The sequence below is a fragment of the Rhizobium sp. Leaf321 genome (assembly GCF_001423215.1).
GTDB lineage: Bacteria > Pseudomonadota > Alphaproteobacteria > Rhizobiales > Rhizobiaceae > Neorhizobium > Neorhizobium soli.
The window spans coordinates 356,747-414,417 of the sequence record NZ_LMOF01000006.1 but is presented as its reverse complement, the minus strand read 5'-3'; the positions used below and the strand labels follow the sequence as shown (position 1 = coordinate 414,417).

At 61.4% G+C, this 57,671-nt stretch carries 49 protein-coding genes, 2 tRNA genes and 1 riboswitch (2 of these 52 running past the window's edge); of the genes, 24 read left to right on the top strand and 27 right to left on the bottom strand.

The window, feature by feature from the left end:
* Both ASF70_RS08415 and opgC read left to right on the top strand, forming a co-directional pair.
* Positions 1-2,075, top strand: the 3' portion of a protein-coding gene (locus tag ASF70_RS08415; RefSeq protein WP_062578994.1) for a PAS domain-containing hybrid sensor histidine kinase/response regulator. 1,447 nt of this gene lie to the left of the window's left edge; 2,075 of the gene's 3,522 nt are visible here — the last part of the coding sequence; the start codon falls outside the window, past its left edge; its stop codon occupies positions 2,073-2,075.
* A 206-nt stretch (positions 2,076-2,281) separates the two neighbouring features.
* Entirely contained in the window at positions 2,282-3,526 is a 1,245-nt protein-coding gene (opgC, locus tag ASF70_RS08410) for an OpgC domain-containing protein (protein WP_062578993.1), read from the top strand.
* A 72-nt stretch (positions 3,527-3,598) separates the two neighbouring features.
* Here the strand turns inward: opgC and ASF70_RS08405 are convergent, their stop codons facing one another.
* From ASF70_RS08405 to ASF70_RS08390, 4 genes are all read right to left on the bottom strand, one after another.
* Complete coding sequence (locus tag ASF70_RS08405; protein WP_062578991.1) at positions 3,599-5,812, bottom strand: 3-hydroxyacyl-CoA dehydrogenase NAD-binding domain-containing protein; 2,214 nt, start codon at positions 5,810-5,812, stop codon at positions 3,599-3,601.
* A 15-nt stretch (positions 5,813-5,827) separates the two neighbouring features.
* The gene (locus ASF70_RS08400) at positions 5,828-6,211 is read right to left on the bottom strand and encodes a cupin domain-containing protein (RefSeq protein ID WP_062453884.1); all 384 of its coding nucleotides are present in this window, start codon (positions 6,209-6,211) and stop codon (positions 5,828-5,830) included.
* Positions 6,212-6,213: 2 nt separating this feature from the next.
* A complete protein-coding gene (locus ASF70_RS08395) occupies positions 6,214-7,422 on the bottom strand; it encodes an acetyl-CoA C-acetyltransferase (protein ID WP_062578989.1) in 1,209 nt (402 codons plus the stop codon).
* Between the two features lie 196 nt (positions 7,423-7,618).
* Positions 7,619-9,412, bottom strand: a complete 1,794-nt coding sequence (locus ASF70_RS08390; protein ID WP_062578987.1) for an acyl-CoA dehydrogenase C-terminal domain-containing protein — start codon at positions 9,410-9,412, stop codon at positions 7,619-7,621.
* 485 nt (positions 9,413-9,897) lie between these two features.
* Here ASF70_RS08390 and ASF70_RS08385 point away from each other — a divergent pair, with 485 nt between their 5' ends.
* From ASF70_RS08385 to ASF70_RS08370, 4 genes are all read left to right on the top strand, one after another.
* Complete coding sequence (locus ASF70_RS08385; RefSeq protein ID WP_062578986.1) at positions 9,898-13,812, top strand: peptidoglycan-binding protein; 3,915 nt, start codon at positions 9,898-9,900, stop codon at positions 13,810-13,812.
* Between the two features lie 252 nt (positions 13,813-14,064).
* A complete protein-coding gene (locus tag ASF70_RS08380) occupies positions 14,065-14,991 on the top strand; it encodes a sulfite exporter TauE/SafE family protein (RefSeq protein WP_062453888.1) in 927 nt (308 codons plus the stop codon).
* The gene (locus ASF70_RS08375; RefSeq protein ID WP_062453889.1) at positions 14,991-15,803 is read left to right on the top strand and encodes a TIGR02186 family protein; all 813 of its coding nucleotides are present in this window, start codon (positions 14,991-14,993) and stop codon (positions 15,801-15,803) included. The genes ASF70_RS08380 and ASF70_RS08375 overlap by 1 nt, the downstream gene beginning before the upstream one ends.
* Before the next feature lie 74 nt (positions 15,804-15,877).
* Positions 15,878-17,695, top strand: coding sequence for a chloride channel protein (locus ASF70_RS08370; protein ID WP_244473993.1), 1,818 nt, complete (start codon positions 15,878-15,880; stop codon positions 17,693-17,695).
* A gap of 60 nt (positions 17,696-17,755) precedes the next feature.
* Here the strand turns inward: ASF70_RS08370 and ASF70_RS08365 are convergent, their stop codons facing one another.
* A complete protein-coding gene (locus tag ASF70_RS08365) occupies positions 17,756-18,556 on the bottom strand; it encodes a DUF4394 domain-containing protein (protein ID WP_062578984.1) in 801 nt (266 codons plus the stop codon).
* A gap of 284 nt (positions 18,557-18,840) precedes the next feature.
* On the opposite strand from ASF70_RS08365, the gene ASF70_RS08360 reads away from it, so the two are divergent.
* The 3 genes from ASF70_RS08360 to ASF70_RS08350 all read left to right on the top strand — a co-directional run bounded on the left by ASF70_RS08360 (position 18,841) and on the right by ASF70_RS08350 (position 21,117).
* Positions 18,841-19,392 (top strand): sigma-70 family RNA polymerase sigma factor, encoded by a 552-nt coding sequence (locus tag ASF70_RS08360; protein WP_062580142.1) that lies wholly within the window; start codon positions 18,841-18,843, stop codon positions 19,390-19,392.
* Positions 19,389-20,114, top strand: a complete 726-nt coding sequence (locus ASF70_RS08355) for an anti-sigma factor (RefSeq protein WP_062578982.1) — start codon at positions 19,389-19,391, stop codon at positions 20,112-20,114. The genes ASF70_RS08360 and ASF70_RS08355 overlap by 4 nt, the downstream gene beginning before the upstream one ends.
* Before the next feature lie 82 nt (positions 20,115-20,196).
* A complete protein-coding gene (locus tag ASF70_RS08350) occupies positions 20,197-21,117 on the top strand; it encodes an alpha/beta fold hydrolase (protein ID WP_062578980.1) in 921 nt (306 codons plus the stop codon).
* On the opposite strand, the gene pdeM is transcribed toward ASF70_RS08350, so the two are convergent.
* From pdeM to ASF70_RS08325, 5 genes are all read right to left on the bottom strand, one after another.
* Positions 21,096-21,803 carry a ligase-associated DNA damage response endonuclease PdeM gene (pdeM, locus tag ASF70_RS08345; RefSeq protein ID WP_244474025.1) on the bottom strand — a complete coding sequence of 236 codons (708 nt, stop codon included), beginning with the start codon at positions 21,801-21,803 and terminating at the stop codon, positions 21,096-21,098. The genes ASF70_RS08350 and pdeM overlap by 22 nt on opposite strands.
* A gap of 126 nt (positions 21,804-21,929) precedes the next feature.
* Positions 21,930-24,452: a ligase-associated DNA damage response DEXH box helicase gene (locus ASF70_RS08340; RefSeq protein WP_062578971.1), complete on the bottom strand. Its 2,523-nt coding sequence runs from the start codon at positions 24,450-24,452 to the stop codon at positions 21,930-21,932.
* Between the two features lie 39 nt (positions 24,453-24,491).
* Positions 24,492-25,136, bottom strand: a complete 645-nt coding sequence (locus ASF70_RS08335) for a YitT family protein (RefSeq protein ID WP_062578970.1) — start codon at positions 25,134-25,136, stop codon at positions 24,492-24,494.
* The gene (locus ASF70_RS08330) at positions 25,136-25,753 is read right to left on the bottom strand and encodes a YitT family protein (RefSeq protein WP_062453896.1); all 618 of its coding nucleotides are present in this window, start codon (positions 25,751-25,753) and stop codon (positions 25,136-25,138) included. The genes ASF70_RS08335 and ASF70_RS08330 overlap by 1 nt, the downstream gene beginning before the upstream one ends.
* Positions 25,754-25,891: 138 nt before the next feature.
* Positions 25,892-26,818, bottom strand: a complete 927-nt coding sequence (locus ASF70_RS08325) for a methyltransferase (protein WP_062578968.1) — start codon at positions 26,816-26,818, stop codon at positions 25,892-25,894.
* Positions 26,819-27,037: 219 nt separating this feature from the next.
* Here ASF70_RS08325 and ASF70_RS08320 point away from each other — a divergent pair, with 219 nt between their 5' ends.
* Both ASF70_RS08320 and ASF70_RS08315 read left to right on the top strand, forming a co-directional pair.
* Positions 27,038-27,304 (top strand): DUF6460 domain-containing protein, encoded by a 267-nt coding sequence (locus ASF70_RS08320; RefSeq protein WP_062578966.1) that lies wholly within the window; start codon positions 27,038-27,040, stop codon positions 27,302-27,304.
* On the top strand, positions 27,305-27,790 hold the full coding sequence (locus tag ASF70_RS08315; RefSeq protein WP_062578965.1) for a CAP domain-containing protein: 486 nt from the start codon (positions 27,305-27,307) through the stop codon (positions 27,788-27,790).
* 13 nt (positions 27,791-27,803) lie between these two features.
* Here the strand turns inward: ASF70_RS08315 and ASF70_RS08310 are convergent, their stop codons facing one another.
* Positions 27,804-28,907, bottom strand: a complete 1,104-nt coding sequence (locus ASF70_RS08310; protein ID WP_062578963.1) for a quinone-dependent dihydroorotate dehydrogenase — start codon at positions 28,905-28,907, stop codon at positions 27,804-27,806.
* The gene (locus ASF70_RS08305) at positions 28,904-29,251 is read right to left on the bottom strand and encodes a DUF952 domain-containing protein (protein ID WP_062453901.1); all 348 of its coding nucleotides are present in this window, start codon (positions 29,249-29,251) and stop codon (positions 28,904-28,906) included. Before ASF70_RS08305 ends, ASF70_RS08310 begins: the two co-directional genes overlap by 4 nt.
* A gap of 92 nt (positions 29,252-29,343) precedes the next feature.
* Here ASF70_RS08305 and ASF70_RS08300 point away from each other — a divergent pair, with 92 nt between their 5' ends.
* From ASF70_RS08300 to ASF70_RS08290, 3 genes are all read left to right on the top strand, one after another.
* Complete coding sequence (locus ASF70_RS08300; RefSeq protein ID WP_062578961.1) at positions 29,344-29,748, top strand: hypothetical protein; 405 nt, start codon at positions 29,344-29,346, stop codon at positions 29,746-29,748.
* A gap of 98 nt (positions 29,749-29,846) precedes the next feature.
* Positions 29,847-30,494 (top strand): response regulator transcription factor, encoded by a 648-nt coding sequence (locus tag ASF70_RS08295; RefSeq protein WP_062453903.1) that lies wholly within the window; start codon positions 29,847-29,849, stop codon positions 30,492-30,494.
* A 209-nt stretch (positions 30,495-30,703) separates the two neighbouring features.
* The gene (locus ASF70_RS08290) at positions 30,704-31,369 is read left to right on the top strand and encodes a helix-turn-helix transcriptional regulator (protein WP_062453904.1); all 666 of its coding nucleotides are present in this window, start codon (positions 30,704-30,706) and stop codon (positions 31,367-31,369) included.
* Positions 31,370-31,412: 43 nt separating this feature from the next.
* Here ASF70_RS08290 and ASF70_RS08285 read toward each other — a convergent pair whose 3' ends face one another.
* Positions 31,413-32,165 carry a transporter substrate-binding domain-containing protein gene (locus tag ASF70_RS08285; RefSeq protein ID WP_244473992.1) on the bottom strand — a complete coding sequence of 251 codons (753 nt, stop codon included), beginning with the start codon at positions 32,163-32,165 and terminating at the stop codon, positions 31,413-31,415.
* Between the two features lie 205 nt (positions 32,166-32,370).
* Between ASF70_RS08285 and ASF70_RS08280 the strand changes: the two genes are divergently transcribed.
* Together ASF70_RS08280 and ASF70_RS08275 are read left to right on the top strand one after the other, a co-directional pair.
* A complete protein-coding gene (locus ASF70_RS08280; protein WP_082471824.1) occupies positions 32,371-34,293 on the top strand; it encodes a glycosyltransferase family 2 protein in 1,923 nt (640 codons plus the stop codon).
* Positions 34,294-34,562: 269 nt separating this feature from the next.
* Positions 34,563-35,915, top strand: coding sequence for a hypothetical protein (locus ASF70_RS08275; RefSeq protein ID WP_062578958.1), 1,353 nt, complete (start codon positions 34,563-34,565; stop codon positions 35,913-35,915).
* Positions 35,916-36,115: 200 nt separating this feature from the next.
* On the opposite strand, the gene ASF70_RS08270 is transcribed toward ASF70_RS08275, so the two are convergent.
* Together ASF70_RS08270 and ASF70_RS08265 are read right to left on the bottom strand one after the other, a co-directional pair.
* Positions 36,116-36,189 (bottom strand) — tRNA-Gly (locus ASF70_RS08270).
* 70 nt (positions 36,190-36,259) lie between these two features.
* Positions 36,260-37,354, bottom strand: coding sequence for a 2'-deoxycytidine 5'-triphosphate deaminase (locus ASF70_RS08265; RefSeq protein ID WP_062453921.1), 1,095 nt, complete (start codon positions 37,352-37,354; stop codon positions 36,260-36,262).
* Positions 37,355-37,427: 73 nt separating this feature from the next.
* A riboswitch (SAM riboswitch) is annotated at positions 37,428-37,506 on the top strand.
* A gap of 46 nt (positions 37,507-37,552) precedes the next feature.
* On the opposite strand from ASF70_RS08265, the gene ASF70_RS08260 reads away from it, so the two are divergent.
* Together ASF70_RS08260 and apaG are read left to right on the top strand one after the other, a co-directional pair.
* Positions 37,553-38,743 (top strand): O-succinylhomoserine sulfhydrylase, encoded by a 1,191-nt coding sequence (locus ASF70_RS08260; protein WP_062578956.1) that lies wholly within the window; start codon positions 37,553-37,555, stop codon positions 38,741-38,743.
* A gap of 166 nt (positions 38,744-38,909) precedes the next feature.
* On the top strand, positions 38,910-39,302 hold the full coding sequence (gene apaG, locus ASF70_RS08255; RefSeq protein WP_062453923.1) for a Co2+/Mg2+ efflux protein ApaG: 393 nt from the start codon (positions 38,910-38,912) through the stop codon (positions 39,300-39,302).
* Positions 39,303-39,315: 13 nt separating this feature from the next.
* On the opposite strand, the gene ASF70_RS08250 is transcribed toward apaG, so the two are convergent.
* From ASF70_RS08250 to ASF70_RS08240, 3 genes are all read right to left on the bottom strand, one after another.
* On the bottom strand, positions 39,316-40,305 hold the full coding sequence (locus ASF70_RS08250) for an Hsp33 family molecular chaperone (RefSeq protein ID WP_062578954.1): 990 nt from the start codon (positions 40,303-40,305) through the stop codon (positions 39,316-39,318).
* Between the two features lie 199 nt (positions 40,306-40,504).
* Positions 40,505-41,422, bottom strand: a complete 918-nt coding sequence (argF, locus tag ASF70_RS08245; RefSeq protein ID WP_062453925.1) for an ornithine carbamoyltransferase — start codon at positions 41,420-41,422, stop codon at positions 40,505-40,507.
* 49 nt (positions 41,423-41,471) lie between these two features.
* Positions 41,472-42,668, bottom strand: a complete 1,197-nt coding sequence (locus ASF70_RS08240) for an aspartate aminotransferase family protein (RefSeq protein ID WP_062578952.1) — start codon at positions 42,666-42,668, stop codon at positions 41,472-41,474.
* A gap of 451 nt (positions 42,669-43,119) precedes the next feature.
* On the opposite strand from ASF70_RS08240, the gene ASF70_RS08235 reads away from it, so the two are divergent.
* Together ASF70_RS08235 and ASF70_RS08230 are read left to right on the top strand one after the other, a co-directional pair.
* Positions 43,120-43,659, top strand: coding sequence for a GcrA family cell cycle regulator (locus tag ASF70_RS08235; protein ID WP_062453927.1), 540 nt, complete (start codon positions 43,120-43,122; stop codon positions 43,657-43,659).
* Between the two features lie 196 nt (positions 43,660-43,855).
* Entirely contained in the window at positions 43,856-44,290 is a 435-nt protein-coding gene (locus ASF70_RS08230) for a PACE efflux transporter (RefSeq protein ID WP_062453928.1), read from the top strand.
* On the opposite strand, the gene ASF70_RS08225 is transcribed toward ASF70_RS08230, so the two are convergent.
* Positions 44,229-45,017, bottom strand: a complete 789-nt coding sequence (locus ASF70_RS08225; RefSeq protein ID WP_082471823.1) for a helix-turn-helix transcriptional regulator — start codon at positions 45,015-45,017, stop codon at positions 44,229-44,231. The genes ASF70_RS08230 and ASF70_RS08225 overlap by 62 nt on opposite strands.
* A gap of 124 nt (positions 45,018-45,141) precedes the next feature.
* Between ASF70_RS08225 and ASF70_RS08220 the strand changes: the two genes are divergently transcribed.
* Positions 45,142-46,056, top strand: coding sequence for an EamA family transporter (locus ASF70_RS08220; RefSeq protein WP_062578950.1), 915 nt, complete (start codon positions 45,142-45,144; stop codon positions 46,054-46,056).
* Here ASF70_RS08220 and phoB read toward each other — a convergent pair.
* The 7 genes from phoB to phoR form a co-directional block, all read right to left on the bottom strand.
* Complete coding sequence (gene phoB / locus ASF70_RS08215) at positions 46,038-46,721, bottom strand: phosphate regulon transcriptional regulator PhoB (protein ID WP_062453930.1); 684 nt, start codon at positions 46,719-46,721, stop codon at positions 46,038-46,040. The two genes, ASF70_RS08220 and phoB, sit on opposite strands and share 19 nt — an antisense overlap.
* 125 nt (positions 46,722-46,846) lie before the next feature.
* Entirely contained in the window at positions 46,847-47,560 is a 714-nt protein-coding gene (gene phoU / locus ASF70_RS08210) for a phosphate signaling complex protein PhoU (protein ID WP_062453931.1), read from the bottom strand.
* Between the two features lie 51 nt (positions 47,561-47,611).
* On the bottom strand, positions 47,612-48,427 hold the full coding sequence (gene pstB, locus ASF70_RS08205; protein WP_062453932.1) for a phosphate ABC transporter ATP-binding protein PstB: 816 nt from the start codon (positions 48,425-48,427) through the stop codon (positions 47,612-47,614).
* 15 nt (positions 48,428-48,442) lie between these two features.
* On the bottom strand, positions 48,443-49,759 hold the full coding sequence (pstA, locus tag ASF70_RS08200; protein ID WP_062453933.1) for a phosphate ABC transporter permease PstA: 1,317 nt from the start codon (positions 49,757-49,759) through the stop codon (positions 48,443-48,445).
* Positions 49,756-51,240, bottom strand: coding sequence for a phosphate ABC transporter permease subunit PstC (pstC, locus tag ASF70_RS08195; protein ID WP_062578948.1), 1,485 nt, complete (start codon positions 51,238-51,240; stop codon positions 49,756-49,758). Before pstC ends, pstA begins: the two co-directional genes overlap by 4 nt.
* A 187-nt stretch (positions 51,241-51,427) precedes the next feature.
* The gene (locus tag ASF70_RS08190; RefSeq protein ID WP_062453935.1) at positions 51,428-52,462 is read right to left on the bottom strand and encodes a substrate-binding domain-containing protein; all 1,035 of its coding nucleotides are present in this window, start codon (positions 52,460-52,462) and stop codon (positions 51,428-51,430) included.
* A 195-nt stretch (positions 52,463-52,657) separates the two neighbouring features.
* The gene (gene phoR / locus ASF70_RS08185; protein WP_244473991.1) at positions 52,658-53,923 is read right to left on the bottom strand and encodes a phosphate regulon sensor histidine kinase PhoR; all 1,266 of its coding nucleotides are present in this window, start codon (positions 53,921-53,923) and stop codon (positions 52,658-52,660) included.
* Positions 53,924-54,071: 148 nt separating this feature from the next.
* Between phoR and ppk2 the strand changes: the two genes are divergently transcribed.
* On the top strand, positions 54,072-54,950 hold the full coding sequence (gene ppk2, locus ASF70_RS08180) for a polyphosphate kinase 2 (RefSeq protein WP_062453936.1): 879 nt from the start codon (positions 54,072-54,074) through the stop codon (positions 54,948-54,950).
* 50 nt (positions 54,951-55,000) lie between these two features.
* Here ppk2 and ASF70_RS08175 read toward each other — a convergent pair whose 3' ends face one another.
* On the bottom strand, positions 55,001-56,272 hold the full coding sequence (locus ASF70_RS08175) for a hypothetical protein (protein WP_156461797.1): 1,272 nt from the start codon (positions 56,270-56,272) through the stop codon (positions 55,001-55,003).
* Positions 56,273-56,567: 295 nt separating this feature from the next.
* On the opposite strand from ASF70_RS08175, the gene ASF70_RS08170 reads away from it, so the two are divergent.
* A complete protein-coding gene (locus tag ASF70_RS08170; RefSeq protein WP_062578944.1) occupies positions 56,568-57,524 on the top strand; it encodes a nitronate monooxygenase family protein in 957 nt (318 codons plus the stop codon).
* Between the two features lie 116 nt (positions 57,525-57,640).
* Positions 57,641-57,671, top strand: a tRNA-Thr gene (locus ASF70_RS08165) (it continues 45 nt past the right edge of the window).

Below are 57,671 nucleotides of genomic sequence, written 5' to 3'. Positions count from 1 at the left end.
TGAATTTCCTGATCCCCGGCACCGGCATATTCTCCGGTCCCGAAACCGATCCCCTCGTCAACGCGACGATCTTCAGTCTGGCGCTCAACATGCTGGCTTTCGTGCTCGGCTCTCTGTCACGCAATCCACGGCCCGTGGAGCGTTTGCAGGCCGGAATTTTCGTCAAACGGCATCTGCGCTCGGAATTCGCGACCCGCGGCTGGAAGACCCGTGTCAGCGTGGGAGACCTCAAGGCGACGATAGCCCGCTATCTCGGCGAGGAGCGCATGCAGCGTTCGTTTTCCCATTATGAGCGCACCGCGGGACGCCGGTTCGAGGACGACCAGCCGGCCGACATGGCACTGGTGCATTTTTCCGAACAGCTGCTGGGAAGCGCGATCGGTTCTTCCTCGGCACGGCTTGTCTTGTCGCTGATCCTGCAGAAGGCCGAGGATGCCAGTGCCGACACCGCCTTCCTGCTCGATCAGGCGAGCGAGGCGCTGCAGTATAATCAGGACATGCTGCAGACGGCGCTTTCGCAGATGGACCAGGGAATTGCCGTGTTCGACAGTGCCGACCGGCTGACGATCTGGAACCGGCGTTTTCGCCATCTTCTCGACCTTCCCGACCAGGTCGGCCAGGTCGGATTTCCGCTCTCAGATATCGTGGCGATGCTTTCGGACCGGGGTGACATTCCTGCAGACGAACAGGCGGATGTGGTCAACCGGTTCAAGACGCTGGATGCGTCGTTCTCGCTTGTCGTTGCAAGCGGCGAGCGGATCATCGAAGTGCGCACCAACCCGATGCCGGATAGCGGCATCGTTGCAACCTTCACCGATATTTCCGACCGTGTTGCGGCGGCAAAGGCGCTGAAACAGGCGAATGAAACGCTCGAACAGCGGGTGACAGAGCGCACCTCAGAGCTAACCCGCGTCAACCATGCACTGGGCCAGGCGCGTGCCGAGGCCGAGGAAGCCAATATCGGCAAGACACGTTTCTTTGCCGCTGCCGGCCACGATATCCTGCAACCGCTCAATGCCGCGCGGCTGTACTCATCCGCACTGGTCGAGCGCATGACGCCTGCCGACCGCAACGGTCCGCTGGTGCGCAACATCGATTCCGCGCTCGAATCGGTTGAGGCGATCCTTGGGGCGGTACTGGATATTTCGCGGCTCGACACCGGGGCAATGAAGCCGCAGCTTGAAACCATCGCCCTCGACGACCTGTTGCGCCGAATCGCGACCGACTATGAGCCGATGGCGCGCGAGAAGAACCTGACCTTCGTGGTGATGCCGACCTCACTCAGGGTTCGCTCCGACGCCAATCTCCTGCGCCGGCTGGTGCAGAATCTGGTGTCCAACGCGATCAAATACACAATCAGCGGCAAGGTTCTGGTCGGCGCGCGGCGGCATGGCGGGCGAGTATCGATCGAAGTGCACGACTCCGGCATCGGCATTCCGGCAGCCCAGTTCGAGACCGTGTTCAAGGAATTCGCAAGACTCGACGAAGGGGCGAAAACCGCAACCGGTCTCGGCCTTGGTCTTTCCATCGTCGACCGTATCTCGCGGGTGCTCGACCACCCCGTGCAGCTTGCATCGCGGCCCGGTCGCGGAACCATCTTCAGGGTGGATCTGCCGCTCGACGCATCGGTCGCGCGACCGGCGAAAGCCTCCGAGCGGCCTGAACGGCGCAAACGCTCGCAGCCGCTGACCGGGCTGAGGGTTCTGTGCATCGACAACGAGCCGAAGATTCTGGAGGGGATGGCGCTGTTGATTACGGGTTGGGGTTGCACGGTCAGGGAAGCGCAGTCCATCACGGCGCTGGACGAAATCACCCGTTCGGGTGAGCCGGCGCCGGATATCATTATCGCCGATTATCATCTCGATGACGGCGACGGGATCGCGGCGATTCAGTCGCTGCGTGCCGCTTACGAGGCCGATGTTCCGGCCCTGCTCATCACCGCCGATCGGTCCGCGGATGTGCGCAACGAGGCCGAGAAACACGGCATTTCACTCCAGCACAAGCCGGTGCGACCGGCCGCGCTGCGCGCTTACCTCACCCAGATCGCCGGTCAGCGGCGTCTCGCGGCGGAATGACGCAAACTGCTTAAAAAGCTGTTCATCGAATAGTCATCACAGACTGTTTACGGTTGAAATGTCTGAACGTCAGATACAAAGCGAGTGTCGCTCGGAACTCTCCGGCGCGTCGCGACGTTTAGGCGCGTGACTTCCCGGCCCGAAGAGGCCTTACGGACCGAAAGGCACGAGGCCATCGGAACCGGTAGAGACGGAGACCGCGACCGATGAAACGATTCGAGATCATTGACGGGATGCGGGGATATTTCCTTGTATTTATGGTTCTCAACCACCTGATATTTGCCGGTGGCTACTTCCTGGTCAAAATCAACCACAACCAGCTTGCTTTTGTCGAGGATGCGCAGGGCTTCGTGTTCCTGTCCGGCCTGATGATCGGCATGGTCTACGCCCGCAAGATGATGAAAGGCGGATATGCCGCCGGTCGCACTGCGATCTACAGCCGTGCCTTCGAGCTCTATCGCTATGCGATGGGCATCGTGATCGCCGTGCTGGTGGCGCAGATGCTGCTGCCGGGGGCCTATTCGGTCTGGTTCAACTGGCTTGGCTACACCAATTTCGACGATCCGCTGCGTCTCGCTGCGATCGCCACCTTCCTATACCAGCCGACCTTCATGGACATCCTGCCGCAGTATATCGTCTACATGCTGTTTGCACCGATGCTCATCAAGCTGGTGCTTGATGACAAGTGGCACTACGTGGTCGCCGCCTCGATCATGATGTGGATGGCCGGACAGCTGGGTCTGCATCAGATCGCAACGATCCCGATCAATGAGCTGATCATGGGTTCGGACGATCAGGGCATCCGCGTGTCGTTCAACCTGTTCGGCTGGCAGATCGTGTTCTTCTCGGGCCTCGTTCTCGGTGCGTTGACCTCGTCCGGTAAGATCAACTGGGGCAAGATCCTGTCGCCAGACAACACGTTCATCCCCAAGGTGGCGCTGGTGCTGGTGATGTTCTTCCTGCCGCTGCGCCTGATTACCGCCAACGAGCTGATGCCGGCCTACATGATTGGCAAGTTCGCATCGATGGAAATCCGCGCCGATTTCGGTCCGGTCTATCTCCTGAACTTTGCTGCCATGGGTCTTCTTGTCACCTGGCTGCTGGTTGCAGGTCCGCAGCACAAGACAAACTGGGTGCGCAACATCGCGTCTGCCGTGACCTGGGTGTTCACCCTGCGGTACCTGCGCCTGCTCGGCCGCCACTCGCTTTATGTCTACGTGTGGCACGTCGCGATCGTCTACTTCGTCTACTACTTCGATGGTCGTACGCCGGAACTCGGCGAGTGGACGAAGACTGCGATTGCACTGACCGCCGTCGGCCTTCTCTCGATCCCTGCCCTATGGCGCGAGCGCGACAAGTTGCTCGGCACGGCGGAGCCGGCACCTGCGAAGACCCTGAAGTCGCCAAAGCCGGCGGCCCAGAGCGTTCCGCAGCAGATGGTCATCCGGTAAAGACGACTATCGTTCGCATACAAAAAAGGGCGGCTCCAAGCCGCCCTTTTTCATGGTCGCTTGACGGCGACGTCAGGCCGCCTGGCCGATTTTCGCATAAGGGTCGAACCGACCGTAGAAGGTCTCTCCGTTCGCCGCCATGTCCTTGAGCAGCTGCGTCGGCTTGAAATGGCTGCCATATTGCGCGGCCAGCTTTTCGGCGAGTTCGACGAAGGTCTTCACGCCCATGCCGTCGATGTAGGACAGCGTGCCACCCGTATAGGGGGCAAAGCCGAAGCCGAGGATGGAGCCGACATCGGCTTCGCGCGGATCGGTGACGATGCCTTCCTCGACGGTGCGGGCGGCTTCCAGTGCGATCGTCACGAGGAAGCGCTGCTTCAGCACGGTAACGTCGACATCTCGGGCCGGCTTTTGCGGATAGAGATCCTTGAGGCCGGGCCAGAGCGATTTTTTCGCGGGCTTGGCGGGGTAGTCGTAGAAGCCCTTGCCGTTCTTGCGGCCGCGGCGATCGAGCACATCGACCATGTTGTCGATCAGCGCCATGTGTTCCGGCTTGACCGAGTTGGGGCCGAGATCGGCGATCGAGGCCTTCATGATCTTCTGGCTGAGATCGACGGCCACTTCGTCGTTGAGAGACAGCGGGCCGACCGGCATGCCGGCCATCTTGGCGGCATTCTCGATCATGGCTGCCGGCACGCCTTCGGCCAGCATGTCATAGGCTTCGTTGATATAGCGGAAGACGCAGCGGTTGACGAAGAAGCCTCTCGTGTCGTTGACGACGATGGGCGTCTTCTTGATCTTGCCGACGAAATCCAGCGCCACGGCAAGTGCCCTGTCGCCCGTCTTTTCGCCCAGGATGACTTCGGTCAGCATCATCTTTTCGACCGGCGAGAAGAAATGCACGCCGACGAACTGGTCCGGACGCTTGGAGTTTTCCGCGAGGCCCGAGATCGGAAGGGTGGAGGTGTTCGACGCGAAGATCGTGGTTTCCGGAATGACGGCTTCGACCGCTTCGATCACGGCCTTCTTGACCTTGCGGTCTTCGAACACCGCCTCGATGACGAGATCGGCATCGGCAAGTGTCGAATAGTCCGGCGTGGCGGTGACGAGCGAGAGGAGCTTTTCGCCCTCCTCCTTCGTCAGTCGACCCTTGGCGACGCTGTCGGATACCAGCTTTTCGGAGACGGCCTTGCCCTTGTCGGCTGCTTCCTGGCTCTGGTCGATCAGCACGACGGGGATGCCGGCGGCAGCCGTCACATAGGCAATCGAGGCACCCATGAAGCCGGCGCCGACCACGCCGACCTTCTTGAATTCGCTTTTTGGAACGCCTGCCGGACGACGGGCGCCCTTGCCCAGTTCCTGCATCGAGATGAACAGCGAACGGATCATCGAGAAGGCTTCGGTGGTGCCGAGGATCTGCGTGAAATAGCGCTGCTCAACCTTGAGCGCCGTATCGAAGGGCAGCTGAAGCCCCTCATAGACGCATTTGAGGATGGCGAGCGCGCCCGGATAATTGCCTGCCGTCTCGCGGCGCAGGATCGCGGGAGCCGCCGGGAAGAGCTGGGCAGCCTGTGGCGTCCAGACACCGCCGCCGGGTGCCTTGAAGCCCTTTTCGTCCCACGGAGCGACGGGCTTCAAGCCATCCTTGATCATCTGCTTTGCAGCGGTCACGAGCTGATCGGGTTCGACGACCTGATGCATGAGACCCATCGCCTTGGCGCGTTGCGGCGTCAGCGTCTGACCTGTTGTCATCATTTGCAGGGCGGACTGGGCATCGGTCAGGCGCGAGACACGCTGCGTGCCGCCGGCGCCCGGAAAGATGCCGACCTTGACTTCAGGCAGCGCAAGCTTGACCGACTTGGAATTGGCGACGACGCGACCGTGGCAGGCCAGCGACAGCTCGAGAGCGCCGCCCATGCAGGTGCCGTTGATGGCCGATACCCAGGGCTTGCCATTGGTTTCGATGGCGCGGAACAGCCAGGTCATTTGCCCTGCAACCTCGAACAGCTTCTGCTTGGCGGTAACCGGGTCCTGTGCGGTCGCTTCCTGCAGCATGGAGAACATGCCGCGGATCATGGTGAGGTCGGCACCGCCGGAAAACGAGGATTTGCCGCTGGTAAAGACGACGCCCTTGATCGCGGCATCCGCGACCGTTGCATTCAGGATCGCGTCGAGTTCTTCCAACACCTCGGCGGTAAAGACGTTCATCGACTTGCCCGGCATGTCCCAGGTCACGACAGCAATGCCGTCGGCGTCGGTTTCGATGGTGAAGTTGGTGTAGGTCATTGGGTTCCTCCCCTATCAGGCCGACAAATGGCTGCGCTGGGTTTCCAACGTCCTGGTCTTTTCGACCACGACATCGCCGGTGTGCTTCGTCTCGGACGGCTCGAACAAGAGTATCCAGCACTCATCGGCCGCGACCGGATTGTGCTCGACGCCCTTCGGAACGACATGGAAGTCGCCTGCCTTCATATGAACATGCGGCCGGTCCCGATATTCGATCGTGAGTTCGCCCTTCCAGATGAGGAACAGTTCGTCCTCGTCGCGATGCGAATGCCAGGTCAGATGATCCTTGACCTTCGCGACCTTCACGCTCTGTCCGTTGAGATCGGCAATGACGCGTGGCGACCAGTGGTCGTCAACATGCGCAAATTCGTCTTCGATTGTACCGGTATTGAAGCTCACGGTCAGACCCTCTCGATCACGGTAGCAGTACCCATGCCGGCACCGATGCAGAGCGTGACCAGTGCGGTGTTGAGATCGCGGCGTTCGAGTTCGTCGAGAACGGTGCCGAGGATCATCGCGCCGGTGGCGCCGAGTGGATGCCCCATGGCAATCGCGCCGCCATTGACGTTGATGATGTCGTGGGAAATGTCGAACGCCTGCATGTAGCGCAGCACGACGGCGGCAAAGGCCTCGTTGAGTTCGAACAGGTCGATATCGGCAATCGTCATGCCGGTGCGGGCCAGCAGCTTTTCGGTGACGTCGACTGGGCCGGTCAGCATCAGCGCCGGGTCGGAGCCGATGTTTGCGAACGCGCGGATACGGGCGCGCGGCTTGATGCCCATGCTTTCGCCGCCGGCCTTCGAGCCGATCAGGACGGCGGCGGCGCCATCGACGATGCCAGACGAATTGCCGGCGTGGTGGACGTAATTGATCTTTTCGATTTCCGGATGCGCCTGAATGCCAACGGCTTCGAAGCCGCCCATTTCGCCGGGCATCTGGAACGAGGCATTGAGCGAGGCCAGCGCCTGCATGTCGGTGGTGGGCCGCATATGCTCATCGCGGTCGAGAATGGTCAGGCCGTTCTGATCCTTGACCGGGATCACCGAGTTCTTGAAATAGCCCGCATCCCAGGCTTTTCCGGCGCGCTTCTGGCTTTCGACGGCATAGGCATCGACGTCATCGCGGGAGAACCCGTATTTCGTCGCGATCAGATCGGCCGAGACGCCCTGCGGCATGAAGTAGGACGGGAAATTGACCGAAGGGTCCATGTACCAGGCGCCGCCGGACATGCCCATGCCGACGCGCGACATCGACTCGACACCGCCGGCAATGACGATGTCGTCGGATCCGGCTGCGATCTTGCCGGCGCCGAAATTGACGGCGTCGAGGCCCGATGCGCAGAAACGGGAGATCTGCATGCCGGGCGCCCGGGTCGAATATCCCGCTTCGAAGGCTGCGGCCTTGGGGATGACGGCGCCGCTATCCATGACCGGATCGACGCAACCCATGATGATGTCGTCGACGGTTCCCGTATCGAGCCCGTTGCGATCACGGATGGCTTCGAGGGTCTTTGCCGCGAGACGGACGGCCGGCACTTCGTGCAGCGAGCCGTCCTTCTTGCCGCGACCGCGCGGCGTGCGCACGTGATCGTAAATGAAGACTTCGGTCATGGTGTCATCTCCCTTGGTGGCAAATTACATTGCCTTTGTTTCACTGCGGGAGAGAAGACCCCTCCCAAACCCTCCCCACAAGAGGGAGGGCTTATCCCGCCGCGCCGCCGATGTTCAATCGGGACGAGCAGTCGCTACACATTTTCTCCCCCCTTTGAGGGAGATGGCCGGCAGGCCAGAGGGGGTAGCCAACGCCTCAGAACGCCTCGGCGGCCAGTTCCATCATGGTGTCTGCGCCGGCCTCGATGCGCACCTTGCGCAGCGCGGTTTCCGGCATGATACGCTCCATATAGAACTTCGCCGTGACGAGCTTTGCTTTCAGGTACTCTTCGCGCGGGTCCCCGGCGGCCAATGCGGTTTGAGCTGCCTTCGCCATCTTCGCCCACATGTAACCGAGCGTGACGAGGCCGAACAGGTGCATGTAGTCGGTCGAGCCGGCACCGGCATTGTCGGGCTTGGCCATGGCGTTCTGCATGAACCACATTGTCGAGGCCTGCAGGTCGTTCAGACCCTTCTTGAGGCCCTTGGTGTAGAGAACCATCGCCTCGTCGCCGCGGTTTTCCTCGCAGAAATCACCGATTTCCTTGAACATGGCCATAACGGCGCGGCCGCCGTTAAGCGCCAGCTTGCGGCCAACCAGATCGAGCGCCTGAATGCCGTTGGCGCCTTCGTAGATCATCGCGATGCGGGCATCGCGGACATACTGGCTCATGCCCCATTCTTCGATATAGCCGTGGCCGCCGAAGACCTGCTGGGCCATGACCGCGTGATCGAAGCCCTTGTCGGTCAGCACGCCCTTGAGGATCGGCGTTGCAAGCCCGAGGAGATCGTCCGCGTTCTGGCGTTCCGCTTCGTCCTGCGAGCGGTGGGCGATATCGGATTTCAGCGCCGTCCACAAAACAAAGGCGCGGCCGGCCTCGTTGAAGGCCTTGATGGTCATCAGCGAGCGGCGGATATCCGGATGGACGATGATCGGGTCAGCCTTCTTGTCCGGCGCTTTAGCGCCAGAAAGCGAACGGCCCTGGATGCGTTCGTTGGCATAGGCGACGGCGTTCTGGTAGGCGGTCTCGGCGATCGACAGGCCCTGCAGGCCGACACCGAGGCGGGCTTCGTTCATCATCACGAACATGGCCGAGAGACCCTTGTTCTCGGCGCCGATCAGATAGCCCGTGGCATCGTCGTAGTTCATCACGCAGGTCGAATTGCCGTGGATGCCCATCTTCTCTTCGAGCGCACCGCAGCTGACGCCGTTGCGGGCTCCGAGCGAACCGTCATCGCCCACCATGAACTTCGGCACGATGAACAGCGAGATGCCCTTGGTGCCTTCAGGCGCGCCCTCGATCCGGGCGAGAACCAGATGCACGATATTGTCGGTCATCGAGTGTTCACCGGCGGAGATGAAGATCTTCTGACCGGAGATTTTGTAGGAGCCATCATCCTGCGGCACCGCCTTGGTGCGCAGCAGACCGAGATCGGTGCCGCAATGGGGTTCGGTGAGGTTCATGGTGCCTGACCAAGTACCGCCGACCATGTTGGGCAGATAGGTGGCCTTCTGCTCGTCCGTGCCGTGGACGAGGATGGCGGCGATCGCCCCTTGCGTCAGGCCGGGATACATCATCAGCGACATGTTGGCCGACGACATGTATTCGCCGACGGCGGCATGCAGTGTGTAGGGCAGGCCCTGGCCGCCGAACTCTTCCGGTACGGCCAGGCCGATCCAGCCGCCCTGGACATACTGGTCATAGGCCTGCTTGAAGCCGTTGGGCACCAAAACAGTGCCGTCGTCGTTGCGGGTGCAGCCTTCCCGGTCGCCGGAAAGGTTGATCGGGAACAGGGCCTCTTCGGCCACTTTCGCCGCTTCGCCGATGATCGCCTCGATCATGTCGGGCGTCGCATCGGCAAAACCCTGCAGGTTGCCGTAACGCTCCAAGCCGAGCACATCATTCAGAACGAAAAGTGTATCGTTTACCGGTGCCTTATAGACGGGCATCGTTATCCATCCTCCAGATTAGCCTGACGCTTCCTCCCGGGCATCGCAGCCCGTCGTCTCCTGCACTTACTTAATTGACGTTCGCGTAAACGTCAAACAGTTGGAGGCTCATATCGCGAGCCGATTTTGACCCGGCGTTAGCATCACCTAATAGGTGCTTTCGCCTGCACTGCCGAGGAAGTCGCGCCCGCCGCGCTGCATCACAGTGATAGCATCGTGGAAACCCGTGTCATCCGGGCAAACATGCGGAATCGTGGCAAAAAGGTTAAGATCTTAACGAACATTAACGATTTATTTACTACGTTTCTGGAAATAGTGGGGACTACGGGAGGTCAGTCAAATCCATCCAACGAATGAGTCGTTCTTTCATAAGGCAAGCCTTGCGTAAGAAATGTCTAATATGGATGTGATTCACCGGTGCCAATAGGCGGCGGATGAGGCTGAAACCGAGCGTCGGCAGGTAAAACGCGGAAGCGAGCGAGCACATGAACGGATCACGATCGAATCCCAACCGCCCGGGCGAACGCTCCTCTCTTGACGCCCTAAACCGTACGATCGAGGGCCTGGAGGCCCGAATCGAGGATCTGATGTCGGGCGCCGGGCGCGAACGCCGCCAGCCCGCTTCCGACCCGCGCCTCGAAAAACCGGCGTCCGTGCAGCCCCCGCAGATGCAGAGGCCAGCGGCGCCTCGCTTTGCAGACCCGCTGGCGGAAATCCGCGAGCGACAGCGCATGCTGGGATCGGCCCGCGAGCGCATGGCAAGCGCACAGCAGTCGCATGCGGCCGAACCGGTCCGCCAACCCGTCCAATCACCACTCCGCGAAAAGATCACGCCGCCGGAAGCGTATCGTCCCAGCCAGGAGCGCCGTCCGGCTGCACCGGTTGCGGCAACTACCACCGAAGTTTCTGCGAGCCGCTTCGAGCGTGCCGTCGCAAGCCGCGATATGCAAATGCGGGAAACCCGCCAGCAGGCGACCGATGGCGCCTCCATGCGCGAAATCGCCGAAGCGCTGGTCGGCTTGCGTCACGAACTGAAGCAGGACATCGCCGAAGGCGTCGCCCGCGAGATGGGCGCACTGCAAACCGAAATCCGCTCGATCCGCTCGATTGCCGAAGATCATCGCGGCACCGAAGACCTGCGCGGCGATTTCTCCCGTCTTGCCGACAGCATTAGTCAGCTGGGCTACAGCAATTCTCCCGATGCGGAGGCCCTGCGCGCCGAGTTCGAGGAACTGCGCAATGTCATGGCCCAGGTCATGGATGGCGTGGCACGCGAAGATTCCGTGCAGCGCATGGAAAGCCGCTGGCAAGGGCTGGAAGAGCGTATCCACGGGCTTGAGCCAGAGCTTCTGCGCGACGAGGTTTCGCAGCTCGCCTACCGGATCGACGACATCAAGACCCAGCTTGGCGGCATGAACGACAGCCCCGCGCTGCGCGCGCTGGAGCAGAAGCTGATTGCGATCGCGACCGCGATGGAGCAACTCGGCAGCCGCATGCAGCCATCCGACGAACTGCTTGCCGAGCAGTTCACCATTCTCGACGAGCGTCTCGACGAAATCACTCGCGCCGTTGCCGCCGGCAGCCGTGCTTCGGCTGCAGCCACGCTCGACCAGGCTTTCATGCAGAAGCTCGACGGCCGGATCGTCGCTATCGCAGAGCAGGTCGATCAGATCAGCCAGGCTGCTGCCGATCCGAGCGAGATGCTGTCCGGACGGATCGAAGCGCTGACCGCGCGGATCGAGGAACTCTCCGACGAACAGGCCGCCATGCGGCTGGAAGAGCGGCTCGACCAGCTTTCGGTCATGCTGACGCAGGCGCAGAAGCCCGCCTATCAGACCGAGCTTTCCGACCACCTCGCCGATATCTCGCGCAAGATCGATGGTCTTGATCACAACTCGATCAACGACATGCTGGGCGAGCGGCTGGATGATCTCGCCCGTCGTATCGACGAGATCGAATATCGCCCGGCGCCTGCCACCGACGAGCGGGCCTTCGACCGGTTGGAAACCCGGCTGACCGACATCGCCATGCGACTGGACGAAGCAGCCAGCGCACCGCGCGGAGACGAAAACGCCCTGCGTAGCCTGGAAGACCAGATCGCGCATCTTTCGAGCCTGATCAGCGAGCCGCAGACATCTTCGGCCAGTGCGCTACCTGATGGTTTCGAGCATCGGTTCTCGGCAATCGAAAGCTACATGTCGACCAACGACGAGTACATTCTGGAAGCCGCACGGCAGGCCGCAGAAGCCGTCGTCGAGGCCTATTCGCGCAATACCGGGGCCGGCGGCATGGCCGTCGCGTCCGGCGACATGGCAGCCCTTTCAGCCCTCGCCGACGATCTTCGCCATCTTGAAGAGCTGACCCGTGGCACGGAAACGCGCAGCCATCAGACGTTCGAGGCCTTGCACGGAACGCTGGTGCAGATCGCCAATCGTCTGGACACGCTGGAAGACAGCATTTCCACGGCCCGTTTCGAGCCCGCCTATCGCGATGCGCCGGCCAATCGCGAAGCCCAGACCGACCAGCCGCTTCGCCATCCCAAGATGCCGGCCACAGCGCAACTGTCCGTTCCAGCGATGGAATTTGCCGGCGCCGAGGACCGCAATGTTGCTTTGGCAGATGCGCCCGTCGAAACCGACGAGGTCGTCGTGCCCCCTGCAGCCGCGCGGGAAGAGCCGGCCAAGCCCGGTCTGCTGGCCGGCCTCTCGAAGCGTTTCAAGTCGGGCACCCGCGATGCAGGCGAAAAGCCGGCCCGCACCGTCATAGAGCCAACGCCTTCGATCGATCCAGCCGACATTCTCCCAGCCGGCCGTGAAAACGACCTGCTGGAGCCGGGCTCGGGCGCTCCCGACGTCAAAAAGATCCTCGAGCGCGTGCGTGCCAGCCAGGCCGCCGGCGATTTCAGTGGCGAGAAACCCGGAACGGCCGACAAATCGGACCGCGCTGACTATATCGCCGCTGCCCGTCGTGCAGCCAAGGCCGCAGCACAGGAGACGGATCCCTCTCAGGTCAACGCAGTCAAGAGCGTTCGCTCAGCCACCAAGTCGCAGACCACGTCGGTTGCCGGCACGCCGTCCGAAAAGACCGGCATGTTTGCCAAGTTTTCGCAGCATCGCCGCCCCATCCTGATGGCCGTCGGCGCCGTGCTGCTGGTGATGATGTCGATGCAGGTGGTCAAGAACGTGACCGGAAGCAGCGACAGCGCGCCCGAACAGGCTGCCCTCGAAGCCCCGGCTCCGGTCTCCGTGCCGGAAGAGACTGCGCAGGCTCCGAGCGCACCAGTCGAAGCTCCCGCTCCTGTCGACACCGCTCAGGCCCCGGCCGAAAGCCCTGCAGCCAGCGATGGTGACGGACAGGATGTGGCAGCGACGCCGCCTCCGGTCGCGCCCGACGCCGCGACAAACCACCTGATCGATCCGGTTCCCGCAGCCGGAGACCTTGCTTCAATGCGTCCGGCCGCCGAAGCTGCTCCGGCACCTTCAGAAGACGCCGGCTTCACGGCACAAGCGCCGGCTGCCGCCGAAATCGAGGCACCGGCTCCGATCGTCGTGCCTGTCGGCCTGGAGCCGAAATCGCTTGCCGACGCCGCATCGTCGGGCGATGCCAACGCGCTGTTCGAGATTGCCACCCGCTTTACCGAGGGACGTGGCGTCAAGACCGATCTCGCAGAGGCGGCAACCTGGTACAAGCTTGCCGCCGACCGTGGTCTTGCGCCTGCCCAGTACCGCATGGCGAACATGTTCGAAAAGGGAACGGGCGTCGAGCGCAACCTCGGTGAAGCCGTTCGCTACTATCAGCTGGCCGCCGAAGCCGGCAATGCCAGCGCCATGCACAACCTCGCCGTTCTCTACGCGTCCGGTGCCACGGGCCAGCCTGACTACACCCAGGCCGTCAAGTGGTTCACCCAGGCCGCCGACCACGGTGTCGCGGACAGCCAGTTCAACCTTGCCATCCTGTTTGCCCGCGGCAACGGCGTGAAGCAGGATCTGGAAGAGAGCTACAAGTGGTTTGCCGTTGCGGCAAAGGCAGGCGACAACGACGCCGCCCAGAAGCGCGACGAAGTGGCGAATGCCATGCGCAAGGAACAGCTGGAAAGCGCCCGCGCCAAGGTCGACCTCTGGAAGGTGATGACACCCGAGCCGCGGGCAAATGCCGTTGTTGTTCCGGATGAATGGGCTGCCGGCAAGCGTCTTACCACCGCATCTGTTGACATGGAAAAGGCCGTCCGCAACATCCAGGCGATCCTCAACAAGAACGGCTTTGAAGCCGGACGGCCGGACGGCAAGCTTGGGGCCAAGACGGTAAGCGCAATCAAGTCGTTCCAGTCCTCGATCGGCCAGGAGCCTTCCGGCCGCATCAACGACGCACTGGTTCGGGAATTGCTGGCACGCAACAAGTAGCCAGCAACCCGTAAGACGACCAATCCGGTCGGGCTGGGGACTATCGGCCACGCCCATTGGAAAACGCTGAAGCTGCTGTTTTCCCCGCGGATTCACGAATTGACACCCCGGCAGGCCAAGCGCATGACGGGGTGTCCTTCATGCGCGGTTCATCGCGTCTGTGAAAGGGTTCCCCAAAGCCAGAGCGACGGCCATCTTGAATGCGTGCCGCCTGCAACGGCGTTGTCTTTTTCGACGTGTCGAGGTTCAGCCGTGACTGTCTACCTGCCGATTGCAGAGCTTTCGGTGAACATCTTCATCATCCTCGGCATGGGTGCAGCTGTCGGGTTTCTGTCCGGCATGTTCGGCGTCGGCGGTGGCTTCCTGATCACGCCGCTTCTCATTTTCTACAACATTCCACCCGTCGTTGCCGTGGCAACCGGCGCCAACCAGGTCGTTGCCTCCTCGATCTCGGGCGCGATCACCCATTTCCGGCGCGGGTCGCTGGATATGAAACTGGGCACGGTGCTGCTTGCCGGGGGCCTTGTCGGCGCGACGGTCGGTGTGTGGATCTTTTCCTGGCTACGGCGCATCGGCCAGCTCGACCTGTTCATCTCGCTTCTCTATGTCGTGCTTTTGTCGACGATCGGCGCGCTGATGCTGCAGGAGAGCCTGAGAGCCATGCGGCGGGCAAAGAACAACCAGCAGCTTCCGCTGAAACGCCCGGGCCAGCACAACTGGGTGCACCGCCTGCCCTTCAAGATGCGGTTCAAGAAGTCGAAGATCTATCTCTCCGCCATTCCGATCCTGGTGCTCGGTTTCGTCATCGGCGTCCTCACCTCCATCATGGGCGTCGGCGGCGGCTTCATCATGGTGCCGGCGATGATCTATCTCCTGCGCATTCCGACCAATGTCGTGGTCGGCACCTCGCTGTTCCAGATCATCTTCACCACCGCCTATACGACGATGGTTCAGGCGGCGACGAACTACTCCGTCGATATCGTGCTTGCGACGATCCTGATGATTGCCGGCGTGATCGGCGCCCAGTACGGCGTGCGCGTCGGCCAGAAGCTGCGCGGCGAACAGCTGCGCGCGCTTTTGGCGCTGCTGGTTCTCGCCGTCGGCATCCGTCTTGCGATCGGCCTGATCGCAACGCCGAGCGACGTCTATTCGGTGGCCGTCGGAGGACTGTCCTACTGATGCGCAGGCTGATCCTCTCCCTCCTTCTTCTTCTCTCATTCGGATTGTCGCTGGCAACGCAGGTCGCGGCCCAGACGCCGTTCGACACGGCCTCGCCGATCAAGGAAGGGCTGGAGATCGGAGCATCGTCGAGCGAGATTGCCATCACCTCGGATTTCCGCGGCGCCGACCTCACCATCTTCGGGGCCATTACCAATCCGGACGAGCTGCTGCTTGCGATCGGTCAGTACGATATCGTCGTGACGCTTGAAGGTCCGCGCGACTATGCCACCGTGCGGCGCAAGGAACGCGTGCTCGGGATCTGGATGAACACTCAGGCGATGACGTTCGAACAGGTGCCGGAGAGCTATTCGATCGCCAGCACACGCCAGCTGAACGACCTCGATCACCAGGCGCCGTCCTTCAACAACATCGGGGTCGGCATCGAACACCTGCCTCTCAACCCCACCGGCTACATTCCGAATTCCGGTCTGATCAGCGATTTCCGCGAGGCCTATCGCCGGCAGAAGCTCAACAGCGGGCTTTACCAGCGCGACACGAGCGGCGTGCGCTTCGTCTCGTCCAGCCTGTTCCGCGCCTCGTTGCGGCTTCCAGCCAACGTGCCCGATGGCGTGCACATGGTCCACGCCTATCTGTTCAAGAGCGGCGACCTGATCTTTCAGCGGGAGATGCCGTTGCGCGTGGTCAAGACCGGCCTGGAGCAGGCGATCACCGATGCAGCCCACGAGCGTCCGATCGCCTACGGTCTGTTCTGCGTGCTGATCGCTGTCGTAACCGGATGGGGCGCCAGCATCATCTTCCGCAAGGACTGATCGTCTAACAAATTCGCCGGAACGGTTTCCAATCCTCTCCTCACGCCCTAGTTAGGGCGCAACATACAGTTCCAATGCAAAGCGTCAGCATGTTCCGCCGGATCGCCGCACGCCTTTTGGCTTCCCTGTCCCTCCTCCGTCCGCTGCTTCGGCCATCCGAACTGCGCGCAGTCATCAGGCGCAGCGAATTCGGCCTGATCCTGATCGCAGGCGTTGTCGGGGTTCTCGCCGGCCTCGCGGTCGCCGCGATGAGTTTTATCTCGCACGCGCTGCATGTCCTGATCTTCAAGATCGGCAGCACCGAGCGCTTAAGCTCGGCAGCGTTTCTCGAGCCGACGACGGTGCTTTTGGCGCCGGTTGCCGGCGGTGTCGTGATGGGCCTGCTGTACCTGATCCTGCGCAAGTGGCGTAAAAAGCCGATGGTCGACCCGATTGAGGCCAATGCGCTGCATGGCGGTCGCCTGTCACTGACCGACAGCATCATCGTCGCGGTGCAGAACCTGATCTCCAACGGCTTCGGCACCTCGATCGGGCTTGAGGCCGGCTATACGCAGCTGTCCTCCGGCATTGCGTCGAAGATCGGCTCATTGGTACAGCTGCGCCGAACGGATCTGCGCGTGCTGGTCGGCTGTGGTGCTGCCGGTGCCATCGCATCCGCGTTCAACGCACCGCTGACCGGCGCCTTCTACGCGTTCGAGCTGATCATCGGCACCTACACGATCGTCAGCCTCGCGCCGGTCGTCGTTGCGGCGCTTGCGGCAACCTTTGTCACCCGGCTTTTCGTCGGCGACGCTTTCATGATCGATATCGGCAAGATCGGCACCGTCGTGCCTGCGGATTACCTGCCGGCGGTGGTGCTGGGCATCGTTTGCGCGGGCGGCGGCATCCTGCTCATGCAGGGCGTCACCAAGGTCGAGGAACTGGCGCGCGCCAGTTCCATCTCGTCCGCCTTCCGGCCGGCGATCGGCGGACTTGCGGTGGGCCTGCTGGCGCTGATCGATACGCAGGTGCTTTCGGCCGGCCACGGCGCGCTGCATGCGAGCCTCAACCAGAATATGGCGATCGGAGCGGTTCTGGGCCTGCTTCTGCTGAAATCCGTCGCTTCGGCCATCACTATCGGCGCCGGTTTTCGTGGCGGGTTGTTCTTCGCCTCGCTGTTTCTCGGTGCGCTGATCGGCAAGCTGTTTGCCTATTCGACACCCTACATTTTCGCCAATGCGACGCTGACGCCGGTCATCTATGCGGTGGTCGGAATGAGCGCGATGGCCGTTGCCGTGATCGGCGGGCCTCTGACCATGACCTTTCTGGCGCTGGAAGTGACCGGCGACTTTCCGATCACGGCGCTGGCGCTTGCCGCCGTCATCACCTCGTCCGTCGTGGTGCGCACCACGTTCGGCTACTCGTTTGCGACATGGCGTTTTCACCTTCGCGGCGAGAGCATTCGCAGTGCCCATGACGTCGGGTGGATCCGCAACCTTACCGTCGACAAGCTGATGCGCGCCGACGTGAAGACCGCGCCGGCTTCGATGACGCTCGAGGACTTTCGCAAGGAGTTTCCGCTTGGATCAACCCAGCGCGTGATCATGGTCGGTGAGGACGAAAAATATATCGGCATGGTGCTGACGCCGGATATCTATTCGGCGGCGACCGAAGGCGGCGAGGAAAAGCCGCAGCTCGCAGATTTCATCCGCTTCAAGAACGACGTTCTCCTGCGCAGCATGAATGCCAAGCAGGCAGCGGCGATGTTCGACAAGACGGAGACGGAAGCGCTGGCCGTGGTCAACAACCAGATCGAGCGCAAGGTGATCGGTCAGCTTTCGGAAAGTCATACGCTACGGCGCTACACGGAAGAGCTGGACCGCAGGCGCCGGGAGATCTCGGGCGAGATCTAGGCGGCACGCATCGTTTGAGTCGGCGGGGCGGAACCGCTGTGGTCCGCCCCGCCGGTGGCATTACATAGCAGGCAGAACCGCGATGTCACGTACATCAGTCTCGACGCCGGAGATTGTACCGACTTCGGTCGCAGCGCCCGTTTCCAGGTTGACCGTATAGAGCATCTTTCCGGCTGCGAGATAGGCGGTGTTCTTGCCGCCGTCTTCACCCTGAATATCGAAGGCGTAGGTCGCAGGCTTGTCCTTGAGACCGAGCTTGCCGATTGCCTTCAGGGTACCGTCGTTCGGCTTGGTCTGCTGGATCAGTGCGCCGATCGTGGCATCGATGTTGTACATCGCGGTCTTCTCGGGCTTGCCGATCGAATTGGTATAGGCCGCGGCGACGATGTTCGGGGCCTCGCCCTTGTGCATGTCGCCCTCTTCGAAGGCAAGCGTCCCATCGACCGTGACGGCGCCCGTATCCGGATGGACGCGGTGGTTGGTGGTGCCGGTCATGAAGCGCAGGCGGTCCGCCATCGGGTTGAAATCGACCACGACAGGCGCGTCCGACATGGTCAGCATCTTGTCCATCTTGGCGACTTCGGTGGCGGCACCGGTTTCGAGATTGATCGAGACGATCGCGTGTTCCGGCGTGACGCCGATCACGGTCTTGTTGCCCGGGCGGAAATCAATGCCAACCAGCTTGGTGACGCCGGTGACTTCCATCGTCTTGGTGACTTCAGGCTTTGCCGTGTCGAACATGACAAGCGTCTTGTCGCCGGTAAGACCGAGGACCGGGGCGGCGGAGGCGGCAACTGCGCCCGTGACGGCTGAAGCTGCGAGGATCGAGGATGCGATCAGAGCGTGGCGAAGGGTTTTCATGGTGTCTGTTCTCCCGTTGAAACCTTTGACGAGAGCATGTCGGCGCATGGCCTTTCCGATGCTCTCAGAAGGGAGACACACGGGAGGATACGTTTGGATGCAGCAGACGAAAATATTTTTTCGCTGCATCCATTTTCCGGTTTGGCGTGTCCTCAAGTTCGAAGGCGACTTTGCAGCCGGTAAACCTTTCGAGACTGGACGAGCCCATGCCCGCCGTGGCAACAGCACAGAGACAATATTCGCGTTCCTGCGAACGCGCATGGGGAGAGAGCGGCTTGGCCCTTGTGACCGACCAAACACACGATCTCGAAAGGGCGCTTGCCGCCTGCGCTGCGGGCGACCGTCAGGGCTTGCGCCGCATCTTCGACCACGAGGCCGGCCGGCTGGTCGCCGTCGCGCAGCGGATCGTGCGCCGGCGGGAACTGGCGGAAGAAGTGGTGCAGGAAGCCTTCATCCGCATCTGGACGCATGCGCATCAATATTCCCCCGACCGCGGATCGGCGCGCGGCTGGATCTACGCGATCGTGCGCAACCGCGCACTCAATCTGTTGCGCGACGGCAAGCGTGAGGATCTGGTCGGCGAAGATAGGCTCGAGACGCTGCAGGACGGCGAGCAACTGGACCAGATCATGGCCTCCTTCCACAGGCTCGACCGCAACAGCCGCCTGCACGAGTGCCTCGGCTCGCTCGACGAGATCAAGCGACGCGGCATTCTGATGGCCTATGTCGGCGGCTACACGCATGGCGAAATCGCCGGACGCCTCAAGCTTCCGCTTGGAACGGCAAAATCGTGGATCCGGCGCGGACTTTCCTCGCTGCGGGAGTGCATGGCATGAGGATCGAGGAACGAGACTTTCCGGCCATCGCCGACGACTATGTTCTGGGTCTTCTCGATGCGGCTGAGGCTGCCGAGGTCGAAGCCGCCATCGAGCGCGACGGCGGCCTTGCCGAAGCAGTCGCCAGGGCACGCGAGCGGTTCCTGCCGCTCGACACCAGCGTCGAGCCGGCTCCGGTATCCTCGGCGCTGTGGGACGCGATCTCTTCCCGTCTGCCGGAGCAACCGGGCGCCGTTGCCCCGTCTCTCGCTTCGGTTTCGCCGAGACTGCCTCTCGCGGGCAACGACAACAGCCGCTCCGGCTGGCGGGCAACCGCGATCTCCGCAATCGCGGCGTCGCTGATCCTTGCCGGTGGTCTGGTCTGGAGCGTCACCCGGGTAAACGAGCCGTTGGTGGTGGCTGTGCTCCTCAACGAGGCCGGCGAAATCCAGGCCGTGGTCGAAGACTTCGGCAACGACACGGCAAGCGTGAAACTGCTCAACGATTTTGCGGTGCCGCAAGACAAGACGATGCAGGTCTGGACCCTGCCGTCCCGCGAGATGGGCCCGATGTCGCTGGGTCTGCTTGAGCAGTCGCACTCGGCTAAGCTCAGCGGCTCCACTCTTCCGCGACCACAGGAAACGCAGCTCTACGAGATCACGCTGGAACAGGCGGGTGGTTCACCAACCGGACGGCCGACAGGGCCGATCCTTGCCAAGGGGTTCGCGAAACTGGCGCGGTAGAGGCGCGCAACCGCCTTGGCCTTTCGGCCAATTGCGCACCAAAAACCGGGCTGTATTCTCCCTTCGCCGAAGGGAGAATGGGATGACGCTGACGCAGGACACACCACGTCCGATAGGTGAACCGGTGACGATCACCTGCCAGGACGGGGTGGTGCTCGGCGGTCACATCTGGCCGGCATCGGGGCCGCCGCTTGCCAGTGTCGTCATCAACCCGGCAACCGGCGTCCTTGCCCGCTACTATCACTATTATGCAGAGTTTCTAACGAGGCACGGCTTCGATGTGCTGACCTACGATTATCGCGGCATCGGACTGTCGCGACCGGCGAGCCTTAAGGGCTGCGGCTATCGCTGGCGGGACTGGGGCGAGCAGGATTTCGACGCAGCGCTTCGGTTCATGCACGACAGGCGGCCGGATCAACCGCTGCAGGTGGTTGGCCACAGTATCGGCGGCTATCTGCCCGGCCTATCTCCGAACGGGGCACGGATCGACCGGATGCTGACGGTAGGCGCGCAATACGCCTACTGGCGCGATTATGCGCCGGGGCACCGCGCCCGGCTGTTTTTCAAGTGGCATGTCGTGATGCCGGTGCTCACCGCCGCATTCGGCTATTTCCCGGGCAAGCGGCTCGGCTGGCTCGAAGACCTGCCGGCGGGCGTTGCCAACGAGTGGAGCTTTCGCGGGGCCCGGATGGAGATGACCCATCCGGTCGGCGAGCGCGACGAGGTTCTGCGCCGGTTTGCGGCGGTCACGGCACCCATCCTGGCCATTGCCGTTGCGGACGACGACATCGGCAGCGTGGCAGCTATTCGCCGCAGCCTTGCCTATTATAACGGCGCCGAACGGACGGAGGTTCTGCTGGAGCCCGCGGTCTACGGGCACTCACGGATCGGGCATTTCGGCCTGTTCCACGCGCGCCACAGGGAGGAGTTCTGGACCGACACACTGCGTTGGCTGAAGGAGGGGGGTAATCCCTGGAGCGATCAGCCCAGCAAATTGCCGTAGCGGACGGAATAGATGCGGTCGCGGCCGAGGAGGTGGGCGACCAGGGTTTCGCGGTCGAATATGCCGTGCATCGCCTTGTGATTGAGGTCGAGGCCGCCGGCGAGAACACCGAAGGCGGGCATGAGGAGGCGGTGGCCGTCACTGGCAAAGCACGGACGGCGGACGGATTTTTCGCGGCGGCGGACCGTGGCGGACGGGTGGAGATGGCCTGCGACCTCGCCCTTGACGCCGTTCGGGCCTGTGGCCAGGCTCGGTTCATGGCGGAAGACGAGGTCGCCATAGACGAGTTCGTCGGTGCAGGTGCCGGGCAGATCGATCGTTCCGTCCGGATCGTGATTTCCGTTGATCCAGATCCAGTCGCGACCGCGCGCCATGTCTGCAATCATGGTGCGGAGGTTCGCCGGCAGGTATTCGGAGCCGCGGCGATCGTGGAAGTTATCGCCGAGCGAAACGACGACTTTCGGATCATAGCGGGCAATGACGGCGGCGAGGATGTTGAGGGTGGCGATCGTATCGTAGGGCGGCAGCATCATGCCGCGCCTTGCAAAGGCGGCACCTTTTTCAAGGTGCAGGTCGGAAACGACGAGCATGCCGGTTGCCGGCAGATAGAGGCCGCCGAGCGGATCGCAGACGGCCGCGACGCCATGGACGACGATCTCTTCCGCACCGGTCGCGACCGGGGTCACCGTGCTGGATTGGGCGGCTAGGCGCAGGCGATGCAGCAATGTCTTTCCGTCTTTCCTGTCTTGCGGAACAAAGTCATTTATCCGCCGGGCCGGGCATTATCCGGGCCATGCGTGGCGAATAAAGCCCTACCCCATCGCCTCGGCGATCAATTCGTCTGCGGCCTCTGCCAACACCACGTCCTGCGCTTCGCCCGGTACCGTTTCACGGCCGATTTCCAGCATGATCGGTACCGCCAGCGGCGAAACGCGATCCAGCGCACGGTGGGTGATATGCCCTTTGATTCGTGCCAGCATATCTCCTAGCCGGCCAATATCCAAAAGCCCCGTTGCCGCATCGCGGCGTGTCGCTTCCAAAAGAACGTGATCGGGCTCGTGGCTGCGCAGAACGTCGTAGATCAGATCGGTCGAGACCGTGACCTGCCGGCCGGTCTTTTCCTTGCCCGGATGACGCCGCTCGATCAATCCGGAAATCACGGCGCAATTGCGGAAGGTCCGTTTCAAAAGATAGCTTTCGGCGAGCCAGGTTTCGAGATCATCGCCCAGCATGTCTTCGTCGAACAGATCGGAAAGGCTGAGGCTGCCGTCCGCGATCATGCCCCCCATGTCGTTGAGGCCGTAGACGGCGAGCGAATAATCCGTGGCGACAAAGCCGAGCGGCCTGCCGCCGGCGCGCTCCAGCCGGCGTGTGAGAAGCATGCCAAGCGTCTGGTGTGCGAGCCGACCTTCGAAGCAGTAGGCGATCATGAAGAAGCGTTTGCCGCGCGGAAACGTCTCGATCAGCAACTCGTCGCGGCGCGGCAGGATGGAGCGTTCCTTCTGGATCGCCAGCCAGTCGCGCACCTGATCCGGCAGAACCTTCCAGCGTTCCGGATCCGCCAGCATGGCGCGCACCTGATCGGCGAGATAGGTGGTGAGCGGAAATTTAGCGCCCGCATAGGTCGGGATCATCGGATCGGTCGAATAGGTGTTCGACACCAGACATTCGTTCTCGCGGATGGTTTCAAACCGCAGCACCTTGCCGGCAAACAGAAACGTATCGCCGGGCACGAGCTGTTCCAGGAACTGCTCTTCCACCTTGCCGAGCGTCATGCCGCCGCGGCCGACCGCGCCCTTGGCATTGCGCTTGACGAGGCGGACACTGAGCTCGGTCGCCTCGACAATGGTGCCGAGGTTGAGGCGGTATTGCTGCGCCACCTGCGCATTCGAGACCCGCCAGCGGCCCTCCTCCGTCTTGCGGATCTTGGCGTAACGCTCATAGGCGCGCAGGGCATAACCGCCGGTCGCGACGAAATCGACGATCCGTTCGAACATTTCCCAGGAAAGGCCGGCATAGGGCGAGGCCGAGATGATCTCGTCATAGAGCTCGAGCGGATCGAACGGCTCGGCGCAGGCCATGCCGAGGACGTGCTGGGCGAGAACATCGAGCGCACCTTCGCCGACCGGCGGCGTATCCTGGGCGCCCAGGTAATTGGCATCGAGCGCCGCCTGGCATTCCATCACCTCGAACCGGTTGCCGGGGACGAGGATCGCCTTCGACGGCTCGTCCATGCGGTGATTGGCGCGGCCGATGCGCTGGGCAAGACGCGAGGCGCCCTTGGGCGCGCCGATATGGAGGACGAGATCGATATCGCCCCAGTCGATCCCCATGTCGAGCGTCGAGGTCGCAACGACGGCGCGCAGCTTGTTTTCGGACATCGCCGCTTCCACCTTGCGACGCTGGCCGGCATCGAGCGAGCCGTGGTGGAGCGCGATCGGAAGATTATCGTCGTTGATGGTCCACAGCGCCTGGAACAGGAATTCCGCCTGGAAGCGGGTGTTGACGAAGATCAGCGTCGTCGCATGGCGCTTGATCTCGCGGTAGACATCCGGAATGGCATAGGCCGAAACATGGCCTCCCCAGGGGATGCGGTTTTCCGTGTCGAGAATGGTGATATCGGGTGCCGCCCCGCCCGTCACATGAACGAGGCCGGCGGGTGGGGCCGGATGTTCGCCCTGCGGCACCAGCCAGCGCTGGAGATCCATCGGATCGGCCACGGTGGCCGACAGCCCGATCGTCTGCATGCCGGGTGCGAGACGGCGCAGGCGCCCGAGGGCGAGCGACAGGAGATGGCCGCGCTTGGAGGTGACCAGAGAATGCAGCTCATCAAGGACGACGTATTTCAGGTCCTTGAAGAACCGCTCCGCCTCCTTGTTGGCGAGCAGCAGCGACACCTGTTCGGGCGTGGTCAGCAGAATATTGGGCGGATTGAGCTTCTGGCGCTGTCGCTTCGACTGCGGCGTGTCGCCGGTGCGGTTCTCGACGGTGACCGAGAGACCCATTTCGGTGACCGGCTTCATCAGGTTGCGTTCGATATCGACCGTCAGGGCCTTCAGCGGCGAGATGTACAGCGTGTGGATGCCGGTAAACGCCGAGCCCGGCGGGATCTTGCCGCGCATGACCAGATCGGTCAGCGACGGCATGAAGCCCGCGAGCGTCTTGCCGGCACCGGTCGGCGCAATCAGCAGCATGTTTTCGCCGGCCTGGGCGCGGGCCAGAAGCTCCAACTGATGGGCGCGCGGAGACCAGCCCTTTTCCGCGAACCATTTGAGGAACGGGCGGGGCAGAGCGACAGCATCAGAGCCGGGCGTTGGGTTTTCGACGAGATCCACCCCGCTAAGGTAAGACGAACCTTGCGAAAATGAAGAGGATTACCGAACGATATATCTGTCGGTGCGGTGGTTGATCGCAAGCGTCAGGTTCAGCGTCACCGCGGCGATGACCGAGCAGAGGATGACGAAGGGGCTGGCGACGAGGAAGGACAGGACCAGCACGACACAATCAAGCCCGAGCTGCACGAAGCCGGCCCGCCAGCCGAGACGGTCCTGCAGGTAGAGGGCGAGAATGCCGAAACCGCCGAGCGAGGCGCGATGGCGAAACAGGATCAGCATGCCGCATCCGATCAGGAGACCGCCGAACAGGGCGGCAATGACCGGATCGATGGCGCTGATGGTAATCACCTTCGGCAGGACGCCCGTGAGCACCGACGTGACCGCGACGGCGGAGAAGGTCTTGACCGTGAAGACCGGACCGAGCCGCTTGTAGGCAAGCCAGTAGAACGGAAGGTTGAGCAGGAAGAAAGCGGCACCGAAACTGATATCGACCGAGTAGCGCAGCAGGAAGCCGATACCTGCCGTGCCGCCGATCAGAAGGTTTGCGGCCTGCAGCAGCACGACGCCCAGCGCTGCCAGCATGGAACCGGCAAGGATCGCCTGCACATCCTCGATGAGCGAGTGTTTTTCGGAGCTGGAAGTCCAGAGGCCGACGGGGCTCCTTTTGTCGGTCACGTTTGCCATCAGCGCACCGCGATATAGCGATCGGAGCGATGGTTGACGGTCAAGAGCAGGTTGAGCACGACAGCACTCAGGAGCGACCAGACCACGGTCATCGGGCTAACGACGAAGAAGGCGGCGGCCATGACGCAGAGATCGAAGCCAAGCTGAACGAGGCCTGCCGGGATCTTGAACCGGTCCTGGATATAGATCGCGAGAATGCCGATGCCGCCAAGCGAGGCGCGGTGCCGGTAAAGGCCCAGAAGGCCGAAGCCGATCAGGATGCCGCCGAGCAGCGCTGCCCAGAATGGATCGAGATACTGGATCACCAGAAAGCGCTTCTCCAGCTCGGCAATGACGGAAACGCCGGCAATAGCGATGAAGGTCTTGACCGAAAAGCCGAGGCCGAGGCGCTTGAAGGACAGGTAGTAGAACGGCAGATTGACGACGAAGAACAGGACGCCGAAGGGAATATCGAACGCATAATGCAGCAGGAAGGCGACGCCGGCCGTGCCGCTGGTGAGGAGCCCGACCTGGTTCAGGAGATAAAGACCTAGGGCTGCAACCATGGCACTGATGAACAGGCCCTGCGCATCTTCCAGCATCGTATGGCGTGCCGGATCAAGGCTGTAGAAACCCATACGGCGCCTTGCTGCAACCTGTTCGTCGGCCACGCTATTCCCCTAGATTTTTGGCGATTGTGCACCGCGATAGCAGCTTCATCAAGCGACATCGCTGCGCCCGCCGACGGCCTTTCGAAATAACAACAAAGTGAAGGCTTATCCGGTCTTTCGCGACAGAAACAGTATGCCGTGGATGGGTTTGCCGGCATCCATGCGAATGGTCGTCCGCTCGACGGCGATGAGATCGAAGCCGTAATGCGCGAGCAGGCCGCCGATATAGACTTCCGAATGGGCGTAACGGAGCGAATCCTTGAGCACAAACGTCTCGTCCTCGCCCGCATCTTCCACCGAGAAGGCGAACAGACCGGCCGGTGCCAGAAGCTCGGTCACGAGTGGGAAGACCGTTTCGAGCGAGCCGAGATACATCAGCACATCGGCTGCCGAAACGAGATCGGCACGGTGCGGCGGAAGCGTGTCGAACAGGCCGGACTGTGCTGCCTCAAGGCTGAGATCCGATTGCCCTAAGTGATCGTAGAGGTGTTTTTCCGCAGCCTTGGCCAGCATGTTGGCGGACAGGTCGAACCCTTCGAGGCGCCCTGCCCGGTCGCGGATCTCGGCGCCGAACAGGCCGGTGCCGCAGCCGAGATCGACCACGGTCGCAAACGGCCCATGGGGCGCAACCAGCGTGCCAAGCTTTTGCGGGACCGAGTAGTTGAGCTTTTCCACCAGTGACGTATCGAACCTGTCGGCATAGTCGTCGAACAGGCCCTCCACATAGCGGCTGGGCGGCTGGTCCGGGACATCGCCGGCGCCGATCAGCGCGAGCCGCAGGCTGGCGCCGAAGATATCGTCCGGCTGCAGTTCGAGCGCGCGGCGATAGGCGTCGGCTGCATTCGCGAGTGCCGCCTTGTCGCGGTATTCGCCGAGCCTGAACCATCCGGCGGCCCAGGTGGGCACGAGTTCCAGTGCCTGCTCCATCAGTTCTGCGGCGGCGGGAAAATCCTGTCCCTCGGCCAGCATGCGGGCATAATCCGCGCGGCGGTCGGCAATGACGTCACCGGAAGAGAACTGGATCGCGCTCATGGCGTGACGGCTTTCACTGGAGTTACGGCGGGCATTACGGCGACGGTGGAGTTGCGTCATCTCGCCATTCCCCTTGCCCCTCCTGTCACCCGGGCCACAAAAAAACTCAAGTTGTATTTGAGAGGCTAGTGAAGAGTGCCTATGTGACAGGTTGCGGGACTGTTCCCGCAAGGCTATGGCAATCCCAAACCAATTTTCCAACGGTGGAGACGATCGACGATGGCGGATGGCGTGAACAGGTTCCTCGGCGATTCGATCGGCCGCACGATCGTCAAGCTGATCGTCGTCTGCCTGATCGTCGGCTTCGTGCTGGCGTTTTTCGGCTTCACGCCGGACAATATCGTCGACACCATCCGCTACTATTTCCTCGACCTCTGGTACAACGGTTTCCAGGCACTGGGACGCGTCGGAGACTATCTCCTTCTCGGCGCGATCATCGTGGTGCCTGTCTTCATCGTGCTGCGGCTTCTGAGCATTCGCCGCTGAATGTCGATGGTGTCTCTCCCCTCCCGTCGCACCTTTCTGGCGCTCGCCGGCACCGGCCTTCTCCTTGCCGGCTGCTCCACCACAGCAGTCCTGACACCGACGCCGGGTTCTGTCGACGAGACGGAAGCGGCGCTTCCGCTCGTCAACAAGCTGCGCCAGGCAAAGGGCCTTTCGTCTCTTGGCCTCGACAAGCAGGCACGACTGGCAGCAGGGCGGCAGGCCGTCCGAATGGCGAAGGCCAAGGAAATGAAGCACCTGATCGGCTTCGGGGACGATTTCGGCGACCGGATGCGAAAGAGCGAGGTGGCGCTGCCAGCGGCGGAAAACATTGCGGCTGGCCAGCATGATGTCGGCGACGCGGTCCAGGCCTGGATCGACTCGCCGAAACACTTGCGCAACATGCTGGGCAGCTACAAGAGCCTCGGCGTTGCCGCCGCCCGCGCAAGCGACGGACGGCTGTACTGGGCGATGGTGCTTTCCAACTGATCGAAGCCGGCGGCTAGAGGCTTTTGGCCGCCCATTGGTCGAGATGCGTGTCGCGCAGATCGCGGATCGAGGTGACCTTTTCCTGGTCAAGCAGAGACGACAAGCCGCGGACGATTGCGGATGGCAGGCCCGGCCCTTCATAGACCATGCAGGAATAGACCTGAACGAGATCGGCTCCGGCGCGGATCTTTTCGAGCGCTTGCGCCGCATTTCCCACACCGCCAACGCCGATGATCGGCAGGTCCTTGCCCACCCGCTGGCGCATCTTGGCAAGCACGGTCGTCGAGCGTGAAAACAGCGGCGCACCTGAAAGGCCGCCCATTTCCTTCGCCTGGGTATGGTTGCGCAGACCGTCGCGCGCCAGTGTCGTGTTGGAAACGATCAGACCATCCAGCGCATGGGACGTCGCTTCAGCTGCGACGTCATCCATTCCTTCTTCGGTCAGATCCGGCGCGATCTTCAGGAAGATCGGCACGGAACGGCCATGGCGGGTCGCCTCTTCGTCACGCACGGACAGGATTGCCTCGAGCAGTGCCTTCAGACTGTCGCGCGCCTGCAGGTCGCGCAGGCCGGGCGTGTTGGGCGACGAGATATTGGCTGTGAAATAGGTGGCAAGGCCGTAGAATTTGCGGATACCGGCGACGTAATCGGCGATACGGTCCTGCGCATCCTTGTTGGCACCGATATTGACGCCCACGATGCCGCTTGCGCCTCTACGGGCCGAAAGTCGCTGGAACGCCGCCTCGTGGCCCTCGTTGTTGAAGCCGAGCCGGTTGATGATGCCGCGATCCTCGACCAGCCGGAAAATGCGCGGCTTGTCGTTGCCGGCCTGCGGCTTCGGCGTGACGGTTCCGATTTCGGTGAAGCCGAAGCCGAGCTTCAGGACCGCATCCGGCACTTCGGCATTCTTGTCATAGCCGGCGGCAAGCCCGATCGGGTTTTCGAAGCGGATGCCGGCGATCGTCTGGGCGAGCCGCGGATCGGCCTTGAGGCTGCAGGCCGGCACGACACCGCTTTTCAGCGCCGCGACCGACAGGCCGTGAGCTTTTTCCGGATCGAAGACGAACAGACTGCGCGACGCCAGCGCCGAAAACGGCCGCATCACTGTTCCGATCATGGCATTTTCTCCGGAAAGGCATGCTGGCCGTCAACGCCGATCAAAAGCGGCATTTCCCAGAGCACGGCTGAAAACGGCAGGAAGCCATATAGGTGGGGGAAAAGATCGCCGCCGCGCGAGGGTTCGAATTTCAGGGCATCGCCCAGAACCAGCGTGTTGACGGCGACCAGCATCAGGCCCGTCAGGCCGGCGAAATGCCGCTTGGCCGTTTCGCGCGCCTGGGACCCGGTGGAGAAATGGATGTAGCCGTCGCGCAGGTCGATTTCCGCACCTTCGAAGCGACCAGTCTCCTTGGCCTTGCGCCAAAGTGAATCGGGTACGATCTTGTAGACGATATCGGGCATCACGAACTCCCATAGTCCGGCTCTGATCTATGATCGGCACCGTTTGCCGCAAAGGGCGTTGATTGTCCATGGTGCAATGAGGAGGAAGGATCATGAAAAGAATCACTGCGACACGAGTCTTTGTAACCGTTGCGCTCTCGACGCAGGTGCTTTCGCTGCCGGCTCAAGCGCAAGACGACCGGCGGTTCCAGCTGGAGCGGACCGAACAGGGGATCGTTCGGCTGGATACGCAAACCGGCGCGATGTCGCTGTGCAACGACACCGACGGAGAACTCGTCTGCCGCATGGCACCGGACGAGCGGGCCGCCTATGAAAACGAACTGGATCTGCTCGAAAAACGCGTGACCGCGCTGGAACAGCGTCTTGCCGATCGCCCCAAGATCTTTCCTGATGACGATGCTGTCGACCGGTCGCTCTCGATCATCGAGCGGTTCATGCGCGGCGTCATGTCGTTGGTGCGGGAGTTTGGCGGCGAGCCGCAACCGGACAGGACCTGAGTCAGGCTATTTTGCAGACTTGTGTCGCGCCACACTCGGCGCTACACATTAGGTATTACAGGGAAAGCACGACTATGCCTTTGGGAGGGGGCGTGGACATGCAGACACTCAACATCATCATCGCCGACGACCATCCGCTTTTCCGCGGCGCGCTGAAACAGGCGATACAAGGCGTTGCCGACGAAATTGTCATCATCGAAGCGGGCGACTTCGATGCGGCGAGAACAGCGGCGCAAGACAATCCCGAAACCGATCTCATGCTGCTCGACCTTGCCATGCCGGGCGTGAGCGGATTTGCGGGCCTGACGTCGCTCAGGTCGGCCTTTCCGGCGCTACCGGTGATCATCGTTTCAGCCACGGACGATCGCAGCACGATCAGGCGGGCGCTCGATCTGGGCGCTTCCGGCTTCATTTCCAAATCCTGCGGGCTTGACGATATCAGGGCCGGAATACAGGCCGTGCTGGAAGGCGATATCTGGGTGCCGAAAGGCGAGACATCGCAGAGCGAGGAAGACGCCGCAAGATCAGACATTCTCGACCGTCTGCGGACGCTGACGCCCCAGCAGCACCGGGTTCTGTCGATGCTTGGCGAAGGCCTGCTCAACAAGCAGATCGCCTACGAGCTGGGCGTCTCGGAGGCGACCATCAAGGCGCATGTCTCGGCTATTCTTTTGAAGCTGAACGTCGATAGTCGCACCCAAGCCGTCATCAAGCTCGGCCGGCTCAACATGGCCATGGTGGCGTAGGATAGCAGCAAAGGATTTTATTCCTTTTCTGCTTTACGAAATCCCCCTGCTGGGCTAAATTCTGCGACGAGCAAGCGGAGATCGCTCATCTCCGGGCGGCGGCCTTGAGGGCCGGTATCCTTGACGCTTGCATCCAACGGGACTGATCGGCAATGGCAGGCGGAAGGCGGCAACGGCTGTTTCCTCTTGTGCCGGGGGCAGGGACGACGATGCTGTCACATGAGACGATATGGATCGCGATCGACACGCTGGCTGAGCGTCATCAGCTGTCGCCGTCTGGGCTTGCCCGACGCGCAGGACTGGATCCGACCTCGTTCAACAAGTCGAAACGGCTTGGCCCCGACGGACGACTGCGATGGCCCTCGACGGAATCGATTGCCAAAGTTCTGGAAGCGACCGGCGCAACGGTCGATCAGTTCATGAGCTATCTGCCGCATGCGATGGGCAGGTCGCAACTTCCCGACGGCAATTTTCCATCCCAGAACGGCACGATCCCGCTGCTCGGCTTTGCCCAGGCCGGCTCCGGCGGCTTTTTCGACGATGGCGGTTTTCCTGCCGGACAGGGCTGGGATGTGGTGGAGTTTCCCGTCGATCCTGCTCGAAAAGCCGGTGTCTACGCGCTCGAGGTCCAGGGCGATTCCATGATGCCGCTCTATCGGGACGGCGACGTGCTGATCGTCGAGCCCGGCGCACAGGTTCGGCGTGGCGACCGCGTGGTGTTGAAAACCCGCGAGGGCGAGGTGATGGCGAAAGTTCTGGCGCGCCAGAGTGCGCGCCTGATCGAGCTTCTGTCGCTCAACCCCGAACACGCGAACCGTTCATTCGACACGGCCGATGTGGAATGGATGGCACGGATCATCTGGGCGAGCCAGTAAGCCGCGTTGCATTCAACGTATCTTGAGAAAAAATTCCTTGGTCTCAATAGAGGCCGTTCGGGAAATAGCGCAGGTAGAGTTCCTGCAGGCGGCCGTTGCGCGACAATTCGGCCAGCGCCTGATCAAAGGCGGCGGCAAGGGTCGGATCGTTTCTGCGGACCATGATGGTCAGGCCCTCGCCTAGAAATTTCTGCGACAGGTAGGGGCCGTCGAACAGGCTGCAACAGGTCTCCGATGCCTCGCTTGCGACCCAGAACGGCAGGCGAAGGCCATCGGCAAAGACCGCATCCACTTGTCTCTCCTTCAGCGCTGCCAGCATGTCCTCGTAACTGTCGAACGACTTTTGCGTGAGCTTCGGGAAGAACGCTCTTACCATCGCCTCATGCGCCGTTCCCGCGACGACACCGACCGGACGATCGCTGAGGTCCGATACCGTGGTCGCAGCCAGTGTCGCCGCGTTGTTGCGGGCAAACCTTGCCGGGATACCGAGATAGGGCCTGGAAAAAAGAAAGCGCTGCCGCAGCGACGGAGTTGCAGCGACCGCTGCCATCACGGCCTCCCCGCCCCCGTCTTCCAGGGTCTTTTCGAGATCCGCGAAGGGCATGGCCTGAATCTGGCACTTTGCCTCGATCTTCAGGACCGTGCAAATCTCGCGGGCGAGATCGATGTTGAAGCCTGACAGCCGGCCAGATTGATCTGCGAAATTGAAAGGGGGGAAATCGACAGTCGTCAGGATGCGCACGCGCAGGATTGTCGACAGATCCTGGCGCTCCACGCGTTCTCGTGCGTCAAACATCAGCGGAAGCTGGGTCGCCGGGGTAGAAGGCGGAGCGGTGGAGGCCGCAAGTGCCTGCGATGCGGACAGAAGTCCGTGTATCACCACCACCAAAAGCTGCATAAACTTGAAAACACCACTGCTTTTTAGGGATGTAATCAGGTATCGCATCTTTATGATCCGTGTGGGGCAATAGGGGTTCGTCTGCGGACGGTGTAGCAGCAACATGCGCTCAGAGGAACATGCTTCGCAGCCGACCTATCACGACGAAACGGGGGCGCCGCCGACCGACGAGACCGAGTCCGGGCAATTGCTCGACTTTCGTCCCGGCATCCAGGTCGAGCTGACAGCGCTTGCGGCCCTCGGTTTCTCGAAACCGTTGATCGCCAAGCTGGCTGGCCTCTCCAGGCAAAACGGGACGACGGTCGAGGCCGAGCTTCTGGCATGCGGCGACGTGAGGGAAGACGCCTATTACGGTGCCATCGCCCGTCTGCTGCGACTTCCCTTCGTCTCGTCGCTCGATCCCGCGCTTGTCGTTATCCTGCCCTCGACCGACGCCCAGCTGACACGCCCGACCATGGTGAGGATCGCCCATCGCAACAAGGCGCAGGAAATCGCCATCGTGCCGGAGGCGGCGCGACTTTCGCAGATTGCGGCAACGCTTGCGACCCTGCCGCTTGTGGGCCGCGATCTCGTCATCACCACGCCGAGCGCCATTCGCGAATCCGTCTGGAAAGCCGATGCAGCGCGCCGCATCCGCGAGACCACGAATACCCTGTTCGAGCAGAGACCCCTGCTGTCGGCCCGCGTTGTGCTTGCAGGCCACCAGGGCTTTTACGGTGGGTCGTTTCTGACGACCCTTGCCTGTCTCCTGCTGATTGCACCGATCGATACGCTGCTTGCGCTGCATATCGTCCTGTCGCTCACCTATTTCTCGACGCTCTGTCTTCGGCTTTCGGCGATGATCCGGCAAACGTTGGTGGCGCCTGAACGCGTGCCAGTCGCTCCACCGTTCGGGCTGCTGCCGCGTTACACTATTCTGGTCGCACTCTACCGCGAAGAGGACATGGCCGAGCAGTTGGTCGCAAGCCTCAAGCGGCTGGACTGGCCCGCATCTCTGCTCGACATCAAGTTCGTATGCGAAATCGACGACCGGCAGACGATCGAAGCCTTGAAGGCGCTTGAGCCTGGCCCCCAGTTCGAGATCGTCGAAGTGCCGGCCTATGGTCCGCGGACGAAGCCAAAGGCTCTCACCTATGCGCTGAAAGGTGCGCGCGGCGAATTCACGGCAATCTACGACGCCGAGGACAGGCCGCACCCGCTACAACTCCGCGAGGCGTACCGGCGGTTTCGCGCGGCACCATCCGAACTTGCCTGCCTGCAGGCACCACTGATCATCACCAACGCCCGGGAAAGCTGGTTGAGCGCGTTGTTTTCGCTCGAATATGCAGCGCTGTTTCGCGGCCTTTTGCCGATGCTCGGGAGAATGAACATGCCGCTTCCACTCGGCGGCACGTCCAACCATTTCCGCACCAGCGCGCTGATCGCAGCCGGCGGATGGGATCCGTACAACGTGACGGAAGACGCCGATCTTGGCATGCGGCTCTACCGGCTCGGCTTTACCGCCGACGTGATGCGGCACCAGACGCTGGAGGACGCGCCTTTATCGATCAAGGTGTGGACGTCGCAGAGAAGCCGCTGGTTCAAGGGCTGGCTGCAAACCTGGCTGGTGCTGATGCGCGACCCGGCGCGGCTGATCGGCGAAATCGGCATCAAGCCTTTCTGCGTGATCCAATTGCTGGTGGGCGGCATGCTTTTGTCATCGCTGCTGCATCCGCTGATCCTCGTCTTTCTCGGCGTCGGCTTCTCGGCAATGCTGCGGGCGCCGATCGACACGCTGCCGCTTGAGGTCGTCGGCCTGTTCGCGATCGACTTCACCAATATCCTCGGCAGCTATCTCATCTTCCTCGGCCTCGGCATCGGATCGATGACCGACCACGAAAAGCGCCTCGTCGGCCGCCGCTGGGTTGCCGTGCCGCTCTACTGGATGATGACATCCTTCGCCGCCTGGAAGGCGCTACGGGAACTCAGGACAAAGCCCTTCCACTGGAGCAAGACACCCCACATGCCGCGCCGGAAGGAGAGCTGATCGGGAGAGGGGATTGGAGCAGGCGAAGGGAAGCTGAACCTCGTCTTCAGCTGGGGAAACTTCGGGAAGACGCAGGAGACCCAATTGAACGCTTCGTTGGGCACATATCGCGCTGGTCTGTAGGCGACGGGTTATCTGTAGCATTTTTGGGACGGGCAGCTGGAGGCACGCAAATATTTTTTACACCGACGATATTTTACCCATGCAGCAAAGAGGTCATTTCATGTATGTTGAAGTGTATTGTTGTATTCTAATGGGGGATTGGAACAATGGCTTTACAGATATTCGCAACTAATTCCGCTGGCGCCGGTATTCGTGCCGACCTCACCACACTTGACGACGCCTTCATCGCTTCGGGCGTTACTGTCGGTTCTACTGACGGAACCGCGATCAGGGGTACTGGGAGTTATCATGACGTCAACGTACAAGGCACATTAATTGGTAACTATGACACTGTCGTACTCGGCGATGAAGGCACGGTCGACCATGATCTACACCTGATCGTCGGAAGCAGTGCTTATATGGCCCAATTTAGCGACACTGGTTATGGCGCCTGGATCAGGGGTTACAACTCTACCGTAGAGAATAGCGGTACGATTTGGAGCAACTATCGTGGAGTGGTAATTTCGGCCTCTAACGCGGCCACACAATCGACCGTAATCAATACCGGCATGATCGATGGGAGATTTACCGGCCTCTTTCATGCCGGCAACGAAACGCTGGTCGTACAAAATAGCGGAACGATCAAATCGCTCTCTCAAGCTTATTTAGGTTCAGAGGGGATCGATCAGATTGTCAACACTGGCAAGATCATAGGCACGGTATCCCTGAATGACGGAGCCGACATTTTCGACACGAAGTTCGGAACCCTCTCCGGCACAGTCGATGCGGGCGGAGGCAGCGACAAGCTCTACGGCAGCGCTCTTGCCGACACCCTTAATGGAGGCGCCGACGAGGATATCCTCAACGGCTACGGTGGAGACGACAAGCTATCTGGAGATGATGGCGATGATACGCTGAATGGCGGTGAAGGCGCCGATACACTCAGCGGCGGCGCGGGAACCGACCGGGCCTCCTACTCGTCGGCAACGTCAGGCGTGGTTGCCAGTTTACTCACTTCGTCCATCAACGCCGGAGAAGCCAAGGGCGACACCTACAGCTCGATTGAAAATCTAACGGGCTCAAATTTTAAAGACACCCTTCACGGCAACGCAGCAGCAAACAGTATCAATGGGGGTGCTGGTAATGACATCATCAACGGTTACGGCGGATTGGATAGGCTAACTGGTAGTTCAGGCAACGACACATTCATCTTCGATACTGCCCTTAACGCGGCGACTAATGTCGACACCATCACCGACTTCAATGTTGTCGCTGATACGATGCAACTACAGAATGCAGTGTTCACGGCCTTCAACGCTACCGGCGTTCTGAACGCTACTGCCTTTGTCAAAAGCGCGTCGGGCGTGGCAGCGGATGCCTCCGATCGAATCATTTATGAAACCGATACCGGCAAGGTGTTTTACGATCAGGATGGAAACGGCGGCGCATTTGCCGGCATCCAATTTGCGAAGCTGGCGGCAGGCCTAGCGATCACCAACGCGGATTTCTTCGTTATCTGAGGCGCTCACTCAAAATTGTGGACGTCGAGACATGCTCGGCGTTCACCTCCATTTGTGACTAAGGCAGGTGTCGATTGCATAATCGCAAACAATGAACGTGTCAGCAGCAGCGGAGGATAGCCGGAGCACGAACCGCGAAGCGGGCCACTGCAACGGCAGATAACAGTGAAACGCCATTGCCTTTGAGGTATTAAATCCGCTGGAGCGGGTGAAGGGAATCGAACCCTCGTATTCAGCTTGGGAAGCTGCTGCTCTACCATTGAGCTACACCCGCGTCGGGGGAAGGTTTCCAACAATGGGCCTTGTCTGTCAAGGTCGCCGGGGTGGAAGCGTCCGGGGATGTCCTAGCTGCGGAAATGCTTGGAGAGTTTGAGGCCCTGCGCCTGATAGTTCGAGCCGAGGCCGGAGCCGTAGAGGCCCTGGGGTTCTTCCAGCATGTGTTCGTAGACGAGGCGACCGACGATCTGGCCGTCTTCGAGGATGAACGGGACCTCGTGGCTGCGCACCTCTAGGACTGCGCGGCTGCCGCGGCCGCCGGCGGCCTCGTGGCCGAAGCCGGGGTCGAAGAAGCCGGCGTAATGGACGCGGAATTCGCCGACCAGCGGGTCGAACGGTGTCATTTCGGCCGCGTAGAGCGGTGGCACATGGACGGCCTCGCGCGAGACGAGGATGTAGAATTCATCCGGATCCAGAATCAGTTCGTTGCGGCCGCGGCTGTGGATCGGCTCCCAGAAATCGAACAGATCATGCTGGGCCTTCTTGTCGACATCGACGACGGCCGTGTGGTGCTTGCCGCGGTAGCCGATCAGGCCATCGTTGTCGCCGGCAAGGTCGATCGATAGCGCTATGCCGCCGCCGGAAATGTTCGGCTGCGCGGCGGCGACCAGCGTTTCGGCTCCATGCAGCGCCAACAGCTCCGGCTCCTGCAGAAGGGCGTTGCCGACGCGGAAGCGGATCTGCGACAGGCGCGAGCCCTGGCGCACGACGATCGGAAATGTGCGCGGGGAAATTTCGAGATAGAGCGGACCGCGATAGCCTGAAGGGATCTTGTCGAACTCCTGGGCGCGATCGGTGATGACGCGGGTAAAGATATCGAGGCGGCCGGTGGAGCTTTTCGGATTGGCCGAAGCCGACATCTCGGCCGGCAGATCGAGGCTTTCCATCAGCGGCACGATATAGACGCAGCCGGTTTCGAGGACGGCGCTTTCGGAGAGATCGATGACGTGCAGGCTGAGGCGCTCGAGCTTGTCGGACACGAGGCTCATCGGCCCCGGCATGAACGAGGCGCGCACGCGAAACGCCTTCTGCCCCAAGCGCAGATCAAGGCTCGCCGGCTGGATCTGGTCCTGATCAAGCGCCCTCTCGGACTTCAGCCGTCCTTGTTCGAAGAGCGCCGCAATTGCGCGGTCCGCCAGAATTCCCGTTTCGCGAGCCATCATGTCTCTTTCAGATTTTGGGGCCGACAAAACCAAATGCGGACCATTGACGCAAGCGGAAGCGAGGCGTAAGGCAGCTTTATCCCGTGGTGATTTGGCCGGTCGGCTTGCAGCCACGTTAAACAAGTGGCTAAAAAGACCGGGTTGAAAACCGGTCTGCGATTGCGGCCGGTTTTTTTGTATCACGAAGGTGATGAACACATGAGCAAATCCCCGAACAAGAACTGGCGCCCTGCCACCACGCTCGTCCATGGCGGCACGCTGCGCTCGCAATATGGCGAGATGTCGGAAGCCATCTACCTGACGCAGGGCTTCGCCTACGACAGTTCAGAAGCCGCCGAGGCCCGTTTCAAGGGCGAGGCCGACGGCTATATCTATGCCCGCTACGGCAGCCCCACCAACGACATGTTCGAAAAGCGCATGTGTGCGCTGGAAGGTGCAGAAGAAGCCCGCGCCACCGCCTCCGGCATGGCCGCCATCACGGCAGCGCTCATGTGCCAGCTTCGCGCCGGCGACCATATCGTTGCCGCGCGGGCCCTGTTCGGTTCCTGCCGCTGGGTTGTCGAAACGCTCGCCCCGCGCTACGGCATCGAATGCACGCTGGTCGACGGTCGCGACCTTGCCAACTGGGAAGCGGCGATCAAGCCCAACACCAAGGTGTTTTTCCTGGAAAGCCCGACAAACCCGACGCTGGAAGTGATCGACATTGCCGGCGTTGCCAAGCTTGCCAATCAGGTCGGCGCCCGTCTGGTGGTCGACAACGTGTTCGCAACGCCGCTCTTCCAGCGGCCGCTGGAACTCGGCGCCCATGTGGTCGTCTATTCCGCCACCAAGCATATCGACGGCCAGGGCCGGAGCCTTGCCGGCGTCATCCTTTCGGACCGCGAATGGGTTCTGGAGCACCTGCAGGACTATTATCGCCATACCGGTCCGGCAATGTCGCCGTTCACGGCATGGACACTGATCAAGGGGCTGGAAACGCTGCCGATCCGTGTTGCCCAGCAGACGTCCAATGCGGCAAAGATCGCCGATTTCCTGGCCGAGCAGTCCAAGGTCGCGAAAGTGATCTATCCCGGTCGCAAAGACCATCCGCAGGCCGATATCATCGCCAAGCAGATGACGGGCGGATCGACGCTGGTCTGCTTCGAGCTGAAGGGCGGCAAGGAAGCGGCCTTCAAGCTGCAGAATGCCATGGAGGTGGTCACCATCTCCAACAATCTCGGCGACACCCGCTCCATCATCACGCATCCGGCAACGACGACGCACAAGAACCTCAGCGACGAGGCCCGTACGGAACTGGGAATTTCGCCCGGCACCGTGCGCTTTTCGGCCGGCATCGAGGATGCGGACGACCTGCTGGAAGATTTCGCGCAGGCGCTGAAGCAGATCTGATCGGCTTTACGCCGAACGATGGGTAGACCCGGAACGCTCCGGGTTTACCATATCAGTTATCCCTATCATCAAGAACGCGACATTGCCTCAGATGCAAGCCGCGAGAATTCTTGACCTTTCTCCCCCACTGTACGATATCGGCACGATGAGCAATCTTGAGGTGCCAATGTACCGCGCCCGCACCAGAGACATAGACGTCGCCGTCGAGCCCTATTATCTCGAGGAGCAGTCGAGCCCCGAGGACAGTCGTTATGTCTGGGGATACCGGATCGTGATCGAGAACAAGTCCTCGATCAGCGTCACGCTCGTGCATCGCTACTGGAACATCACGGACGAAAACGGGATCGTCGACGAGGTCGACGGACCAGGCGTCGTTGGCGACCAGCCGCGACTGGAGCCGGGCGACAGCTATGAATATTCGTCCGGATGCCCGCTCGACACGCCATCAGGCGTCATGTTCGGCACCTACGATATGAAGACGGACGAAGGCGAGACTTTCAAAGTCGACATTCCCGCCTTCTCGCTGGATTCACCAGGCGTCGTGCGCGTTCTGAACTGACCCGCAAAGCGGATCAGGCGCTTTCGAATTCCTCCGTCACGAACTTGTAGGTGGTCGAGCAGAACTCGCAGGTTACCGCGATTTCTCCATCTTCCACACTCGCGTGGATTTCTTCCGCAGAGAACCCGTCCAGAACGCCCTTGATCTTGTCGCGCGAGCAGCTGCAGCGGTCGAACACCGTCTGCGGATCATAGACCCGCACGCCGCGCTCGTGGAACAGCCGGAACAGCAGCCGTTCGATCGCCACCTGCGGATCGGTCAGCTCGTCCGTATCGATGGTGCCGACCAGCGTGCTCGCCTCTAACCAGGCATCGTCCTCGACTTCGACGGCATCGCGTTCGTCACCGTCGCCGCCGTGCAGGTCGGGCTGGCGCATGCGCTCAGGCGCCTGCGGAAGGAACTGGGCGACAAGTCCGCCGGCGCGCCAGTTGTGGCGCGGGTTGCCGTCCTCGTCGCGGTCGATGAGTTCGGCGACGGCAAGGCGAACCCGGGTCGGGATCTGTTCGGACTGGCGGAAATAGACGCCGGCCATTTCCTCGAGCGACGAGCCGTCCATCGGTACGATGCCCTGATAGGGCTGCATGCCGCGGCCCTGATCGATGGTCAGCGCAAGAAAACCATGGCCGAGCAGTTCGGCAGGCGAGATCTTGCCGTTCTCGACGGCTTCGGCCAGCGCATCCTCGTCGTAGCGGGCATAGGCGCGCAGTGCATCCGGCGTGGAGAAATCGGCAACAAGCAGGTCGACCGGGCCGTCGCCCTTGGTCTGCATGGTGAACTTGCCTTCGAATTTCAGCGAAGTGCCCAGCAGTGCAGTGAGCACGACGGCTTCCGCCAGCAGCCGCGCGACTGGTGCCGGATAATCGTGCCGTGCGAGGATCGCGTTGAGGAGTGGCCCGAGCTGGACTGCACGGCCGCGCACATCGAGGCCATCCACCTGGAAGGGCACGACGCGGTCGTCGCCGGCAAAATCGAGTTCGTTCAGTTCAACAGTCGCTTCCGCCATGAGTTAACTCCTTCGCGCCGGCGCTCTCAGTTCCTCGAACGCTTTTACACAAGCGCCAGCCGCAGCGGAACCGCCGGCCGGGGATTTGAGAACGTTGACGATATCGTGTTGAAGCGCCGCACTCGTTCGGCGGCGCGCTTTGAAAGCCGTCAGATGGTGGCGGCTCTCATCGAATTCAAGTCGGAAGCGCTTTCGATCCTCAGACGATGCCGAAGCACCAGGCTAGGATCGACTTCTGCGCATGAAGGCGGTTTTCCGCCTCGTCGAACACTACTGACTGCGGTCCGTCGATGACCTCGTCGGTGACTTCCTCGCCGCGATGGGCCGGCAGGCAGTGCATGAAGAGCGCGTCCTTGTTTGCCTGATCCATCAGCGCCTTGTTGACCTGATAGGGCTGGAAGATGTTGTGGCCGCGCGCCTTGTGCTCCTGGTTCATCGACACCCACGTATCGGTGACGACGACATCAGCGCCGGTGACCGCCCGTTCGGCGTCGTGGCAGAGCATGATCTCGCCGCCATTGTTGCGCGCCCAGTTCAGGAACTTGTCATGCGGCTCGGAGCCCATCGGCACGGCCATGTTCATCTTGTAGCCGAACCGCGCCGAGCCTTCGACGAGCGAGTGCAGCACGTTGTTGCCGTCACCCGTCCAGGCGATGGTCTTGCCTTTGACAGGACCGCGATGCTCCTCGAAGGTCATCAGGTCGGCCATGATCTGGCAGGGATGGGTATCGTCGGTCAGCGCGTTGATAACAGGCACGGTGGCGTGCTCGGCCATTTCCCGCATGCGGTTGTGATCGGTGGTGCGGATCATGATCGCATCGACATAGCGCGACAGGACACGTGCCGTATCGCCGATCGTCTCGGCGCGGCCGAGCTGCATTTCCGTGCCGGACAGGAAGAGCGTCTCGCCGCCGAGCTGGCGCATGCCGACATCGAAGGAGACGCGGGTGCGGGTGGACGGCTTTTCGAAGATCATCGCCAGCATCTTGCCGGCGAGTGGCTGATCGCCCTTGCCGGCCTTGAAGGCCTGCTTGCGGCTCTTGGCGTCGTCAAGAATGGTGCGGAGGTCCTCCGGCGAAACCGCCGAAAGATCCAGGAAATGCTTTGGTGATGCCATGCTATCGTCCCCTATCGAGGGGAACCGTCACCGGCACCCCTCATCGCGCTCAGGCTGTTTTCTTAAGTTCTGCCTTGGTCAGCTTTTCGGCTGCCCGTTCGATCCGTGCGAGCCCCTCGCGGGCTTCCTCGGCCGTGATCGTCAACGGCGGCAGAAGGCGCACGACGTTATCGCCAGCAGGTACTGACAGCATTTTCTCATCGCGCATTGCAACGACCAGATCGCCAGCAGGCACCCTTGCCTTGATGCCGAGCATCAGGCCTTCGCCTCTGATATCTTCGATCACGTCAGGGAAACGGTCCTTCAGGCTTGCCAGTCCCTGGCGGAACACGAGCGCGACATCGCGGACATTTTCAAGGAAGCCATCGGCCAGCACGACGTCGAGCACCGCGTTGCCGCAGGCCATGCCGAGCGGATTGCCGCCATAGGTCGTGCCGTGAATGCCGGGCTTCATGCCGGAAGCAGCCTCTGCGGTCGCAAGGCAGGCGCCGAACGGGAAGCCGCCGCCGATGCCCTTGGCAACAGCCATGATATCAGGCGTGATGCCTGTCAGTTCGTGGGCGAAGAACCGGCCGGTGCGGCCAACCCCGCTCTGCACTTCGTCGAGGATCAGCAGCAGACCCCGGTCGTCGCAGATGCGACGCAGCTCGCGCAGGAATTCCTTGTCCACGACGCGCACGCCGCCCTCGCCCTGGATCGGCTCGATCAGCAGCGCGCCGGTGTTTTCGTTTATCGCAGCGTTGAGGGCATCGAGATCACCGAATGGGACCTGATCGAACCCTGGCGCCTTCGGGCCGAAGCCTTCCATGTATTTTTCCTGACCACCGGCGGCGATCGTCGCGATGGTCCGGCCGTGGAAAGCACCCTCGAAGGTGATGATGTGGAATTTCTCCGGATGGCCCTTGGAGAAATGATAGCGACGCGCCGTCTTGATGGCGGTCTCAAGCGCTTCGGCGCCGGAATTGGTAAAGAACACCTTGTCGGCGAACGTGGCATCCACCAGACGGCGGGCCAGACGCTCCTGCTCCGGGATCTCGTAGAGGTTGGAAAGGTGCCAGACCTTCTCGGCCTGCGACTTCAGCGCGTTTACCAGATGCGGATTGGAATGACCGCAGGAGGTGACGGCAACGCCTGCCCCGAAATCCAGATATCGCTCGCCACCTTCCGTCACAAGCCATACGCCCTCGCCTCGATCAAAGCGCAAAGGTGCCCGGGCAAACGTGTCGTAAAGTGCGGCTTCAGCCATGGCGACATCACTCCTCTGGGTAGGTTCCGACCCCCCTCTCCAGACCTCTCCGGAGACCGGGAATGCGGCCTGAAAAATCAAAAATGCCGCCCACCGGGCGGCGCGGGCACTATCATGGCTAAGTGCCTCCATGTCAACAAAACTTGGTGTTTTATAGGGCTTTCGGGGCATATGCCGCGATGCAACCTGATGCTGTATTGCGGCATTTCGGTCTGTGACAAAAATGACTCTTGAGGGCAGCAAGTTGGGGAAAACCGCGAAATCGATTCGCGGCGATTCGAGCGACTCTTGCCACGGAGTCAGCCACACACTAGGTTAATCCTCAATTACTAGAACGCATGCGGCGGAACTAGTCACCTCGAAGCATAGATTGCGTGGGTGCGGCGGATTTATTTCGCCGCAGAGGTGAACGGATTCTGTCTGCCAGCAACGTTCAAAGGCGGAGAACGGCATGAACTGGACTGATGAGCGCGTCGAGCGACTTAAAAAACTATGGTCGGAAGGTCTCAGCGCCAGCCAGATTGCAGCCCAACTTGGAGGCGTAAGCCGCAATGCCGTGATCGGCAAAGTGCACCGTCTCAACCTTCCGGGTCGCGCCAAAGCAGGCGGTTCGGCGTCGGCCAATCGCCCGGCATCTAAGCGCCCAGCGCCCGCAGCTCCGCGCGCGCCGAGCTTTGCCGGACGCGACACAGCCCGTCCCGCAGCACGGACGGTGGGTGCAAACGCACTCAAGGAAGATCAGGACGTCAACGTCGCCGAACCGGTGAAATACACCGCTTCCGGCAGCGTCGTCGTGCCGATCTCGCGCCGTCTGTCGCTGACGGATCTCACCGAGCGCACATGCAAGTGGCCGGTTGGCGATCCGCTGACGGACGACTTCCATTTCTGCGGTTGCGATGCGCAGGATGCGTCGCCCTATTGCAAATATCACGCGAAGCTTGCCTACCAGCCCGTGCATGAGCGCCGTCGTCCGGCTGCTCGCGCGTCCTAAGCCAGGCGGCTACGGAAACAAAATCGAAGGCGGGCTCTGGCCCGCCTTTTGCGTTTTCGGCATGGCTGACTTGCGCTGAAAAAACTTGCCTCGCACTCCCTGGGCTCCTATTTCGGCCTCGAGAGAGGACGACCTCCCCCTGAATGGGCATAACGCCGGGACGACCCGGCATGAACCTCACCTAAAGGGGAAGATCATGCGCTCGATAAGAGACCGTATTCGCCACGCCATCAGCTTTGAAATCATCGGGCTTCTGATGATGGTGCCGCTCGGCGCTTTCGTCTTCGACATGCCGGCCGAACATATGGGCATTGTCGGCGTCGTGTCTGCGACGGTCGCGACCGGCTGGAACTACCTCTACAATCTGGGTTTCGACCGCTTTCTGCAGGCGCGACGGGGTACGACGCTAAAGACGCCTGCCTTGCGCATTGCTCATGCGGTGCTGTTCGAAATCGGTCTGCTGGTCGTGCTGATGCCGTTTATCGCGTGGTATCTGCAGATTACCCTTCTCCATGCGCTGACAATGGATATCGCGATCGCGCTGTTCTACGTGGTCTATGCCTATCTCTTCAATCTTGGCTACGACAAGCTGTTCCCGCTGCCGGAATGGAAGACCCAGGAAGCCGCCTGACCATCAGAGTTTCGGACGGTGCGATACGCCAGTCCGATGGAACACTGAATGTCTCGGCAAACCCGATCTCTCCGGCGCGCGTGATACGCACGGCCCGGGTTTCCTCCCGGCGACCGATCCAGCCGACGGCGAGTGCGCGGTCCAGCAGCGCCGCACCCATTTGTCCCGCCAGATGCGGCCGTCGCTCGCTCCAATCCAGGCATGTCCGGCAGAGCGGGCGTTTCGAACGGGTCAGCTGGTCGAGATCGATCCCGAAATCACAAAAGAAACGCCGGCCTTCATCGGTGATCAGGCCGGCTCCATCGCCGAGCAGCAGATAGCCGTTGCCGGTCAGGGAGTCGGCGAGCGCGATGGCGAGACGGCCTGCCATGTGATCGTAACAGGTGCGGGCAAGCCGTAACGCCTCGTCTTTCGGGCCGACAGGATGATGGCGCTTCGGCCCATCCGCGGCGACTGCCATCAACGCGTGGATCACGTGCGCGACTTCCGGAGAGGCAAGCCGGTAGTAGCGGTGCCTGCCCTGCTTCTCGACTGCGATCAGATGCGCCTGCGCCAGTTTGCCGAGATGGCCGCTGGTGGTCTGCGCGGTGACACCGGCGTGGCGTGCCAGTTCGCCCGCCGTCAGGGCCTGGCCGCCCATCAGCGCGGACAGCATGTTGGCGCGTGCAGCATCGCCGATCAGGCTTGCAACTTCCGCAATCGTATTTCCTGAAACCATATTGGACATGATCCAGTTCTAGCACCGGAAAACTTTGCCGTCAGCGGTCAACGGTTCGGCCGTCGCCGAAGCATTTCTTTTCCTGGTTCCGCTAAGAGGGGCGGAGATTGCATGGATGGGGATAGGAACTGGAATGGCGGACACCAAAACAAGCATGGCAACGGATCTGTTGCTGCTCCTCACGCTCGCGACGCTTTGGGGCGCGTCCTACACGCTGATCAAGGTCGGTGTGGAGACGATCTCGCCCGTCACCTTTATCGCCGTCAGGACGCTGGTCGCCGGGCTCATTCTCGTTGCGGCACTGCGCCTTCGCGGATTGAAGCTGCCGACGGACCGGCAGACCTGGACGCTCTTCACGGTTCAGGCCTGCCTCAACAGCGCTGTCCCCTTCACCCTGATTGCCTGGGCCGAACAGACGACCGATGCGGGCCTTGCCACCATCTTGAGTTCAACGACGCCGATCTTCGCCTTTCTGTTGACGGCGCTGATCACCCGCCATGAGAGCGTCTCTGGGACCAAGCTGTTCGGAGTTGCGGCAGGCATTGTCGGCATATGCCTGATCGTCGGCATGGAGGCGCTTGCCGGCTCGGGCGAGAACCTCTGGGCGCAACTGGCCATCGTGGCGGCGACGATCTGCTATGCGGCGGCTGCCATCTTCGGCAAGAATTTTAAGGGATTGGACCCGATGATGCCCGCCGCGGGATCGCTGACTGCAGGCGCTGCCATCCTCATTCCCGTGAGCCTCGTGGTCGACCGGCCCTGGACGCTGACTCCCAGCACCGATTCCATGCTCGCCCTATTGGCGCTGGCGGTATTTTCGACGCCGCTCGCCTTCGTCATCTATTTCCGGCTGGTGCAGACGCTGGGCTCCGTCGGCACGACGGCGCAGGCCTATCTGCGGGTGCCGATCGGCGTTGGCATCGGCGTCGTGTTTCTCGGCGAAACGCTTGCCTCGACAGCCTGGCTCGGCCTCGCCTGCGTCGTGGCCGGTGTCATTGCCATGACGCTGCCGGCTAGGAGACGCGGTGCTCAGGCTTCCATCGAGTAGCCGGCACCGCGGACCGTGCGGATGACATCCTGCATGTTGGAAAAGTTGAGCGCCTTCCGGAGGCGCCCTACATGCACGTCGACGGTACGCTCGTCGACATAGATGTCATGGCCCCAGACGCCGTCGAGCAACTGCGAGCGCGAAAAGACGCGGCTGGGCGACGCCATCAGGAATTCCAGAAGTCTAAACTCTGTCGGCCCGAGGCGAACTTCGCGGCTCTTGCGGTGAACGCGATGGGTTTCGCGATCGAGTTCGATATCGCCGCATTTGAGGACGCTCGAAAGGACCTCCGGTCGGGCACGGCGCAGCATCGCCTTGACGCGGGCCATCAGTTCCGGCGTCGAGAAAGGCTTGACCACATAGTCGTCTGCGCCGGTGGCAAGCCCGCGAACGCGCTCGCTTTCTTCGCCGCGCGCCGTCAGCATGATGATCGGCAGGCGTTCCGTCTCCGGCCGCATGCGCAGGCGACGGCACAGTTCGATGCCCGAAACGCCCGGCAGCATCCAGTCGAGAATGAGAAGATCCGGAACGCGCTCCTGAAGCCTGATTTCCGCTTCGTCACCGCGAAGCACGGTATCGACCTCGTATCCCTCGGCCTCCAGGTTATACCGAAGGAGGACGCTGAGGGCCTCTTCGTCTTCCACGACTGCGATCTTCGGCTGCATTCCGACTTGCTCCGTCACTCGTCCCGAACCGCACTTAGATCCGCCAGATCCGCTCGCGCTGCTTCAGGTCATTGGTTTTGGCAGTTATTGTCGCGAAACCGGCAGGCGATTTCGGGAGAGCTGCATCATGTCCCGGCGGAGCCGAGCATGTTGGACGTATCGTCCTTCGGACGTTCGCCCTCCGGCTGTGCGCCGGTCGCGATGTAGTAGATGGTCTCGGCGATATTCGTCGCGTGGTCGCCGATGCGCTCGATGTTCTTGGCGCAGAACAGGAGATGGGTGCACGTGGTGATGTTGCGCGGATCCTCCATCATGTAGGTGAGGAGTTCGCGGAACAGCGAGGTGTACATCGCGTCGATTTCTTCGTCGCGCTGGCGGATGATCTCGGCTTTTTCCGCAGAGCGGTTAGCGAAGACATCAAGAACGTCCTTGAGCTGCACCAGCGCCAGTTCGGAAAGATGCTCCAGACCACGGGCGAGCTTGCGCGGGACGCCTGTTCCCTGCACGGCGAGCACGCGCTTGGCGGTGTTCTTGCCAAGGTCGCCGACGCGTTCCAGGTCAGCTGCAATGCGCAGCGTGCCGATGATCTCGCGAAGGTCAGCCGCCATCGGCTGGCGCTTGGCGATGGTGACGATCGCCTTGTCCTGGATATCGCGCTCGGCGTGGTCGAGAATGACGTCGTCCGAGATGACCTTCTGGGCCAGTGCGGAGTCGGAGTTCACGAGCGCACGCACGGCATCTCCGCACATCTGTTCAGCGAGACCGCCCATTTCGGAGATCCGGCGGTTCAGGTATTTCAGTTCCTCGTCATAGGCCGAGAGAATATGGGTCGAAACCATGTGTCTGATCCTTGATGTCTGCAGTTGCGGCTGACGGGCTCTGCGCCCGCATCAGCCGAAGCGGCCCATGATGTAATCCTGGGTGCGCTGGTCATCCGGATTGGTGAACATCTTGTCGGTATCGTTCTCCTCGACCAGGTGGCCGAGATGGAACATCGCCGTGCGCTGCGAAACGCGGGCCGCCTGCTGCATCGAGTGGGTGACGATCACGATCGTGTAGTTGGCGCGCAGTTCGTGGATCAGTTCCTCGACCTTGGCCGTGGCGATGGGGTCGAGTGCCGAGCACGGCTCGTCCATCAGAATGACTTCAGGCGAAACGGCGATCGCACGGGCGATGCAAAGGCGCTGCTGCTGACCGCCGGAAAGGCCGGTACCGCCTTCATGCAGGCGATCCTTGACTTCTGCCCAGAGGCCGGCGCGCTGCAGGCTTGCCTCGACGATCGCGTCCATTTCCGTCTTGCCGCGGGCAAGACCGTGGATGCGGGGACCGTAGGCAATGTTCTCGTAGATCGACTTCGGGAACGGGTTCGGCTTTTGGAACACCATGCCGACCCGGGCACGCAGCTCCACGACGTCGATTTCCTTGTCGTAGATATCGTCGCCGTCGAGCGTGATCTTGCCGGTGACGCGGCAACCCTCGATCGTGTCGTTCATGCGGTTCATCGTGCGCAGGAAGGTGGACTTGCCGCAGCCAGACGGACCGATCAAAGCAGTGACGGTATTTTGGCGGACATTCAGGTTCACGTCATAAAGGGCGCGCTTGTCACCGTAATAAACGGAGACATCCTTGCCGATCATCTTATATGCAACGTCGTTCATTTTCTTGTCCAGCGCCTTCTCAACTGCAGCTTCTGACATCATGTTCATTGCTTCCCCCTTCCTCTACCAACGCCGTTCGAAGCGGCGTCGCAAGAGAATTGCGCCAACATTCATCAAGATCAGGAACAGGAGCAGGATCATGATCGCTCCCGAGGTTCGTTCAACGAAGGCGCGTTCCGCCTCGTTAGCCCACATGTAGATCTGTACCGGCAGCGCTGTCGACGGATCCATCGGCGTGGTCGGATAGTTCGCCACGAAGGCGACCATGCCGATCAAGAGGAGCGGCGCGGTTTCGCCAAGGGCGTGCGCGAGGCCGATGATCGTACCGGTCAGGATACCGGGCATGGCAAGCGGCAGGACATGGTGGAAGATGGTCTGCATCTTCGAGGCACCGAGCCCGAGCGCTGCAGCACGGATCGACGGTGGCACTGCTTTCAGTGCCGCGCGGGTGGCGATGATAATGGTCGGAAGCGTCATCAGCGTCAGCACCAGGCCGCCGACCAGCGAGGCCGAGCGCGGCAGGCCCATGAAGTTGATGAAGACCGCGAGACCCAACAGACCGTAGACGATCGACGGGACCGCTGCGAGATTGTTGATGTTGACCTCGATCAGGTCCGTGAACCGGTTCTTCGGGGCAAACTCTTCAAGATAGATCGAGGCTGCGACGCCGATCGGCAGCGACAGGACGAGCACGATCAGCATCATGTAGAAGGAGCCGATCAGAGCGACGCCGACGCCGGCTGCTTCCGGACGGCTGGACGCGCCGTTGAAGAAAATGCCGGTGTTGAATTCCTTGGCGAGCGCACCGCTGTCGGTCAGCTGCTTCATCCATCCGACCTGCTGGTCGGACACCTTGCGGCTGGTTTCCGCCACGTCGAGATTGATCTGGCCTTTCACGGCGCTGTCGATATCGCCGGCCGCCAGAAGCGAAACCGTCTGAGTCGTGCCGATGATCTCAGGATCGGAAACGACCATATCGCGCAGCTGGCCACGAACGCCGTCCGAAATCATCTGGTTGACGGCACGCAGGCCCTGGCGATCGGTTTCGGCGACGCCCAGAACCTTCGCCAGCGCATTGCGGGCGACGATCGGGTAGTTGGCCGTCATCAGCTTGGCCGGATCCGTAGCCCGCACATTATCCTTGTCGATGATCTGCTGCGAGAACTCCACAGGGATGGTGATCATCGTCTGCTGAAAGGCGGTATAGCCCTTGGAGACGACCGACCACAGAAGGAGCATCAGGAACAGGATGCCGAACGAGAGAGCAGCGATGCCATAGGCGCGGAAGCGGCGCTCGGCGGCGTAGCGGCGTTTGATACCGATATCGCGACGGGCAGGCTTGGCCAAGACGCCGGCGGTGGAGGAAACCACGTCGGTCATTCGTACTGCTCCCGGTATTTGCGCACGATGTAGAGCGCGTAGATGTTGAGGCAAAGCGTGATCGCAAACAGCGTGATGCCGAGTGCGAAGGCGACGAGCGTCTGCGGCGAGGTGAATTCAAGGTCGCCCGTCAGCTGGCTGACGATCTTGACGGTCACCGTCGTCATCGGCTCGAACGGGTTGAGCTGCATGCGGGCGGCGACGCCGGCGGCGAGCACCACGATCATGGTTTCGCCGATGGCGCGCGAGGCGGTCATCAGAAGTGCGCCGACGATGCCCGGCAGTGCTGCCGGCAGGACGACCTTCTTGATGGTTTCGGACTGGGTGGCGCCGAGACCGAGCGAGCCGTCACGAAGCGTTCCCGGCACGGCGGTGATGATGTCGTCCGACAGCGACGAGACGTAAGGGATCAGCATGATGCCCATGACGAAGCCGGCGGTGAGAACGCTCTGTGCCTGGATGAAGTTGGCGTAGTCGCCTGTGACAAGGCCGTTCAGCTGCGAAGACAGGTCGCGCAGGAACGGGCCGACCGTCGTCAGGGCAAAGAAGCCGTAGACGATGGTGGGAATGCCGGCGAGAACTTCGAGCAGAGGCTTTGCGACGGAGCGGACACCGCGGGAGGCGTATTCCGACATGTAGATCGCGGAAAACAGACCGCTCGGGACGGCAACGAGCATGGCGACGAAGCCGATATAGAGTGTGCCGAGAAGCAGCGGGATAAGGCCGAACTGACCAGCCGAGTCCGTGGCGCCGGCGGCCGCAAAGCGCGGATCCCAGACGGTGCCGAAGAAGAACTCCCACGGCGGGATGCTGGTGAAGAAGTGCGTTGCTTCCGTCAGCATCGAGGCAACGATGCCGACCGTGGTCAGGATCGCGATCGAGGATGCGACGACGAGGCTGGCGAGGATCACCTTCTCGACACGGTTGCGAGCCCGAAACCGCGGCGCGATGCGCGTGTAGGAAAAGCCGGCGCCGATCAGGGCTGCCAGAAGGACTACCGCGGTCATAACCCAGTTGCTGATCTTGGTCATTACGTTGAGATCGCCAGCGGACTCGACCATGTATGGTTCGGGGTCGCCGGCAAGCGGGACGCCCTTAGCGCCAAGCGCTGCGCGCAGTTCGACGGGATTTCCGCCGATGAGCTCGATCTCGTCCAGGCTCAGTACGTTCATGCCGCGCGCAAGCGAGCTTACCATGCCGAAGGAGAGACCCTGTTCGGCCGGCGAACGCGCCTTTACGTCTTCAGGAAAGCCATCGAGGACAGTGGAGTTGATATAGAGGGGGCTGACGACCAGCCACGCGGCCAGGATGAGAACCGACGGCAGAACGGCGCAGAGTGCGACGAAGGTGCCGTAGTAGCCCGGACGTGAATGAAGCTTTGAGGAACGGCCGCCGGCGATTGCCAGGGCGTGCCTGGTTCCGACAACGTAACAAGCGATCGCAATTATCGCCAGAATCAATAAAATCAATGGTGTGCTCATTAAAATCCCCCGGCCTACCGCCATCGACGGCACCCATTACCGCACAAATCCCACCATCGGAATCAATATGTTTCGCCATCCAAAACGCAGCGACTGACGCCAGGCTTTGCTTCTGTCGCGCGACGGACAAGTCGCCGCCTGGCACGAAAGAAGACCGGCGCCGCAAGAAGCGGCGCCGGAATTTTGATTACATGGTCTTGCCGGCTTCGAAGTCCTTGCGGACCTGTTCGCGCTGATCGTCCGGAGCAGCAACCAGGCCGTATTCGGCGAGCGGGCTGTCAGGGCCGATCATTTCGTCGGAGATGAAGAACTCAACATATTCCTTGAGGCCTGGGATAACGCCGAGGTGAGCCTTCTTGACGTAGAAGAACAGAGGGCGCGACACCGGGTACTTGCCCGAAGCAATGGTTTCGGTGGAAGCAACGACATCCGAAACGGTCGCGACCTTCAGCTTGTCCATGTTGTTTTCATAGAAGGCCAGGCCGAAAACGCCGAGGCCGGTCTTGTTGGCCGAGATGCGGGCCAGCGTTTCGGTGTAATCGCCGTCGATGTCGACAGCTGCGCCGTCCTTGCGAACTGCAACGCACTTGGCAGCAGCCTGCTTGGCATCGGTGATGGCAGCCTTGATGACGTCAGTCGCGCCGGCTTCCTTGCAGCCTTCAGCCATGATCTTCTCTTCGAAGACTTCGCGGGTGCCGTGCTTGGAGCCTGGGATGTAAGCTGCGATCGGGCCCTTCGGCAGGGTCGCATTGACTTCCGACCAGTTCTTGTAAGGGTTGGCAACGAGCTTGCCGTCAACGACGACTTCAGCAGCCAATGCCTTGTAGAGATCCTTCGGGGTGATCTTCATGTCGCCGTTCGACGAGTCGGCAGCGAATACGATGCCGTCGTAACCGATGCGGATTTCCTGAACGTCCGTGACGCCGGCAGCCTTGCAGGCTTCGGCTTCGCTCTTGTTGATCTTGCGCGAAGCATTGGCAACGTCGATCGTGCCTTCGCCGACGCCGGAGCAGAATGCCTTCAGACCGCCGCCCGTGCCGCCGGACTCAACAACCGGTGCCTTGAAGTTCGGGTTGGTCTCGGCAAAGGTCTCGGCAACGATCTTCGCATAGGGAAGAACGGTGGAGGAGCCGGCAACCTGAACCTGGTCGCGTGCGGATGCAACGCCGGCAAAGGCAACAGAGGCCACGAGGGCTGCTGCGGAAAGTTTGAACATGTTCATCGAAGTTCTCCCGGTATGGGTTTCCAGAAATCTTGTCATGCCGGCCTCTTAGACATTTGCCGGCTCTCGGCCCGCTGGTCATAGCCGCCCTTGGCCTTAGCTTTTATGTCACTTCGGTGAAACATTTGTGACAATTCAAGCTGTTGAAAATATTGACGTTCTGGAAGAGACCGGGAAAACTGGGTTGGTTTTATGTCAGAAACGGACGGTAAACTCCGTCCCCTTGCCGAGTTCCGACTTCACAAGCAGGCGGGCGCGGTGCCTGGTGAGGATGTGCTTGACGATGGCAAGCCCCAATCCGGTGCCCTTCTTGGAGCGGCTGTCGGCGACGCTGACGCGGTAGAAACGCTCGGTCAGGCGGGGAACGTGCTCAGCGGGAATGCCCGGACCCTTGTCGATGACATTGACTTCGACCGGCAGCCTGCCGCCGCCTTTCAGGAAGACATCGACGAACTTGCCCTCCTGGCCATACTTGCAGGCATTCTCGATGAGGTTCTCGATCACTTCGATCAGTTCGTCTCGATCGCCCAGCACATCGACCCTGCCTTCGGGAAGATGCAGGCGGATTTCGACGCCCAGTTCCTCAGCCAAAGGCAAGAGCGCGTCGCTGACATGGATGATCAGCGGCTTCAGGTCCACGGTCTGGTCCGGAGCAATATGCGACTTCAGTTCCAGCCGCGACAGCGAGAGAAGGTCGTCCACCAGTCGGCTCATCCTGGTCGCCTGGTCGAGCATGATGCCGAGAAAGCGTTCCTGCGCCTTCGGATCGCCGCGAGCCGGGCCCTGGATTGTCTCGATGAAGCCTCTGAGCGAGGCAAGCGGCGTTCTCAGCTCATGGCTTGCATTGGCGACGAAATCGGATCGCATCCGGTCGATGCTTCGCAGTTCGGAGACATCGCGGAACGACAAGAGGTAATAGTTTCCCATGCCAGGTGCCAGGTCGGCGATATCGATCGGCGCCACGCGCAGGATGAAGACCCGTTCGGACGGAAGTCGCTCGGAATGTTCGATCTGGTTGGGTTGTCCGGTCGCGATGGTTTCGCGCAGCATGTCGAGAATACCGGGCGACCGCAGCCGCGCCGTCAGATGGGTGCCGATCGGCAAATCGCCAAAGGCCCGCTCCGCCGCCTTGTTGCGGTAGAGAACGGTGATGTCTCCACCCAGCACCACGACCGGCATGTCCAGCGTGCCGAGAGTTGCCGAGATCAGCGGCAGCGGGTCGAAGACGGGTGGCTCCGGAACAGGCATTTCAACCGGTACGACAGGTATCTCCGGCAAGGGCCGGGACAGTACGGCGACGACGAGGGGAAGCCAGAGCGCGAAGACCAGAAGATCGTTCGCGCCGGCAACAAAAGCGATCACCGCGATCGTCGAGAGCAGCAGAAGCAGCAGCCACTCGCGCCGGAAGCGAAGTGCCAGCTCTTGCGCAAACCCGCGCTCTTCCTTCGGCAACGCTTCCACGCGCGAACCCCTTTTTGTTTGGTCGAACTTGCGGTCATATAACGCTTGCATGACAGATATGCATCGGTCCTGAGGGAAACCTCAAGCCCTGCAAACCGTTGAAGCAGTCGCAGCCGTTTCGGCCGCCGAAGGAAAAAGGACAGCAATCATGGCAGAGACAAGCAGCCGGTCAGCGGAACTGGAAATCGATGGCAAGCTGAGGCATTTCGACATTGACGATCCGAAACTGCCCGGCTGGGTGCATGATCACGCGCTGGAATCCGGCGGCTTTCCCTATGACCACAAGTTGGACAAGGAGAAATACGCCAAGCAGCTGGAGAAGCTGCAGATCGAGCTCGTGAAGGTGCAGTACTGGCTGCAGGATACCGGCAAGCGGATGATTGCGCTGTTCGAAGGCCGGGATGCTGCCGGCAAGGGCGGTACGATCATGTCCATCCGCTCCTATATCAATCCGCGATCTGCACGCGTGGTGGCGTTGAGCAAGCCTTCGCCCACCGAGGCGGGCCAATGGTATTTCCAGCGTTACGTGTCGCACTTCCCGACGTCGGGCGAGATCGTGCTGTTCGACCGCTCTTGGTACAATCGCGCCGTGGTCGAGCCTGTCATGGGATTCTGCAAGCCGGGCCAATACGAAGCCTTTATGAAGGACGTGCCGCAGTTCGAGGAGATGATCGTCGACGACGATATCCATCTGTTCAAGTTCTGGCTGGATATCGGCCAGGAAATGCAGCTGAAGCGGTTTCACGACCGGCGCCACGATCCGTTGAAGATCTGGAAGCTTTCGCCGATGGACATCGCGGCACTGAACAAATGGCCTGACTACACCGCAAAGCGCGACCAGATGCTGGAGCGAACACACAGCAAGCTTGCGCCATGGACGGTGGTGCTGGCAAACGACAAGCGGCGTGCGCATCTGAACGTCATCCGCCACATCCTTGGATCCCTCGATTACGAAGGGAAAGACAGGGACGCGATCGGTGAGATCGACGACAAGATCCTCGGATTTGGCAGCAAGTTCCTGAAATAGAGACAGACAGGTGAGCGAGCCGGACGACGTTGTCGTCCGGCGTTCAGGGTTCAGCCTGCGGGCAAAATGCGGACGGAGTAGAGCAGGACCGGTCTGTCGGAACCGTCGAGGCCGGTATTGATCAGGATGCGGCCCGGCGCGTTTGGCGCGATCGCCCGGTCGAAGCTGACCTTGAACAGGGCTTCCAGTCGCTCCTGGGTTGCTGTGAACCGATGTCTTGCGCAGCCCCCAAGGCTGCCGAAATCGCAGCGTATCGACATCTGGACACCTTGGTTGCCGCCAGCCTGGACGGTGACTGCGATGGTGGCCGGCCCGCCTGCCAGGCGCTGCAATACATCCGCCGGAACCGTGACGGCGATATCACCGCCGGTTTGCGGGGTTGCCGACAGGAGCCGAACGGCTGGACCTTCCGAACCGGTTGCAGCCTCTGCCTTTGCCTCGCGACCGACCTGCAGCGTATCGATCTGCTTCGGTTCGAAGACCTGCGCCCATTCATCGGAAAAGCCGCCGCGAGGATCAAAGCGCGCATTGGGACCGGCCTGCGATTGCGACGCCCGGTTGGCGGCCTGCAGGGCCTCGTCCATCACCGACTGAACCAGACCCGAATTATAGAAATACCAGCAGGCGACGCCGACGACTGCAAGCGAGATGATCCATTTCAGCAGCCAGGAGATCAGCCGCTGACGACGGCTCTTGCGCGGCTTGGCTGCAGGGTTCGTCTCGGCGTCGCGCGATCCGCGCCGCTTCCTGCCGCGCTCGGGCTTGGCAACAGGCGGTTGGCCACGTTGCACGCGGTCCGGCTCGACCGAGGTCAGTCCATCCATCTGCGGCACTTCGGATGAAGCCGGACGGAAATCCGGTCGCGCGGCGCCGAGACTTCCGAGATCCCCGGCCGACTGGACATCGTTGGGCTGCCTCTGGTCATTTGCCGGGGATGGCGCGCGTGTTGCGCCGCCGAGACCGGTATCCGGATCGGGGACGGCTACCCTTTCATCCGCAACGATCGGGGCTGCGACATCTGGAGCTGCGGCTCTGGCCGTGGCGGCAGGTGCGACGACCGGGTCGATGACAGGATGAGTGATCTCGTCAGGCTCGATAGCGGGACCGGCCAGCCGGTCCACTTCCTCCGTCTCGATCTCGCGGATCTTTTCTTCCAGCCGCTTTTGCTGCTGCATGACAATCAGCTTGTCGGTCACGCCCTGGCGCTGCAGACCTGCTTCCAGCGCCTGTCGCGCCGACTGATAAATCCGTGCCCGCGTGTCGCCATCGGTCCGATCGGAACGATCAAGGGCATTCCTGATGGCTGTTTCCAAACCGCTCACTGCGGATCCTTCCGATTGTGCATACCCGACTGCCGGCCTTGCTGAAAAGACGGCGTTAATTTTCGGTAACCTCTCCGTCGCCGAACTGCAAGCCGGTGGTCAATGGCCTTCCTTCGCCAAGATTGGGGAGAAGATATGGTTAGGCTTGAGAATGCCGCGGAAACAGCCGCTTATCGACCCGCCAGTGCGCATGGCACGCATACCTTCGCCAGACGGAGCCATCTTTCCCGAGCCGGATGCATCTGCTAAAACCGATCTTACGTGTGCGTAAACGTAAACCAAAAGGAGATTGCCGATGCTTCCGGACGTGCTGAGACAAGGACTGCGAATTCCCGTCGTGGCGTCGCCGCTGTTCATCATCTCGCATCCGGCACTGACCTTGGCGCAGTGCAAGGCCGGCGTTATCGGCGCCTTCCCTGCCCTCAATGCTCGACCGGAAAGCCAGCTGGACGAATGGCTTGCCATGATGACCGAGGATCTTGCCACCTATAATGCGGCCAATCCCGACAGGCCCGCCGCACCGTTCGCCGTCAACCAGATCGTTCATACGTCCAACAGGCGGCTGGAACACGATCTGACGATGTGCGTGAAATACAAGGTGCCGATCGTCATCTCCTCGCTCGGCGCGGTGCCGGAAGTGAATGCCGCTGTTCATTCCTATGGCGGCATCGTGCTGCATGACGTCATCAACAACCGGCATGCGAAGTCCGCGATCCGCAAGGGTGCCGATGGGCTGATTGCTGTCGCAACCGGCGCCGGCGGGCATGCGGGGACGCTGTCGCCCTTCGCGCTTGTCCAGGAGATCCGCGAGTGGTTCGACGGTCCGCTGCTGCTCGCCGGCTCGATCGCCACCGGCGGCGGCATCTTGGCGGCGCAGGCGATGGGTGCCGACATGGCCTATATCGGCTCACCCTTTATCGCCACGTACGAGGCACGCGCCGTCGACGGCTACAAGCAGATGATCGTTGAATCCTCCGCTTCCGATATCGTCTATTCCAACTATTTTACCGGCATCCACGGCAACTACCTGAAGGGCTCGGTGACGGCGATGGGGCTGGATCCGGATGCGCTTCCAAGCGCCGATCCGACCAAGATGGATTTCGACGCGGCAGTGAGCGGACCCAAGGCCTGGAAAGACATCTGGGGTGCCGGCCAGGGCGTCGGAGCCGTCAAATCCGTGACATCAGTCGCAGATCTGGTCGGCCGGCTAGAGCGCGAATATGGCGAGGCCCGCAGCCGTCTTGCTCTTTGACAGCCCATGGACCGCATGCATAAAATTTCATGCCGATCGAAAACCGGCTTGAAATCACGCCCCATTGCCTGTATCAGCGCCTTCACTCGCAGAAGGCAACACCTTGCCCTGCGTAGGCCGCTTTAGCTCAGGTGGTAGAGCACATCA

Excerpts from the sequence above, each read along its gene's own strand:
- opgC (WP_062578993.1), top strand. The coding sequence starts at position 2,282 with ATGAAACGATTCGAGATCATTGACGGGATGCGGGGATATTTCCTTGTA.
- ASF70_RS08405 (WP_062578991.1), bottom strand. The coding sequence starts at position 5,812 with ATGACCTACACCAACTTCACCATCGAAACCGACGCCGACGGCATTGCT.
- ASF70_RS08395 (WP_062578989.1), bottom strand. The coding sequence starts at position 7,422 with ATGACCGAAGTCTTCATTTACGATCACGTGCGCACGCCGCGCGGTCGC.
- ASF70_RS08390 (WP_062578987.1), bottom strand. The coding sequence starts at position 9,412 with ATGCCCGTCTATAAGGCACCGGTAAACGATACACTTTTCGTTCTGAAT.
- ASF70_RS08385 (WP_062578986.1), top strand. The coding sequence starts at position 9,898 with ATGAACGGATCACGATCGAATCCCAACCGCCCGGGCGAACGCTCCTCT.
- ASF70_RS08375 (WP_062453889.1), top strand. The coding sequence starts at position 14,991 with ATGCGCAGGCTGATCCTCTCCCTCCTTCTTCTTCTCTCATTCGGATTG.
- ASF70_RS08370 (WP_244473993.1), top strand. The coding sequence starts at position 15,878 with ATGCAAAGCGTCAGCATGTTCCGCCGGATCGCCGCACGCCTTTTGGCT.
- ASF70_RS08365 (WP_062578984.1), bottom strand. The coding sequence starts at position 18,556 with ATGAAAACCCTTCGCCACGCTCTGATCGCATCCTCGATCCTCGCAGCT.
- ASF70_RS08355 (WP_062578982.1), top strand. The coding sequence starts at position 19,389 with ATGAGGATCGAGGAACGAGACTTTCCGGCCATCGCCGACGACTATGTT.
- ASF70_RS08350 (WP_062578980.1), top strand. The coding sequence starts at position 20,197 with ATGACGCTGACGCAGGACACACCACGTCCGATAGGTGAACCGGTGACG.
- ASF70_RS08335 (WP_062578970.1), bottom strand. The coding sequence starts at position 25,136 with ATGGCAAACGTGACCGACAAAAGGAGCCCCGTCGGCCTCTGGACTTCC.
- ASF70_RS08330 (WP_062453896.1), bottom strand. The coding sequence starts at position 25,753 with ATGGGTTTCTACAGCCTTGATCCGGCACGCCATACGATGCTGGAAGAT.
- ASF70_RS08325 (WP_062578968.1), bottom strand. The coding sequence starts at position 26,818 with ATGAGCGCGATCCAGTTCTCTTCCGGTGACGTCATTGCCGACCGCCGC.
- ASF70_RS08320 (WP_062578966.1), top strand. The coding sequence starts at position 27,038 with ATGGCGGATGGCGTGAACAGGTTCCTCGGCGATTCGATCGGCCGCACG.
- ASF70_RS08315 (WP_062578965.1), top strand. The coding sequence starts at position 27,305 with ATGTCGATGGTGTCTCTCCCCTCCCGTCGCACCTTTCTGGCGCTCGCC.
- ASF70_RS08310 (WP_062578963.1), bottom strand. The coding sequence starts at position 28,907 with ATGATCGGAACAGTGATGCGGCCGTTTTCGGCGCTGGCGTCGCGCAGT.
- ASF70_RS08305 (WP_062453901.1), bottom strand. The coding sequence starts at position 29,251 with ATGCCCGATATCGTCTACAAGATCGTACCCGATTCACTTTGGCGCAAG.
- ASF70_RS08300 (WP_062578961.1), top strand. The coding sequence starts at position 29,344 with ATGAAAAGAATCACTGCGACACGAGTCTTTGTAACCGTTGCGCTCTCG.
- ASF70_RS08295 (WP_062453903.1), top strand. The coding sequence starts at position 29,847 with ATGCAGACACTCAACATCATCATCGCCGACGACCATCCGCTTTTCCGC.
- ASF70_RS08290 (WP_062453904.1), top strand. The coding sequence starts at position 30,704 with ATGCTGTCACATGAGACGATATGGATCGCGATCGACACGCTGGCTGAG.
- ASF70_RS08285 (WP_244473992.1), bottom strand. The coding sequence starts at position 32,165 with ATGTTTGACGCACGAGAACGCGTGGAGCGCCAGGATCTGTCGACAATC.
- ASF70_RS08280 (WP_082471824.1), top strand. The coding sequence starts at position 32,371 with ATGCGCTCAGAGGAACATGCTTCGCAGCCGACCTATCACGACGAAACG.
- ASF70_RS08275 (WP_062578958.1), top strand. The coding sequence starts at position 34,563 with ATGGCTTTACAGATATTCGCAACTAATTCCGCTGGCGCCGGTATTCGT.
- ASF70_RS08265 (WP_062453921.1), bottom strand. The coding sequence starts at position 37,354 with ATGATGGCTCGCGAAACGGGAATTCTGGCGGACCGCGCAATTGCGGCG.
- ASF70_RS08260 (WP_062578956.1), top strand. The coding sequence starts at position 37,553 with ATGAGCAAATCCCCGAACAAGAACTGGCGCCCTGCCACCACGCTCGTC.
- apaG (WP_062453923.1), top strand. The coding sequence starts at position 38,910 with ATGTACCGCGCCCGCACCAGAGACATAGACGTCGCCGTCGAGCCCTAT.
- ASF70_RS08250 (WP_062578954.1), bottom strand. The coding sequence starts at position 40,305 with ATGGCGGAAGCGACTGTTGAACTGAACGAACTCGATTTTGCCGGCGAC.
- argF (WP_062453925.1), bottom strand. The coding sequence starts at position 41,422 with ATGGCATCACCAAAGCATTTCCTGGATCTTTCGGCGGTTTCGCCGGAG.
- ASF70_RS08240 (WP_062578952.1), bottom strand. The coding sequence starts at position 42,668 with ATGGCTGAAGCCGCACTTTACGACACGTTTGCCCGGGCACCTTTGCGC.
- ASF70_RS08235 (WP_062453927.1), top strand. The coding sequence starts at position 43,120 with ATGAACTGGACTGATGAGCGCGTCGAGCGACTTAAAAAACTATGGTCG.
- ASF70_RS08230 (WP_062453928.1), top strand. The coding sequence starts at position 43,856 with ATGCGCTCGATAAGAGACCGTATTCGCCACGCCATCAGCTTTGAAATC.
- ASF70_RS08225 (WP_082471823.1), bottom strand. The coding sequence starts at position 45,017 with ATGTCCAATATGGTTTCAGGAAATACGATTGCGGAAGTTGCAAGCCTG.
- ASF70_RS08220 (WP_062578950.1), top strand. The coding sequence starts at position 45,142 with ATGGCGGACACCAAAACAAGCATGGCAACGGATCTGTTGCTGCTCCTC.
- phoB (WP_062453930.1), bottom strand. The coding sequence starts at position 46,721 with ATGCAGCCGAAGATCGCAGTCGTGGAAGACGAAGAGGCCCTCAGCGTC.
- phoU (WP_062453931.1), bottom strand. The coding sequence starts at position 47,560 with ATGGTTTCGACCCATATTCTCTCGGCCTATGACGAGGAACTGAAATAC.
- pstB (WP_062453932.1), bottom strand. The coding sequence starts at position 48,427 with ATGAACATGATGTCAGAAGCTGCAGTTGAGAAGGCGCTGGACAAGAAA.
- pstA (WP_062453933.1), bottom strand. The coding sequence starts at position 49,759 with ATGACCGACGTGGTTTCCTCCACCGCCGGCGTCTTGGCCAAGCCTGCC.
- pstC (WP_062578948.1), bottom strand. The coding sequence starts at position 51,240 with ATGAGCACACCATTGATTTTATTGATTCTGGCGATAATTGCGATCGCT.
- ASF70_RS08190 (WP_062453935.1), bottom strand. The coding sequence starts at position 52,462 with ATGAACATGTTCAAACTTTCCGCAGCAGCCCTCGTGGCCTCTGTTGCC.
- ppk2 (WP_062453936.1), top strand. The coding sequence starts at position 54,072 with ATGGCAGAGACAAGCAGCCGGTCAGCGGAACTGGAAATCGATGGCAAG.
- ASF70_RS08170 (WP_062578944.1), top strand. The coding sequence starts at position 56,568 with ATGCTTCCGGACGTGCTGAGACAAGGACTGCGAATTCCCGTCGTGGCG.